We start from the raw sequence: 57,671 nt of genomic DNA, 5'->3' as shown, positions 1-57,671 counted from the left end.
CAGCAAGTTGCGCCGATCCTCGTCTGCTGTCTTCCTCAGCTCGTGATGCTGGCTACGTACAAGCGCAAGATAGCCCGCAACTGCAGTGATCAATGCACCCAGCCCGATCTTGACCGCCGAATCAACGACTTCTAGCACTGTGGTCATAGGCAAGCACCCTACACAACGCGCGATGGTCAGCCTCTTCAATATCAGTGAAACACCGGAAACAACATATTATGGCAACCCAAGCAGGAACGGCATGATATGGAGAATGGTCCATTCAGAATAGCCAAGCCTTGGCAATGAATCCATGCTCACATGCACTACCAATTGCGGATACAGACAGACATGATCACCCTTGCTGATAACTCGTGATCACCTCGCTGCTTGATTAGGTGCAGCCTACTGGTCATCTGATCGGCAATCATTTGACAGCTGTTCGGCCTGAGCGGTCAGTCTTGCCTATGTACAAGCATGACTGTTATCGACCCAATGCAAACCTTTGGTCCTTCGAGGCTCCGATGGCAGGTGTCTGCTTGAAGCGGTCGTGCGAGGCGAGGACTAACCGAGCGCTCGTCGGCCGAAGCAGTTACTCGTAGCCGGATCAAAAATGGCTGTTGTAGATAAGAAAACAGCCATCGACGTATTTAGCAAATTGAGGCCCATTCAGAGAGCCAGCTTACATGCAGTCAAACGTCTTTGCCACGATCGTAGTCGGGCTACCCCTGGCACGGTAAAATTAGCTAATTTTGGCAAACGGATAGAAAATGCGGATCCATGGCTGAGACAGAAGCGAAATCCTTACGTTGGATGAAGTAGCCGCATACTTCAAGGTGGGAAGACGAAATCAATGTCGAGCGAAACACGCTAATTTCACAGCTTGAGTTGCAACTGCAACAGCAGGTTCAGGAGCAAATGCTATTTGCCATCGAATGGGAGTTGGTGGTAGTGCTCCACAGATTCTGTACAAAATAAGTAACTTCCGCGAGCCCGTCGCATTGGCATCCGAGAGGAATAATCATGGCAAACGCTAAATTGCTTCGGCAGTTGATCAGATCAGGGGTGCAAGGCGACTCTGCGAGTTTTCGCGCCGCTTCCGAAGCAGTCATCAAAGAAGAGCGGGAAAAAAACCACCACTTACTAGCTAACGACCTTGAGCGCCTGCTTTATGGCGATCAAGCAAGGGCTCCGAATTCCGTTCGGAAGCTACGCGTAGTCAGCGCTCTCCCGACCAACAAAGACAATGGCTTGGCGCTGCTCGAAGAGCGTCCAGTGGTTCGAGAGGAGAAGGATATTGTCCTCTCGGACTCAGCCCAATCTGCGCTCGATGAAATTCTGATGGAGCACAATCGGGCCGATGTATTGCGTTCATACGGCATGCAGCCCGCACAAAAACTCCTGTTCTGCGGGCCTCCCGGCTGCGGCAAGACGTTGGTAGCGGAGGTGATCGCGAACAGTTTGTCTTTGCCGCTTATCTTGGTTCGACTTGACTCTGTCATTTCCTCGTTCTTGGGCGAAACGGCAGCCAATTTGCGCAAAGTATTCGACTACATCGCATCGCAACCAGTAGTGGCGCTGTTCGACGAATTTGATGCATTGACGAAAGATCGTGGGGACAGCGCCGATCATGGCGAGCTAAAGCGGTCAGTTAACGCCGTATTGCAGATGATGGATGGTTACCGTGGGGAGAGCATTCTCATCGCGACAACCAACTACGAAACATTGCTGGACAAGGCTGTGTGGCGGCGTTTCGATGAGGTCGTCCGCCTGGAAATGCCGAATCTGGAACAGATCAAGCGTCTTTTGGCATTGAAGCTATCTGGTATTCGCCGGAACTTCGAGCCCGATGACGGCCAGATCGCATCTCTATTCAAGGGAATGTCTCACGCTGACATTGAGCGTGTACTGCGCCGGGCTGTTAAGGAAATGATTCTGTCCGGTCGGGAGTTTCTGGAAAAGAGCCACATTGACACTGCGCTGGCTCGCGAATATCGCCATAAAAACTAAGAACGGAGACGGGAGGTATGGCATATGAACACCTGCGTCTGGGGCGCGAGGCACCACTGACTGAACGACATCCGAGGCGTCATCCGGGTATTCGTCCGCCTAACGACCCGAGGGCTCATGGGGCCACATTGGCACAACGCCTCGGCGTAGCGCGGCAACGAGCCGTGGCAGAAGATGTGGGCGGATTCGATGATCGGAAACTTCTCAAGATTCGGCTGCACGCGGGGGACAAGACCGTACCAGCCTTTGACGCGATTCCTGGCGTAGAGATCGTCAGCCAGGAAGATGAGGCCATCGTCCTTGCTTTTGCTACCGATCAGGGATTGAGTGAGTTTGAGAGCCGCCTCGCCACGCTGGCGCGCGACGGCGTAGTGACACGTAAGGAACTGCTGTTCGTCATTGAGGACTTCGATCACTGGACGCCTCAAGATCGCACAGGACCAGCTTTACGCGACGGTGGATTCCCTGCTGTTGAACCCTTTGTGCTTGACGCTGAACTCTGGCCTCAAGAGCGACAGGACAAGCGTCAGACTCTCTTGCGTTCGTTCCTGGACTGGTCGCGAGACCAGGGTATCGAGCAACTTGATGACATCAGCCAGCCTTCATTGGTCATGGTGCGCGTGCGCTGCAATCGAGCGCAGGCCGAGCTACTCCTCCGTCACAGGGATGTGCGCACTATCGATTTGCCACCGCGATTAGGTGTGTCTGTTGAGCTGCTTCATACCGATATCAACCAGTTCCCGCAAATCGATCCACCCAGCGATGACGCTCCGGCTGTAGCGGTTCTCGACTCGGGTTTGACCCCTGGGCACGCTTTGCTGGGAGCGTCGGTTGGCGATGCGCAAGGCTACCCCGCGCCGCGTCGCAGCCCAGACGACGAGGCCCCTCACTGGCATGGAACTTTCGTGAGTGGATTGGCCTTGTATGGCGACATACACGTTTGCATTCAGCAAGGCCAATTTGTCCCGCAACTCCGTCTGTTTTCCGGAAAGGTGTTCGAGGACGATGGACAGGATCAAACAGAGTTTGTCGAGAAGGCTGTTGAAGAGGCCGTTCGCGAGTTGCATGCGGGGTACGGGTGTCGGGTATTCAATTTCAGCTATGGCGACCTCAACAAGGTATACGACGGTCGTCATGTGCGGGGTCTCGCTTATACGCTGGACCGTCTGACACGCGAGCTTGGTGTCTTATTCGTGGTGCCGACAGGCAATCTATTGTTTGCCGACCTTCCCGCCAACGTCCGCGAGGATTACCCCAACTACTTGCTCGGTGACAGCGCACGACTGGTGGACCCAGCCACCGCTCTCAATGCCTTGACTGTCGGCGGCCTGAGCATGAACGAAGCCACACGTGACGCGCAGCGTTACCCGAATAAGATTGAAGATCAGCCGCTGGCGCGAACCGGGCAACCCTTCCCACTGACGCGTAGCGGATTGTCGATCAATGGTGCAATCAAACCAGATGTGGTCGAGCATGCTGGCAATGTCGCATTGGCACGCGCCGGTGGCCGACCGCGTCACTCGGGTTTAGGAGTCATCTCGCTAAACGGGGGCTTTGGTGCAGGCCCGGCCTTCAAAGAAGATATTGGCACCAGCTATGCTGCTCCCCAGATCGCTCACAAGGCGGCGAAGCTGCTGGCAGAGATACCTGACGCCACGCCCAATCTGCTGCGTTCGCTAATCGGCGCACACTCGCAATGGCCGCAACCTTGTGTCGAATTGCTCAACGCCACCGGCAATACGGAAGGGCGCGACAAGCTCTTGCGCCTGGTTGGCTATGGCCGTGTGGATGACGCCGCACTATTTCGCTCGCTGGATCAGACCGTCACCTTGCTGGCAGAAGAGAAAATCGGCAACGACCAACACCACTTCTTCGAATTGCCTCTACCAGACGTCTTTTGGAGTGGCCACCGTCGCACTCGCGAGATCAGCATCGCGCTTGCGTACAGTCCTGCTGTCAGAACAACCCGCCTTGACTATCGCCGAGCCAAGTTGTGGTTCACCCTGGTAACTGCGCCCAGCTTGGATGAGGTTACGCAAGCCTTCCGGCGTAACCGCGTAGAAGGCATGGGCGAGCGCAGCAACGGGCGCTGGCTCCCCAACGATACCCGCAAAGCCGGAACACTCCAGGTCTCGCGCTGGACCTTCAAACAGGCGCTAGCGAATGGGGACAAGGTGTTTGTCGTGGTGACTCGCCAAGACTCACCTTGGTCAGACGACCGAGATGGCAATGAGCCTTACGCCCTGACTGCCGTACTCGCCGATCGTGAAAACGCCGATGCCCAACTCTATGCCCAAGTGCGTGCGGCGCTGGAGGCTCGTGTCCAAGAACGGGCTCGGGCTCGGGTTGGAGGGCGTGGCTGATGGCAGCGTTCGGACGGGCTTGTCGGAGTTTCTGTGTAAACCGGCCGTTACTTTCCAATATGCCAATAGACCGCTTTGGCCGAGTACCACGAATTGGCCATACGGCTGCTTTCAGAGTGGAACAGCCACCTGAACGTCTGTTGCTCAAATTAAGCGACGGTCCGCTCCTGGCCGAAAGCTGACGTCCAAGTCAGGGACGGTGATTGGTCGTTTTGGCCGAAAAACTGCCTCAACTAACACTATTCAAGTGTAAGCACATGATCACTTCCAATCAGCGAACTGATCACAAGCACCGGAATCGGTGCTCGCTTGTGACCAGATTCCGCAACCCGTTACCAGATTCGTATGCCATCAGCAGCCGTCACCACGTTTCGATCCAACTTTGACGGCATGCTTTTTCCACGCCTATACATCTGCTACACAGTAAATATGGCGGGGAATTTCGATTTCCCGCCTGTTAATGCAGTTGTACGTCATCACCAGCACCTGGATGCATGTTGGAAACACCGGGGACCATTCCACCTTCGCCTTCCCAATCCAGTACATCATTCAATGGTGATGGTGGTTTTTCATCTCTGCGCTTTTCTGCTCGCCCTATGCCAATTAGCACAAGCCCCAGTCCCAATCCGAGAATCGCCAGTACACTGTTCTTTCCCATGATCGTTCCTTCCATTAACAACAGCGGTGAACCTCATTCACCTGTATGGTGCGACCATAGGCCTAACAGGAAGCCAATCGCGATTCCCGATACCGCTACGATCCCCAGGCTGCGAGCCGGGTGACTGACCACATATTGGTAAGTGGAATCTTCAATCTGCTGGCGGCGTGCTTTCAAATTCTCTCGGGTGTTCACCAGTTCATTTTTGATCGTTTGCAAGGTATTCGACAACAGCTGATTTGAGTCGACTGTCATCTGCCCAATACTGTTCTTCAGCTTTCCTGGATCGGCATGCATGATAATCTCCTGTCAATATTAAAAGACAAAGCCATGCACTTCATTCAAGGTTGGTGCTTTGCCCTATAACATAACCCGAGCAAGTACCATGCCGATCAAAACGGCCTGTTGATTACCCTTCTCGTCAACAAACCAACCGCTCACTATTACCGCAGGGCACACCGCACCTTAATCCAGACGAGCGCTCATATCATGCTCGTCACTGTTTGTAATATTTACAACCATATTGAACAAATTACCAAACTGCTCCTGCCATGGTGTTGGCTTATCTTCATTTATCGCCGCTTCAATAATCTGAATGCTGCTGGCAGTGACCATGATGGCACTGCATACCTGGGCATCATTCAATCGCATTGACTGCCATGACAACGCTACTTATGTGGAACTGATGATTACGCAGTGTCGCGCCAGACATCACCATACATACAGTATGCGGTCTTTACTTCCTCTGATCATGCCATGTGCACCTTAAACCAACCCGACAATGGCTTTACACGCGGTGTTGATGTCAGGCACGCTGAATCATCCATAGGCAGTAAAAACTCACCGACAACTTGATACCGCCTGTCAGCAGTTGAATCAAACCTAAAGCGCCGTCTGCAATTCCAGTGGTAGGCAAAGGTCACAATCCTGTGCTTGTGCCCCAGGGGTGGGTAAACTGGCATCGTACCGTTCGAATCCAGGACGTGGCGCAACTTTGTATCGACCGCTAGGCATGGCATTGTTCAATAGCCACAGCCAGGCACGGTTGCTGTTGCAAGGCGGCCCCTGATAACGAAGTACCGCATACAGGCCAGCAGCAATGGTTTTGACCGGGGTGCGAGGCGGGGGCTTGAAACCGGAGGGCAGTTCCGCACAGACGTCGTAACGACATTTGGCCACCGGCGTGAAAGATGGGTCGTCCAGCCCCATGCCGTAGCGGGTCACGCCTTGCAGCCCATGAGTCTGCATCCACTGATCCAGTTGCTGCCATTGCTGGATGGCCGCTTCTCCATAGGCACCGATATGGCGGGTATACGCCACCCGTTTTTCAGCAAATGCCACTACTTTGATCGGCCAGCGTGCTGTGGCTGGCGCATCATCCGGTGATAGCTTCACGGTTTGCTGCTTGCGCCATTGCACAGGTGCCATCCCGAAATACTGACGAAATGCCCGGGAAAAGCCATCCGCCGAATCAAAACCGCACTCATTGGCAATCTGCCCAATGCTATCCAGTGAATAGCGTAGTTGCGATGCACCGGTCTCCAGTCGCCGGCGTCTGACATAGGCGTGCGGTGCCTCGCCAAACCAGTCATGAAACAACCGTAGAAAGTGAAAGCGCGAGAAATGAGCCTGCACAGCCAATTTATCCAGGCTCAGGTCATCGGCCAGGTGGGTATCAATGAAATCCAGCACCTGATTCAGGCGAAATTCGTATTGCCCATGTGGGCCGGGCGGGCGGCTCATGATGGACATTGTTCCCTATACGCACGCATATCGGGCCTCATCGGATCATGACATTAGAATAATTAACCGCAATTTCAGCCGGGTTCGCTCGCAATGTCAATCGTATCGTGCCTGCAATAAGTCTAGCGACGGCACCCAAACCATTCACCGGATGCTTAGAGCCGCTAACAAAACCCTTCTGGTGTTGTTGTGCAAACTTGTCGTACTCACGTACTGCCTTCGTTTGTACGCCTAACCAGAACCACTTCGCTGGGTTTTGTTAGCGGTTCTTACCATCTTCGATACCCAACCAAGGAGGAGAACGACCCATGAAACGAGCAAAGTACTTGGAACTCAGTATTGCCGTCATGTTGGCTTATGGTGGCAGTGCATTCGCAGACTACTCATGCGAGCGCTACCCTGAATTTGAAGTCAAGGGCGGTGAATACAAAGTCATTGGAAATTACTGGAATGATGCCGCACAGGGCACCGCACAGTGTATCGAAGTCAACAAAGCAACAGGTGAGTGGAAATTGACCCAGTCAGGTTGGGTACGCACCGATGGCCCGCCATCAGGTTATCCCGCCATCTTTAAAGGTTGCCACTGGGGAAGCTGCACCAAGAACAGTGGCCTGCCATTGAAACTGAGTGACGTGAAAAATGCACCTTCCAGATGGCGCGTCACATCGGCCCCAGGTGGTCACTGGAACAACGCCTATGACATCTGGTTTGCACAATCACCAGACATCAAAGGCCAGCCTGACGGCACCGAAATCATGATCTGGATCAACAAGGGTGGCAATGTGGGCCCGGCTGGGCAAAAAACCGGCAACGTCAATATCAACGGTATGAACTGGGATGTGTATACCGCCCCCAAAGGCAGCGCAGGCTTTAACGATAAGTGGCACATCGTGTCTTATGTAGCAACCAATCCAAGCACCAACGTCAATTTCGACTTGAAACCTTTTTTTGATGATTCCGTTCAACGCGGGCTCTTGCAATACCATTGGTACTTGATCGACGTTGAGGCAGGGACTGAGCCCTGGCAAAACGGTGCTGGCTTCCAAAGCCACGAATTCGAGGTGAAATTCAATAGCGGCCCCGGCCCCATCCCCGGTCCAATCGACCCGAATCGTTGGTACAACGTGATCAACCAGAACAGCGGCGCTTGTGTGGATGACGCAGAATATGGCACCTGGAATGGGGCCAAAGTACAGCAGTGGTCCTGCAACACCAATGGTGCAGCCAATCAACGCTGGAAATTTACCCCAACAGATAACGGCTTCTACAAGATCACCACGCAGCAAGCAGCCCACCTGGCCATGGATGTCGCCAATTGGGGTACCAGCAACGGCTCGCCGGTTCAGCTCTGGAACTATGGTGGTGGCAATAACCAACAATGGAAGCCCGTCGAATTGGGCAATGGCCATTACAAGTTGATTGGTCGTGACAGCGGTAAGTGTCTGGATGTACCGGCAGCGTCAAAGGCAAATGGTGTACAGCTGCAGCTCTATGATTGCAATGGCACTGCCGCACAAGCATTCAAACTGCTGGAACGTTAATCAACCATTTTCGGCTCATGAATGAAAAAGCCCGCTACGGTAGTTCGTACGCGGGCTTTTAATGGCCTAAAGCCAACTGATGTTGGCGAGGCGCTATCCACTTGATGATACGCTTCGCCAAACACATTGGTCACGCCAGCTTGAAACGCGATACGGCACCTTCCAGTTCAGCAGCCAATTCCTCCAATTGCCGGGCAGCGTTGGCCGTTTGTTGAACCGATTCACTGTTGGATTCCGTCATGCGGGCGATCCGCTCAACCGAACGGGCAACATCAGTGCTAGCTGCGCTCTGTTCTTTCAGCGCATTCGAAATATCCTGTACTACCGACAAGACCCGGTTGGAACCCGATTGAATCTGCTGCATCGAATCGCCAGCCTGATTTGCCAGTTCTACGCCCTCGCCAACGCGATTCATACTGGCATCCATCGTGGCCACCGCAGTACGCATGCCCGCCTGAATCTTTTCGATCATGCTGGTGATTTCCTGAGTGGATTGCGAGGTGCGTTCCGCCAATTTGCGCACTTCGTCCGCCACCACCGCAAAACCCCGGCCCTGCTCGCCGGCACGGGCCGCTTCGATTGATGCATTGAGTGCCAGCAGATTGGTCTGATCGGCAATCTCTTTGATCACGCCGATGATGGAGGAAATCTGCTGGGCGTGCCCGCCAAGGTCATTCACCGCCTGTGCGGTCTCCCGCACGGTACTGGCGAGCTGTTCGATCCCCACGACGGTACGTTTGATGACTGTTTCGCCATCCATACACAATTGACCAGATTGCGTGGAGATATCCCGCGCCTGTACCGAATTATCCGACACATAATTGATACTGACGGTCAGTTGCTCCATCGCGGCGGCCATGGCCGATGCCGCACCGGATTGTTCTTGCGTGGCACCCGCCAGGTTACGGGATGCGCCAGCGATATCACGTGAAGCATCAGATAAGGCACCGCCAGTATGCTGGATTTGTGAAATGATGGTCCGCAGCCCTTGCTGCATGTCATGCATGGCATCAAAGACCCGGCCAATTTCATCATTGCGGTCAGCTCGGATTTCGGTCATCAGATTGCCATCGGCAGTCTGCCGGGCAATACGAGCGGCATTTTCCAAGCGGCGGGCAATTCCGCGCGACAAGGTGATGGCAATGGCCAGGCCCAGCACCAGTGCCACCAGGCTCCCGCCCATCAGCATGGAACTGGTACGCTGGCTTGCATCGTCCGCAGCAGTCTTGCTTTCAGTCAGAATCTTTCGCTCAGCATCGGCGATTTCCATCAGCTTGGCACGAATGGCATCCATCTGCGGTTTGCTGTTACCGGTGCTGATATTGGACACCAGCTCATCCATGGCCGCCGCCCCGGTCGTCACCTTCTCGCGCAGATCAATGAATGGCTTGACGGACTCAGCCTGCCACTGCTTGACCAAACCACTCAATGCCTCCAACCGTTGCAGCTGTTCCGGTTGCTCCGCCAGTAATTGCTTTAGCTTGTCAGTATGCTGTTGATAAGCGGCAATCCCCTTGTCGACCGGTTCCTTCACTGTATTCAAACCGGTCAACGCAAATCCGCGCACGGCCGATTCAGCATCCAGCAATCCCAATTGCATCTGCTCCACCGATGCAATCACTTCCAGCGTGTGTTCGTTGCGGTCGATGGCCTTGTTCATCAAGCGCAGGTTGGTCAGGGTCACTACCACCAACACAGCCACAATCGCCAGCACACAGGCGAATCCGAAAAACAGCTTTTGGGCGATACTGAAATGACGCATCGATACAGCTCCGCAAAATGGCTGCGCCCCCGGCCGGGGGCGCGATTGCATTCATTCTAGGAGATAAATGCACCATCAGGAAACCATGCCGATCAGCAATTGATAAATAAGGTTTTTTTAGCACCGGACAATCGATTGAAAAACGGCCTTACACGCGATTTGGCAGATACACGATCAGACAGCAGCAGCCTCCCGCTCGCCAGTCTGCAAACGCCACAAGGCTGCATACTGCCCATTTTGCAGCAACAATTCTTCATGCGTCCCCGCCTCAACCACCCGGCCTGATTCCATCACATAAATGCGGTGTGCCTGTCTGACCGTCGACAACCGGTGTGCAATGATCAGCGAAGTACGACCTACCACCAGCTTGTCCAGCGAGCGTTGAATGGCTGCTTCCGTTTCATTGTCGACAGCACTGGTTGCCTCATCCAGCACCAGAATCGGTGGCTTCTTGAGTATGGCGCGTGCCAGTGCCAGGCGTTGTCGTTGTCCACCAGACAGCTTTTGGCCACGCTCCCCCACCGGAGTGTCATAGCCTTGTGGCAAGGCCATGATGAATTCGTGCGCTTCGGCCGCCACCGCAGCCGCAATGACATCCTCACGCTTGGCCGAAGGTAGACCATATGCAATGTTCTGTGCCACCGTAGCATCAGCCAGAAAGGTATCTTGTGACACATACCCAATGGCCCGGCGTAGATCCTGCAAATTCAGTTCATTGATTGGCATGGCATCCAACCTGACTTCGCCCTGCTGCGGTTCATAAAATCGCAACAGCAACTTCACCAGCGTACTCTTGCCTGAACCGGTCGCACCGACAAACGCAATGCTCTGGCCAGCCGGGATCGTAAGCGAGATGTTGTCCAGCGTGGTCTGATTACCATAGGCAAAGGTCACATTGTCAAAATGCAGATCACCTTTCACACCGGCCACAGGAAAATGCTTGCCTTCATAGGTGATCTTGATCGGTGTATCCAACAGATTCAACGACCGCTCAATTGATGCCATCGAGCGCTGATAAAGGTCGGTCATCTCTGCCAACCGGGTCAATGGCCACAACAGGCGCTGGGTCAGAAACACCAATACCGAGTAGCTGCCAACCGCCAGTGCGCCATCCAATGTCAAGAAGCCGCCATATAACAAGGTAGCCGTAAAACCAGCCAGAATCGCCATGCGAATCACCGGTGTGATCGCTGCTGACAACTGGATTGCCTGGCTGTTACGGTTGCGATAGGCATCGGAAGCCTCGCGAATATGCTCGGCCTCGAAGTCTTCTGCCGTATAGGCCTTGATGGTGGCCACCCCCAACAGATTGTTGTTAAGGCGGCTGTTCATCGCACCTGCCGCCTCACGTACAGCGGTATAACGTGGTGCCAACTTGGCTTGGAACCAGAATGCGCCATACAGAATGAATGGCACTGGAATCAACGAGACTAGTGCAATCTGCGGGGTCAGCACGAAGAACACGGCACTGACCATGATGGACGAGCAGAACACCTGGATGATGTCGTTTGCCCCGCCATTCAAAAAACGCTCCATCTGGTTGATATCGTCGTTGAGAATGGCCATCAGATTCCCGGTACGCTGGTTTTCGAAGTATCCCAACTCCAGCTTCTGTACGTGCTGATAAGCATCCTGTCGCAGATCATGTTGCAGACTTTGTGCCAGATTTCGCCACTTCACCGAGTACAGATATTCAAAGGTGGATTCACATACCCAGATCACCACGGTCAGCAAAGCCAGGGTAATCAACTGATGTTTGGCATCCACAATACCCAGTTTGGCCAGAAAAGACGTTTCACGATTGACGACTACATCCACAGCCACACCAATCAGCACCTCGGGCAGGATGTCGAAGAATTTGTTGAGGACGGAATAAATCGTCGCCAAGGTGATATCGCGTCGATAAGGTTTGGCATAGCGGAATAAACGCAAGAGTGGATGCATGTAGGTACAAGGCTCGCACGGGGAAAGGATCACACAGTTTAATCAGCGCTGGCCATCGCCACCAGATGCAATCTACTCCGGTGTTGACCGGTACAGCCACTGGCGCCATTTCCAGCGTGTGCTATGGTCAAACAATGAATTTGTTTCAATCAGGAGAATTTCATGCGCTCGCTCCGCGCTCGACTGACCTTGTTTATTTCAGCATTGATCGTGATGACCACCTTGCTGATGACCATTTCGGCATATACCCGAATGAAAAAAGAGGTGATGTCAGGCATCCAGCAGGAGATTGACACCGCACTACAAGGCTACGGTACGCTGATTCAAGATTGGGTACGCAGCAAATCGGCACTGACGGAAAGTGCGGCGGCAGCAGTGGCGCTGACAGATCCTATACCCTCGTTGGCCATGCTGGAAAAAGGTGGCCAGGTTGACTTGGTATACCTTGGCTTCAACGACAAGCGGGTAGTGTTCTCGCAACCACAGAACCTGCCGGAGGGCTATGACCCCACCTCGCGCCCTTGGTACAAACTGGCGGTTGAAAAAGACAAAGTGGTGGTGACCGAACCTTATCTGGACGCCAGCACCAAGCAACCAGTGCTGTCCTTCGCGGTACCTGCCAAGCAAGGTGGAACGGTGGCAGCGGTTGCGGCAGTGGATGTGAAACTGGACGCCATTGTCAAAGGCGTGCTGGGCGTAAAACTGCGTGCCGGGGGTTATGCCTTTCTGGTTGGCAAAGACGGCAAACTCATCGTGCATGCCGACCAGAACCGGATTCTGAAACCATTGGCCGATATTGCCCCTGGGCTGACTGGCGATCGTCTGACCAGTATTGCCGACGGCAAAGAACTGGCCGAAGCGGAGATCAGCGGCCGCAATGACTTCCTGCGTCTATCCCCAGTCGCCGGGACAGATTGGTATCTGGGTCTGGCGATGGATCGCAGTGAGGCGCTAGCACCATTGCGTCACCTGCTGGGCTTGGCCGTCATCGGCAGTGTGGTACTGATTGTCATCGTCGTGCCATTGGCAGGCATTCTGTTGGGGCGGATGCTGGCAGATCTGAACCGGGTACGCGATGCCATGCGCGAGATTGCCTCTGGCGGTGGCGATCTGACCCGCTCTATCCAGATTCGTGGTCAGGATGAAATCGCTCAGACTGCCGATGCCTTCAACCGCTTTCTGGAGCAGTTGCGCACCATGTTCCGACAGGTGCGCGATGAAGCCGACAATCTCACCAACGGCGTGAATGAGCTGAACAGTACGGTGCGGCAGGTCGCAACCGATTCACAGCATTTGTCCGATATTTCTAGTGCCAATGCCGCCACGGTCGAAGAGATCACCGTCAGTATCTCGCACATTGCCGACAATGCCTCCGATGTTGAGGATCTGGTCCGTGCCACTGGGGGGTTGTCGAAACAGAGTGGCGATACCATGCAGCAAGTCGCCACCGAAGTCGGCCGATCTGCACAGGAGGTACAGCAGCTGGCCCAGGTACTAGGAGCGCTGGAACAGCGCTCACAGCAGATCGCTGGGATTGTGAATGTGATCAAGGAGATTGCTGACCAGACCAATCTGCTGGCCCTGAATGCCGCCATTGAAGCGGCCCGTGCCGGTGAGCAGGGACGTGGCTTTGCCGTGGTCGCCGATGAAGTCCGCAAACTGGCCGAACGGACCTCGACCGCGACGGTCGAGATCGGCAATATGATCAATGCCATGCGCGATGAAAGCAATCAGGCGACCAAGAGCATGTCAGGCACGGTGGAATCAGTCACCCAAGGGGTTGGCATGTGTGAGAAAGCCACCACGATCATTCTCGATATTCAAAGCAATATGGCCAATGTCGTCACAAAGATGAGCGAAATTGCACTATCCACCAACGAACAGAAGCAGGCAACAACGGCAATGGCGCAAAGTGCCGAGCGCATGACAACCCGCATTCACGACTCTGATGCAGCGTTGCAAAATGCCCGCGGTACCTTGAATGACCTGAATAGTCTGGCATCACAGTTGAAGAGCATGATGGGTGGGTTCAAGATGTAAGCGTCCACCCACCCGCTCAGTGGAGTGAAGCCCAGTGTAAAAACGTCGTTTACGTAGGACAAAAGTGGGTGTTTGGCAGCACATGCACTCTGATCACGCACTCTCAGCAAGATTGTGCACAGACCCTAAGCGGTTCGATCATCCTGCACTCATGGGAGCAATGCATTGGCATCCATGGCCCTAGGGCTAGGCCGGTAAGCCGTGACAACGTTGGATTGTCATTCGAAACAGGAATGATTCACCCTCAGCCACACAATGAGGGTGGCCTGAAACCATCCCATGCGCTAAGACAGTGCATGGGATGTGCTGTTTTCAAATTGTGTGTTTGATGGAGATCCACATGCGTTCGCTTCGCGCCCGGCTCACCTTGGTTGTTGCCATTTTAATCATGCTGACCACAGTCTTGTTGACCGTATCAGCCTATACCCGTATGAAAAACGAAGTGCTGGCAGGTATTACGCAGGAAATCGATACGGCAATCGGTGGCTACGGCACTGTACTGAGTGGCTGGGTAGCGGAAAAAGCACGGGCCACCGGCGCTTTGACTGCCATTGCTGGTGAAGGCGACCCGTTACCCTATCTGAAATTGCTGGATGCCGCCGGTGACTTCGACCTTGTCTACATTGGCTACGCTGACAAACGTGCCGTCTTTTCCGAAGAGCGCCCTCGAAAACCAGATTACGACCCAACCGCACGCCCGTGGTACAAAAAGGCGGTGGAGGTGGGAGATGGCGTGATTACCGACCCCTATACCTCGGCCAGTACCGGCAAGCTGCTGATATCTTTTGCCAAACCAGTCAAATCCAGCAGCGATGTCAGCGCTGTGGTTGCGTCCGATGTCACGTTGGATCAAATTATCGAGGGTGTGTTGTCAATCAAATTGCGCGCCAGTGGTTATGCCTTTCTGGTCAGCAAGAATGGCAAACTGATCATCCATCGCGACAAGGACCGGGTACTGAAACCCGTTACCGACATTGCAGAAGGCATCACCCCGGAATCGCTCAGCAAGATTGCAGACGACAAGCAGCTAGCTGAAGTGAAGATCAGTGGCCGGGATGATTTTCTTCGGCTGTCCCCGATCAAGGGTACTGATTGGTACCTGGGCCTGGCTATTGACCGTAGCGAAGCGCTGGCACCGTTACGCCAACTGCTGTTGCTCAGCGTCGGGGGGCCATCCTGCTGATTGTCATCGTCGTACCATTGGCAGGCATTCTGTTGGGGCGGATGCTGGCAGATCTGAACCGGGTACGCGATGCCATGCGCGAGATTGCCTCTGGTGGTGGCGATCTGACCCGCTCTATCCAGATTCGTGGCCAGGATGAAATCGCTCAGACTGCCGATGCCTTCAACCGCTTTCTGGAACAGTTGCGCACCATGTTCCGACAGGTGCGTGATGAAGCCGATAACCTGACCAACGGCGTGAATGAGCTGAACAGTACGGTACGGCAGGTCGCAACCGATTCACAGCATTTGTCCGATATTTCTAGTGCCAATGCCGCCACGGTCGAAGAGATCACCGTCAGTATCTCGCACATTGCCGACAATGCCTCCGATGTTGAGGATCTGGTCCGTGCCACTGGGGGGTTGTCGAAACAGAGTGGCGATACCATGCAGCAAGTCGCCACCGAAGTCGGCCGATCTGCACAGGAGGTACAGCAGCTGGCCCAGGTACTAGGAGCGCTGGAACAGCGCTCACAGCAGATCGCTGGGATTGTGAATGTGATCAAGGAGATTGCTGACCAGACCAATCTGCTGGCCCTGAATGCCGCCATTGAAGCGGCCCGTGCCGGTGAGCAGGGACGTGGCTTTGCCGTGGTCGCCGATGAAGTCCGCAAACTGGCCGAACGGACCTCGACCGCGACGGTCGAGATCGGCAATATGATCAATGCCATGCGCGATGAAAGCAATCAGGCGACCAAGAGCATGTCAGGCACGGTGGAATCAGTCACCCAAGGGGTTGGCATGTGTGAGAAAGCCACCACGATCATTCTCGATATTCAAAGCAATATGGCCAATGTGGTGGAAAAAATGAGTGAAATCGCGCTATCCACCAATGAACAGAAGCAGGCAACAACGGCAATGGCGCAAAGTGCCGAGCGCATGACGACTCGTATTCACGATTCCGACTCGGCTCTGCAGAATGCCCGCGGTACCCTGAATGACCTGAATAGTCTGGCATCACAGTTGAAGAGCATGATGGGTGGTTTCAAGTTGTAACCGACCGCTCCAACCCCAGCAAATGCTGTTTGCGTGGCAGCCCGCCGGCATACCCGGTCAAGCTGCCATTGCTCCCCACAACCCGATGGCACGGAATCATTACGGAAATCGGATTCCGCCCCACGGCAGCGCCCACTGCCCTGGCCCCATTGGGCAGGTTCAGCTGGATAGCTAGTTGCGCATAGCTGCGTGTTTGCCCTGCCGGGATTGCCAGCAACGCTTGCCAGACCCGTTGTTGAAATAGTGTGCCGTGCGGTTTGAATGGCACATCAAACACGGTGCGGTTACCCTCAAAATATTCATCCAGTTGCGCTTTGACTTGTTGTAGCAACGGGAAGTCTGGTTGGTGCTGCCAAGTTTCGTCCACATCCGGAAAATAACGTTGGCCAACGAAATACAGCCCGCACAGCGCGGCATCATCTACTACGGCCAGCATTGGCCCCAAGGGGCTATCGAAAGTTGAATAGTTCTTCATCATGACTCCGCCAGAGTTCGCCATAAATGCATCACCGCATAGGCCCGCCACGGCCGCCATACCTCGGCGTGCGCCAATACCTTGCGATCGTTGGTTTCATTGAGTGCCTTGCGGATGCCGTAATCGGTATGCGGAAAAGCATCTGGCCAAGACAGCGCCCGCATCGCCAGATACTGCGCGGTCCATTCACCAATGCCTGGCAAGGCACGCAGTGCATTCAGCTGCAACTCGATCTCGTTGCCTGGTGCCAATACCAGGTCCTGCCGTACCAGCGCACCCGCCAACGCCTGAATGGCCCGCACCCGGGCACTGATTACCCCCAGGCTGGCAATATCATCCACCGTCCGGTTGGCCAGCTCGGCAGCTGATGGAAAGCAACGATCCACACCCGCAAACGGGGTCACAATTGACACGCCCAGTGACTGTGCAATCCGCCCGGCCAGAGTCCGAGCCGCTTTCACCGTAATTTGCTGACCTAAAATGGCCCGCACGGCCATTTCAAAACCATCAAACGCGCCCGGTACCCGTAAGCCGGGTTCGTTGGCGGCCAGCCCGCCCAGATGATGGGCAATCTCATCCGGTTGCGCACCCAGATCAAACAAGCGCTTTACCCGTCCCAGTACCAATGGCACCACCCCAGCCAATGATGGCGCCAAGCGGACACGTAATGCAGCTCGATGTGGCAGGTGACTAACCGTCAACCACCCAAAATGTTCGTGCCCATGATGTGTCACCCGGACAGCTCGACGGTATTCGCCATGCATGATCTGTTCTACCCCATCAATGGCCCGACCTGCCAAAAAGATCAACATTGCCTCCCAGGCATAAGGTGGGCGATAGGCCAGTTCAAAGCATAAAGCGTCGTCGGTTTGCGCGTCGGCTTGGCTACGTCGTAGCGCGCCGGGTTGCAGACGATAGCGTTCAGCAAACAAGGCGTTGAAGCGGCGTACACTACGAAAGCCCGCAGCAAAAGCCACATCGGCAAACGGTAAACGTGTGTCGGTCAGCAGCCGTTTCGCCAGCAACAGCCGTTGTGTCTGAGCATAGGCCACGGGACTGACGCCAAACTCCGCCGCAAAGACCCTTCGCAGGTGCCGATCCGTCACGCCCAATTGCTTGGCCAGAGTTTCCAAAGAGGTTTCCTGCAACAAACCATCCTCAATCAGGCCCGCAGCAGCTTGCGCCAAGCGGCTTTGTGCATCGACAGAGGCATTGCCAGGCGCCAATTCTGGTCGGCAGCGCAGGCATGGGCGAAAACCTTGTGCTTCGGCCGCTGCCGCACTCAAATAGAAACTGCAGTTTTCCTGTTTAGGTGCACGCACCCGGCACACTGGCCGGCAGTAAATCCCGGTGGAAGCCACACCCACAAAGAATCGGCCATCAAAGCGGGCATCGCGGGACAACAAGGCGGTATAGCAAGTATCGTTACTCAGTTTCATGGTGTGCGCCTCTTCAGTGACCATACATCCATGGTCAGCGCCGTCCCTAGCAGAATCACCACACCACCAGCCAGCATGCGCAATGTGACCGTTTCCCCTAACCAGACCGCTCCCCAGACCACGCCAAATACCGGGATCAGGAAAGTCACCGCTGTAGCACGTGTGGCCCCCAACTCCGCCAGTAACCGGAAATACAGGATGTAAGCCAGACCGGTACACGCGATGCCTAGTACCAGGACATTCAGCCAGATCGACACCGGAATATCACCTACAGGCCATTGCCAAACCGCAAATGGCAGTAATACGATACCTGCCCATAGCTGGCTACCCGCCGCAATCGCCAATGGCACAACCTCATGCAGGTAGCGTTTGGTGTAGCTGGCAGCCACACCATAAGCAAAGGTTGCAAGCAATGCAGCCATCACGGCCAAGCCTGTTGTACCAGTCTTGAAGGAAACCTTGTCCCACACCAGTATGGCCACGCCCGCGAATCCAATCACTAATCCCAGCACCTTGAGCCAATTCAGTCGTTCACTCAGCCAAAACCATGCGACCAAGGCACCGAACATCGGGGTCGTTGCATTGATGACAGAAGCAAAGCCTGCAGTCAGTGATAGTGTGGCGTAAGCAATCAACACAAATGGCAAGGCAGAATTGAGCATACCGACCACCGCCAATGGCCGCCAATGGCTTATCAAGACAAGTAATTGTCCGCGCCATGCCAAAATTGGCAGCAAAAAAGCTGCGGCCACCACTACCCGCAATTCAATCAGCGCCAATGGTCCCAATATGGGTACGGCAACTCGCATGAACAGGAAAGAGGCGCCCCAGAGGGCAGCCAGCAATAACAGATCGATTTGATTGCGGGCAGTCATGATAGCAGTCGACCTGCAAAGAGAAGATGTTGCCCATGTTAGCGCGATGATCCAGTGTCGTCTCGCCGTTTTCGGACATCATATTTCAACACACCCGGGCCCCCGCAATACCTCGACATGAAGCTGAAACAACGCAATCAATTCATCCGCAATTGCCCTGACACGCGGGGCACGGCGCAGATCAGGATGCAGGACCAGGCAAGCCTCACGATAAGGCCACTGCGGGGCGTCCGGCACCAGTTGCAGGGCTGGGGCCGTTTGCGCCAGAAAATGGGGTAACAGTGCAATCCCCCACCCTGCGCAGGCAGCTTGGAACAACACCATCAAATCATTGGATTGCAGCACGACTACCCGTTCATGCAACCAGGCAGACAACCATTTTTTCTGTGGCAAGGCCGGGAATGCTTCATCGAACCCCAACACAGCCTGTTCTCCAACTGGCAATGCAAGATGCGCTGCCGTCGCATACAGGCCATACCCGATGTCTGCCAGTTTGCGCGCCACCAAGCCTGATGCTTCAGGCCGCCCAAGACGGATCGCCAGATCAGCCTCATGTTGGGCCAAATTCACCTTGTGCGCCTCGGCAGCCATTACCAAGTGGATTTGCGGATAACGTTGCATGAAATGATGCATGTGCGGTACCAGGAAATGACTGGCCAATGCGGGAGGAACCGATACGCGGACATGGCCGGACAGTTCAGCCACACCCAATGCAGCCCGCTCAAATGACAGCGCCTCTTCCTCCAGTCGTTCCGCCATATTCATCAGTGATTCGCCCGCTGCCGTCATCTGCCAACCTCTCGGCAATCGATCGAACAAACGTAACTTCAGTGCCTGCTCCAATGCATCAACCCTTCGCGCGACAGTTGAATGTTCAACCTGCAATTGTCTTGCCGCCGCCGACAAACTTCCAACCCGAGCCAACATCAGAAAGTACCGGACATCGTCCCACACCATTGCCTGTCACTCCGTGCAAATTCGCACATAATATCTGCGGCGATTGCTATTTTTGTTTCTTTTTTCGCACAGTAAGCTGTCAATTCGATTACTCAAAAGAGACAAACCATGACAACCCCGATAGCCATCGTCGATCAGTTCCTGCAACACGTCTTCACTGGCCAAATACATGCTGCACTGGCGCTGATTCATCCAGAGGCGCTGATCATTCCATCCCGTGCGACCCCCAGCCCAGACAACCCATTGTATGGCCGCTTCATAGGCCCCAGCGGCATGCAAACCATGCTGCAACATTTCGCTTCCGTACTGAAGCCTGGCCAGTTCGATATCCAGGGCCGACTATGCGATGGCAACCAAGTGGCGCTGTACGGGCAGTTACGGCATCAAAGTACCGCAACCGACAAGTGGTTCAGTAGCGACTGGGCCCTGATTGCCAAAGTAGAAGCTGGGCAATTGGTGCATTACCACTTTTATGAAGACACTGCCGCGCTGGAATCAGCGATCCACTAAGAGTCGCTATCAAAACCCAGCGAAGTGATTCTGGTTAGGCGTGCAAACGAAGGCCGTACGTGAGTACGACAAGTTTGCACAACAACACCAGAAGGGTTTTGTTAACGGCTCTAAATCAACGTCAGCACCACCGGTGTGGCAAGAAGACGCACGCACTCAATCCGTGCCGGGTTGTCGCAAATCAACATGCATGATGTCAGGAGTCAATTTTGCGACATCGTCAAATTACGTTCCCGCATCCATATGAAACAGCATGAATAGGCCTTTCATTAAAATGCATTTTTCCGGATTTTAGAATCTATTTGGCATTTGATTTTTGACGTTCTAGCATCCGAATACGACACCCGCTCGACCGCCCAAGCCGTTGATCCAACATGGCTTTGTCTTTCTCTCCTGTGCGGTAGCGAGCCGCTCCCTGGCAAGTCGTGCCAGTTGACGTTCAAGTAGTGCATGCCAAGTTCAGCTCATGCGGACATGGCTGCTTGCATCTCTTCATATCCAATCTCTTTCTATCGAGGGCCTTTCAGATGAAATGTCGACATAGTGTATTGGCATTGGGTTTACTGATCTCAGGCGCCGCCCAGGCCGGCTCCTTGTTCGTACCGATGCCAGAACGGGACATGGCTGCCATCAGCCTTGATCAGCAACGCATGGTGGACCAGATCAAGCAGGAAAAGATGACCAAGCAGATCAGTATGGTCAAACTGAATCTGGCAGCGCTTGCAGACGACACATTGGAATTGACATTGCGCTTTAACCTGCAGGTGCAAGCCAACCGTACCCGTATCGACAAGCGTTCTGAAGAGGACTTTACCTGGTACGGTACACTATCGAATTTACCGGGCGAAGCTACGTTGGTTGTTCGTGGCGACAATGTCACTGGCTCGATCCGCAGTGGTAAGGAGCTCTATCAGATTCGCCCACTGGGTAATGGTATGCACTCGCTGATTCAGGTGGATTTGTCAAACATGCCGGATGACGAACCCCCCAGTATGAATCGTGCACCTTACTTTCCGGATAACCCATTGACAGGCCAACCCGAAGCCGTTGATTCATCATTATTGTTGGCTCCGTATCCAGTCTCGGTTGCCGTTGCTTACACCAAGGCGGCAGAGACAGCCACCGCCGATATCCGCGGCACGATTCAATTGGCAATTGATGAAACAAACCAGAGTTACATCAATAGCGGCATCAACGCCAGACTGCAATTAGGCAAGGTGTTCCGTGTCAACTATAACGAAGCCGCCTACACCTACGACACCATCGTGTCACACCTGAAAAACACCCGTGACGGATTCATGGATGAAGTGCATACCCAACGTGATGTCTACAGTGCAGACGTGACGATGTTGGTTCTGAACAAAACTGATTTTTGCGGTATGGCTGCCGCTATAAAATCTGACGCAAAAAGCGCCTTTGCAACCGTGCACTACAGCTGTGCTACAGGCTACTACTCATTTGCCCACGAAATCGGCCACCTGCAAGGCGCACGCCATAATCCTGAAGCAGATGGATCCACAACGCCTTATGCATTTGGGCACGGCTATCGCTATGGCAACAACTGGCGCACCATCATGGCCTACAACTGCAGCAGTTCTTGCCCACGCCTGCAATATTGGTCCAATCCCAATGTCAGCTACGGCGGCGTCCCGATGGGAACCACCGCAACCCATGACAACGCAAGGGTGTTGAATTTGACGGCATCAACGGTATCGGGCTTCCGTGCGCCAGCGGGGGCAATCTGGCGTTATACCGGTGTACCGTGTAGTGGCGGCAGCTGCCCTGGCTGGCAGATGCTCGACAACAATCCAAAGACCGTGCAACTGGCCGCAGCGCCCGGGCATCTGTACCAGTTGCATAATGATGGCTGGATCTGGCGCTATACCGGCGTTCCCTGCAGTGGCAACAGTTGCCCTGGCTGGCTGCGACTCGACAACAATGCAAAAACCGTCGCAATCGCTGCAGATGGTGCAAACCTGTATCAATTGCACAAGGATGGCTGGATCTGGCGCTACACCGGTGTTCCCTGCAGTGGCAACAGTTGCCCTGGCTGGCAACGGCTGGACAATAATCCGAAGACCATCGCCGTATCCGCCGCGGGTGGTAACCTGTACCAGTTGCACAAAGATGGTTGGATCTGGCGTTACACCGGCGTTCCCTGCAGTGGTAACAGTTGCCCGGGCTGGCAACGGCTGGACAATAATCCGAAGACCATTGCCATCGCCTCTGCCGGTAGCAGCCTGTATCAGTTGCACAAAGATGGCTGGATCTGGCGTTACACTGGCGTCCCCTGCAGTGGCGACAGTTGTCCGGGTTGGCAACGCTTGGATAACAATGCCAAGACAATCGCCATTGAAGCTGCCGGCAGTGCGTTATATCAATTGCATAATGACGGCGGTGTATGGCGTTACACGGGTACACCTTGCAGCGGGAACAGTTGCCCGGGCTGGCAAAAACTGGACAACAATTTGCAGACCGTTAGCCTGGCTGCAGCCAATTCGCTATATCAGTTGCACTTTGGTGGTGCGATCTGGCGTTATACCGGGGTGCCATGCAGCGGAAACAGCTGCCCAGGCTGGCAGCAGCTGGACAACAATCCAGTTTCGACCAGCATTATTTCGGCAGGTAGTGAGCTCTATCAACTCCATAAGGACCCTGGACCACTTTAGATCCCTATATTTGAAAGCCAGCCAATACTTTATTGGCCTGCCTTTTTAAATATCAATCAAGCAATGAAAAAGGGCGGAATAATTCCGCCATTTTTAATATTCATTTAAAATCCTGATTAAGATTTCTTTTCTTCAGCTTTCTTTTCTGCTGGCTTGGTATCATTTACCTTTTCTGCAGCGGGTGCTTTTTCCTCTGCTTTTTTAGCTGCTTTGGCAGGTTTCTTGGCCTTCTTTTCCACTGCAGGCTTAACAGCGGTGTCTGCCTTCACTTCTGCGGCAGGCTTTGCTTCTGCTTTTGCTTCCACCTTCGTTTCAACAGCGGGTTTGGTTTCGGCAGGCTTGGCATCTGCTACAGGTGTGGCAGCAACAGCACTGAAGGAAACAGCAGCAAAAGCGGAAGCAATCAGCGTAGCAATCAGTTTGTTCATTTACATCTCCATTCAGTTTAGGTTAAGCATTCATTACCGGTTTCGTTTCGCTGGATCGCGTCCGGCATGGCTCACACATTAACGCCAGTTAGATGAACGAAAACTGAACTTAAAAACCAACCAATCCCACACATTTATTTAACTAGAAATTCAAATAAAGCCATCACCAATTTACCAAGCAAATCGTGATGCTTAGAGCCGCTAACAAAACCCAGCGAAGTGATTCTGGTTAGGCGTGCAAACAAAGACAGTACGAGCGTACGACGAGTTTGCACAACAACACCAGAAGGGTTTTGTTAGCAGTTCTTAATCCAATCCAGCAAGCTGCAATGCAGCTGTGACATCATGTGACAATGCAGCATTGATTGGATTCAGCTTTGTACACCGATTTACTTGTGCCATGTAGTAGGTACGTGCACTCATCGTACTGCGAAACCGCATGGTGTAAGAATCATCCACCCGGCATTGCAATGGTCGAGTCGCATAAACTGTACACAAATCTGTCCGCTCATCCAGAAAACGGCAAACGCCGTCACCACGATTCAGTCCAGCCACCCTTTCCATTTTGCGGCAGCAACTGCCACAGCGAGTGCAAGGGTATTTCATTGCCATCCCTCCCCCAAGACGTAACGGACCAATACGACTACCAAGCCACGTCTGTCATTCACGAGCTTTTTCCTTGAGAATCGACGACATTTCCTGGCGCATAGCCGAAGTCTGCTGATCGCCACTTCCGCCTAGATCGTGCAACACTTCAGAAACCTTGGCCCCCGTAGACATCGCGCCGCTGATCCCGATCATTCCGCCAACAATCGGGGCCCCTGGGAATGGAAGCATTGCCACACCCATTGCAAGTGCTTGCGTTTCTGCCATGCCTAACATGGCAGATGTCATTTCATGCTTTGCGCGATCATGCGCAGCACCAATCACTTCCTGAATTCCATCTTGTGATGTTGTTGCAGCCACATAAGTGGCATCCGTCGCATGTTGGGTCGCATCGACTGCTGCATGAAACGCATCGGCAGGGTTCATGTTCCGTAGATGTTCCGCTACATTGTTAGCTGCGGTTTGTACGCCGGCCTTTGCAACTCGGGTGACATCGTCCGGATTAATGGTGGCTTGCCCCCCTACAACTTTAACTGCGCCACGCGCTACCTCGAGATCCGACTTCAGGTGTTCAACACCCTGCTCAAGCTGCTGCATTGCCTCGACTGGATTTTGTGCAACCGTTGCCATTTTCTGTAACAGATCCACTCGATTCTCAACCTGTTTGGAAAACCCGTCGGAAATCGGGTTGGCATTTTCTGACGGGGCAATGTCAACCGCCACTTGGTGTAAACGCTCATTCCCTGTACCAGTCATCGGTGGATGTCGTGGCATAGGATCAGGCGCATTTGTTTGTGTCGCACCCTCGATCCCCCTGGCTGTGCGATCAACAGCCACGCCGACCAAAACACCGCCCGTCGTTTTCAATACATTTGCTGCAAGTCTTGAAAGCATTCGCTTTTTCCCTAGTTCGGCGAATCAGGCATAAGTCTGGTTTGAAAAACTGCCCGGCAATGCGGATGTGGGCATCGACACGTCGCACAAACGCTGTTTCACGGCATCCAGCTTATTGATGAAAAGTTCGACTTCCTGCTCCAAGCGCGTTACCGATACCAAATCCACGGCGATAGAGGCCTGCAGTAATAACGCCTGCTGAAACATGGACCAGGAAATCACCCCACCTTCCGTTCCCGACTCCAGGCAGTTCATTGACATGGCTTGCTGGATTACCTCCATACCATCCCGTGGCTGCCATAAGGTCAACGTGCTATAGAAAAACAATTTGTTCTGCCCTGCCAAATACCTAAAGTACAGATGCTTCCCATTTTTGAGTGCCAACCCAGTACTGCCATCAGCCTCCAACCTCAACCCGGCGATGCCATTACGATTGCCCATGTCTTCCAGACAATCTCTGACTTTCTTCTCGTTATGCATGTTCTCCCTTTCGTACCCAGTTAGCCCCCATGGCGCTGTAGTACCGACCCACGTCAGCCAATTAGGCGGGTATCCAATGGATTTGGCAGCTACGGCCATACCTGATAAGTGACAGAAACCGGCAGGCAGTTCCAAACAGCGACTGAATCTGTACCGGAACCAATCAACTGCGGCATACGGCGCCATTGTGAGGCCAGTGCCAAGCCAACTACCTTAAATCAATAGGCTGCACTCAATTGATCTGTAATTGCCTTGACACAACACTTACTTTCCGGAACCATTCAAGCAAACGATTGTTTGAATTTAGGTATCCGTATGTCACCTGGCAAATTGAAATGGTTCATCAACTTGTGGCCACCGTTCATGGGCGCTGGAATCAAGGTCGAGCACATTGCACCGGATTTTAGGCAGGCCACCGTGGCACTGCGCATGCGCTGGTATAACCGCAATTATGTCGGCACGCATTTTGGCGGATCATTGTTCGCGATGACCGATCCGTTTTACATGCTGATGTTGATGCAGATTCTGGGGCGGGAATACTACGTCTGGGATAAATCGGCGCACATCGACTTCATTGCCCCCGGCAAAGGCAAGGTGACGGCAAGGTTTGATATCAAGGATTCAATCATCGACGAAATCCGCCAAAAAACAGCGGATGGAGAAAAGTACCTGCCAGAGCTACCCGTGTTGATTCATGACATGCAAGGCAACCTGGTTGCCAAGGTGACAAAGCAGCTCTATATCAAACGCAAGCCTACAAAGAGCTGAAATCTATCAACCGCATTCAAGCCGAATAGGCTACTCGGCACACCGCATGTTGGGCATTGGAAAATCAGGGTCGCAAGGCAGCGATTCAATCGCAGACAGCATGTGTGTCGGTGGCAAAGGTGGCAGGCACGTTAGATTCCGATCAACACCCGGGCCTTTGACCGAAATGGTACGAGTCGCTGACTTGTCATCTGCCGAGTATTCCAGCACGTAATCGAAAGCCCCATTTTTGAACCGGATCAACCCGAAATCAATCGCCGTATCCGGCCCCTGATAAGGGCGCAGATAGTGTCCGGCCATGAATTTCTTCAAGCTGCCGGCGTGTTCGGCTGGATAGGCGAATTCAATGGCACCAGGCTTACCAAAGCGGTACTGTAGCCATGTCGGGCGGCGTTGCTGGTCTGCCTCCCCACACAAGGCGGCCCATTTGCGCCCCTTTGGCGTCTTGGTGACACAGGTGTAATACACCGTTTCACCGGGCCCGCACAACGAGGTTTCCGCCGCCAGAGCGACGGGTAAGACCAGCAAACCCAGCAGCGCCACGAAGCGCATCAGATATCGCCCTCTGCAGCATTACCGTGCTTTTCCAGCCACGAACGACGGCTGGAGGCTTCGCCTTTGCCCATCAGCATGTTCATGATCCGGCGGGTATCGGCTTCGAGCGCTTCAATGCTGACCTTGAGTGTTCGGCGAGTGTCCGGGCTCATGGTCGTTTCGAACAATTGTTCCGCATTCATCTCACCCAAGCCTTTGAAACGGGAGATTTGCCAACTGCCTTCGCGCACCTTTTCCAGGCGCAACTTATCCAGAATGGCTTCTTGCTCACCCGCATCCAGCGCGTAATACTTGCGGGGTGGCTTGTTCTTGCCTTGACCCGGTACATCGATGCGATACAGCGGCGGTTGGGCGATGTAGACGTGGCCGTTTTTGATCAGTTGCGGAAAATGGCGATAAAACAAGGTCAACAACAGCACCTGAATATGTGAGCCATCCACATCGGCATCCGACATGATCAGGATCTTGCCATAGCGCAGGCCAGACAAATCGGCAGCATCCTCCAATGTGTGGGGATCGACACCAATCGCCACCGCAATGTCGTGCACTTCGTTGTTGGCGAACAGCTCGTTGCGGTCGACTTCCCAAGTATTCAGCACCTTGCCGCGCAAGGGCAGAATGGCCTGAAAGTCTTTGTCACGGCCCTGCTTGGCAGAGCCGCCTGCGGAATCACCTTCCACCAGAAACAATTCGGTTCGGGAAGCGTCATCTGACGTGCAATCCGTCAATTTGCCGGGCAACACCGCTACACCGGATGACTTCTTCTTGACCACTTTCTGGGCAGCCTTCATCCGGCTTTGTGCTTGGCGAATCGCCAGCTCGGCAAGCTTCTTGCCGTACTCGATATGTTCGTTCAACCACAGTTCGAATGGGTCTTTCAACATGGCAGACACCAGTCGTACCGCGTCGCGGCTACTCAGGCGTTCCTTGGTCTGCCCCTGGAACTGCGGGTCCAGCACTTTGGCAGACAGTACGAAGGATGAACGGGCAAATACGTCCTCCGGCAACAGCTTGACTCCTTTGGGTAGCAAGCTGTGCATATCGACAAAATTCTTGATCGCGTTGAACACGCCATCACGCAATCCGGTTTCATGCGTTCCGCCTGACGGTGTCGGAATCAGGTTCACATAGGATTCACGCGCCGTTCCCCCCTCCTCCGTCCAGGTGATCACCCAGGCGGCACCTTCGCCACGGGCGAAGGATTCGGACTCTTCTGCGACATATTTCTCGCCCTTGAACAAGGGCACAGCCAATTCCTGCTCGGCCAGCATTTCCGACAGATAGCCGGCCAGGCCGTCCGGATAGCACCATTGCTTGGCATCTTCGGTGCCATCGCGTTTTTCGATGGTCAGGCTGACCGTAATGCCGGGCAGTAACACTGCCTTGGAGCGCAGAATGTGTTCCAGCTCACCCATCGGGATATTGGGTGAATCAAAATATTTGGCGTCAGGCCAAGCACGAACAAAGGTACCGGTATTCTTCTTGCCGACTTCGCGTACCTGCACCAAGGGTTCTTGCACAAAGCCATCACCAAACACTAACCGATGCTCGGCTCCATCACGGCGCACGCTTACTTCCAGCTTGGTTGACAATGCATTGGTGACACTGACGCCGACACCGTGCAAACCGCCAGAGAAGCTGTAAGCACCGCCGTCTTTCTTATTGAATTTGCCACCGGCGTGCAACTGGGTGAACACGACTTCAACGGTCGGCACACCCATTTCTGGATGCAGCCCGACCGGAATACCACGCCCGTCGTCCTGTACCGAGATCGAACCATCACTATGCACGCGTACAGTGATGGTTTTACAGAAGCCACCCAACGCCTCGTCAGCAGCGTTATCGATCACTTCCTGAATGATGTGCAGCGGATTTTCCGTGCGGGTATACATGCCGGGCCGGTGCTTGACCGGTTCCAGGCCCTTGAGAACTTTGACGGAGGATTCGTCGTATTGCTGAACTGCCATGGCGGATAATCTGGAAAGGATGTTTTCGCGGCGCAGCATAGCATGGTAGACGGCTGATCAAAAGCGGCAAAGTACTGTATATCGCAATAAAAAAGGGGCGCATGGTGCGCCCCAGTCCAAGCATGTTTTTTTGTATTTGCTTGCTTAAATGTTGTAGGCCTTCTCGCCATGCGAGGTTACATCCAGCCCTTCTCTCTCTTCTTCTTCCGGTACACGCAGGCCGATCAGGATATCCACCAGCTTGTAGGCGATGACGGATACCACTGCTGACCAGATCAGCGTTGTCCCCACTCCAATTGCTTGAATCTTCACTTGGGTGGCGATGGAATACCCACCGGCCACGCCATTTGCCACGTAATCCCATACACCGCTACCGCCCAGTGCCGGATCGGCGAACACACCTGTCAGCAATGCCCCCAGGATACCACCTACACCATGCACCCCGAACACATCCAGCGCATCATCCGCACCCAGCATGCGTTTCAAGCCATGTACGCCCCACAGGCAAATCACACCGGACAACAGGCCGATGGCCATCGCCCCACCCACACCGACGAATCCGCAGGCGGGCGTAATCGCCACCAAGCCAGCCACCGCACCCGATGCCGCACCCAACATGGAAGGCTTACCCTTCAACAACCATTCGGCAAAGGTCCAGGCAATGGCAGCACCCGCAGTGGCCACCCAGGTGTTCACAAAGGCCAGTGCTGCGACGCCATTGGCTTCCAGCGCAGAACCTGCGTTGAAACCGAACCAGCCGAACCACAACAGGCTGGCACCGATCATGGTCATGGTCAGGCTGTGTGGTGTCATCGCTTCGCGACCATAACCGATACGCTTGCCAACCATATAGGCACCCACCAAACCAGCAACAGCAGCGTTGATGTGTACAACGGTACCGCCTGCGAAATCGAGTGCACCTTTTTGGAACAGGAAGCCTGCTGTTGCGGTAGCGGCATCAGCTGCAGCTTGCGTTGTATAGGCATCCGGTCCCGCCCAGTACCAGACCATGTGTGCCATTGGCAGGTAAGCAAAGGTGAACCAGATCACGCAGAACGCCAACACTGCAGAGAATTTCACACGCTCAGCAAAGGCACCGACGATCAGGCCGCATGTGATAGCGGCAAACGCCCCCTGGAACACCACGTAGATCAGTTCCGAGATCACAACCCCCTTGGAGAACGTCGCAGCCACTGAATCTGGCGTGATGCCTTTCAGGAACAGTTTGCTCAGCCCACCAAAGAAAGCATTGCCTTCGGTAAACGCCACGCTGTAGCCATACACCACCCACAGTAGCGATATTAGCGAAAACACTGAAAATACCTGCATCAACACGGACAACATGTTCTTGGCACGCACCAAACCGCCATAAAAGAGTGCCAATCCGGGGATCGACATCAAAATAACGAATGCGCTGGCAACAAATATCCAGGCGTTATCCCCACGGTTTGGAACGGGTGCGGGCGTTGTTGCGGCAGCCGGGGCGGCGACAGCCTCAGCCGCTTTGGCATCCACAACAGATACTGTTCCCGTTGCAGCTTGGGCAACACCGGTCACCTCAGTGGCTACAGGGGCCGCTTCTGCCGGCTTGGGGTCTTCCGCCCAGCTTGGGGTAGCCAGCATGGCACCAAACAGCGCCAGTGTCGCAAGCAGTTTTTTCATCGCTCTCTCTCCAATGGTGATTACAGCGCGTCCGCACCTGTTTCGCCGGTACGGATACGAATTACCTGTTCCAGTTCAAACACAAAAATCTTGCCGTCGCCGATCTTGCCGGTATTAGCAGATTTTTCGATCGCTTCAATCACCTGCTCCAGGATGTCATCGCGTACCGCTGCCTCAATCTTCACTTTAGGCAGAAAATCCACCACGTACTCCGCACCACGGTAGAGCTCGGTATGGCCCTTTTGCCGGCCAAAACCCTTCACCTCGGTAACGGTAATCCCTTGCACACCAATCGCAGAGAGTGCTTCGCGCACCTCATCCAGCTTGAATGGCTTGATGATGGCAGTGACCAGTTTCATGTCAGCTCCTAAGATTGCTGATCGGGCAGGGAAACCGCCCGCGGGTTGTCATAGTTATCCGTGGCAATTTGCCACTCATCACAATTCTTAGCACATACCATGCCAACCATTAAATCCATTAATAATCAATAAATAACCATTAACACGGATATCCAACCTCAACCAGCTGCACCAGTGATGCGCGCCCTCCCCCACGAATGCACTCAGTTGGTGCGTCATGTAATTCGAGCACGCGCCAATGACGATCATATGCCCGCGCATGCCTGCTTTTTGCTAGACTTGCCAACAATGCGAACCAACCGGAGCCCTACCATGCTTCGTCAGAAGATTCTTGAAGATATCAGTGCAAAAATCGGTGAAACCCTAGCCAGCAGCCCGGCCAAGGATGTGGAAAAAAACATGAAAGCCATGCTGGGTGCGGCTTTTTCCCGCCTGGATCTGGTTACACGTGAAGAATTTGACGTGCAGCAAGAAGTGCTGAAACGCACTCGCGAAAAGCTGACACAACTGGAGGTGCGGCTGGCTGAACTGGAAAAAGCAGCCAAGGCAACGGCCCCCACCGTTGAAAACACACCAACTGCAGAATAAGCCGGATTGATGGCTCAAACAGAAACGGCGACTTGAAGTCGCCGTTTCTGTTTTTACCGTATCACCTGTGACCAGTCTTTTTCGAAGTAATGTACCAATGACTGATTATTGAGCCGATTCGGTTCCACCTGAACCCGCTGCATATCAGCCGGAAAGCTGAACATCAGCCTCGTGCTGTCACCATCCAGGAAACGCATAGGTAAGGTGTAACGATCAGGCGGCATGAAACCAGGTTGTTTACCCGCCGCAATAAATCCCCACTCACCAAAGCTGGGGACATAAGCATGATACGGCCAGGTTTGAAAGCCTGCCTCACGCAATGTCGCATCAATGCACCAGAAAGAGCGTGCCGCATAATAAGGTGAAGTAGACTGGATCACTATCAGGCCGTTCTCCGACAAATGCCGGGCCATCAAACGATAGACAGGTACAGAATAAAGTTTGCCCAAACCAAAATTGGAGGGATCAGGAAAATCGGCAATGATGGCATCGAATTGCTCGGTATTGGTTTCCAGCCAACTGCCCGCATCCGCATTCACCACACTCACACGTTTGTCGGTCAACGATCCCCGGTTCAACGCCACCAACGGTCCGGACCGGGCAAACAACCCAGTCATGGCCGGGTCCAGATCCACCAGGGTGACCTGCTCGATTTGTGGATAGCGTAATACTTCCCTTGCGGCCAGGCCATCCCCACCACCCAGTACCAGAACCCGGCGAGCCCATGGCAGGGTTTGCATAATCGGATGCACCAACGCCTCGTGATAACGATGTTCATCACGTGAGGAAAACTGCAGATTACCATTGATATACAGCCGCAGATCATCTTTCCACTTGGTTACCACCAGACGTTGATACGGCGTGGTTTCGGCATGAATCACATCATCCCCGAACAGACCCTTCTCAGACCAGCGTGTCAGCTGATCGGATGCAGCAAACCCCAGCAGCAGTAACCCCAATATCATCGCAGCTCGTATAGTCTGCATGCGAAACGCACTCAGCTCTCGACGAAAGATATAAGCGGTATACAGTGCCACGCCAGCATTCAACATGCCAAACAGAAATCCAGTACGAGTCAGACCCAGTTTGGGTGCCAATACCAATGGAAACAGCAGTGACACAGCCAACGCGCCTAGGTAATCAAAGGTCAATACGCGGCTGACCAATTCCTTGAAGCCGGCCTTACGGGCGTTCAATACTCGCATCACCAATGGAATCTCCATCCCCACCAGCATGCCAATGACAAACACCAAGGCATACAACACCGTTCGGAACGGTGTGGCCATCCAGGTAAATACCATGAACAGGATCGCCGCCGACAAACCACCAATCAGGCCAACCAGCAATTCGATATCGATAAAGCGGGCCAGCGTGTCTTCATCTTTCACATATTGCGATAGATGCGAGCCCACACCCATTGCAAAGAGATAACAACCAATGATCGATGAAAACTGCAATACTGAATCACCCAACAGATAACTGCTCAGCGCGCCGGCGATCAATTCATATGCGAGCCCGCACGATGCAACGATAAATACTGAGAGAACCAGGACTCGATCTAGCATAATAAGTATGCGATACGGATTATGTCGTTCGCGAATGTGTAGAAGCACTCTAGAATACAACTTAAACACGTGACGATACCAACCCCGACAAGGCCTGACGATGGAACTTGCCTACAACTACCTGATTCATATCCTGTCTGCATTTGCCATGCTGGCATTCTTTGTGGCCATCTATTTCAAGGTCACCCCGTTTGATGAGATGGCATTGATCCGGGATGGCAACCTGGCCCCAGCACTCAGCTTCGGCGGCGCCATGACAGGTTTTTCACTGACACTGGCTTCCAGCATCATGCATAACCCGACCTGGCTGACCTTCCTGATTTGGGCTGCCAGTGGCATGGCCGTTCAGTTGGTCGCCTACATACTGACCAGCCGGATGCTGCCGCACATGAATGAGGCATTGCAGGAAGACAATATCGCCATGGGCACCTTGATGGGTGCGATTTCCGTTTCCGTTGGCGTAATCAATGCAGGTTGTATGTCTTGAGGTCACCGTGAATCCAAGCGACCAGAAGATACTCGTAAAACGCTATATCGATGCTTACAACCAGTTCGATCTAGAGGGTATGGCTGCCGGCCTGCATCAAGACATCGCATTCGAGAATGTGACCGGAGAGACTGTAACCGCGCAAGCCAAAGGTCTTGCCCAGTTCGAATCACTTGCCAAGCACGGCAAGACACGCTTCAGTCAACGGCAGCAAACACCCACACATCGGCAACATAACCATGACCTGCTGGCTGTCGGGATCGACTATCGTGGCGTACTGGCAATTGATTTGCCCAATGGCATGTAAACAGGCGACACACCGACATTACAAGGCCAATCCGTTTTTCGCTTTGCTGACGGATTGATTTGCCAACTAACGGACAAAAGCTAAGCAACCAATTGCTGACCGGGCCGCCTCGACCCGTAACCAGTCAATTATTTTCATCAAGGAACGATCATGGGTCTCGGCTCTTTTATCAAGAAACAGTTTATAGACATCCTGCATTGGACAGAGGAAGAGGACGGTGTACTGGCCTATCGTTTCCCGATGCAGGATATGGAAATTCAGAATGGCGCCAGCCTGACGGTCCGTGACTCGCAAATGGCGGTGTTCGTGAACGAAGGCAAAGTTGCTGATGTGTTTGGCTCCGGCCAGTACAAGCTGACTACTCAGACCTTGCCGGTACTGACCTATCTGAAAAACTGGGACAAGTTGTTCGAATCCCCGTTCAAGAGCGACCTGTACTTCTTCAGTACCCGCATTCAGCTGGGCCGTAAGTGGGGAACACCACAGCCCATCACCATCCGTGATCAGGATTTCGGCATGGTTCGGCTGCGCGCTTTCGGCATGTATTCATACAAGCTGGTCGACCCGAAACTGTTTTACACCGAAGTCAGCGGTACCCGCGAAATCTACACGCGTGACGATCTGGAAACCCAGTTACGTAATCTGGTCGTCGCCACCATGACGTCCACCCTGGGTGGCGGTGGTGTGCCTTTCCTCGACATGGCTGGCAATCAACTGTTGATGGCTGAAAAGATGAAGGAAGCCCTCGTTCCCGCTTTCAGCAAATATGGCCTGGAACTGGATAACTTCGCCGTCGAAAACATCTCGTTGCCGGAAGAACTGCAAAAAGCCATCGATACCCGCATCTCGATGGGCATGATCGGCAATATGCAGACCTACACCCAATACCAGACGGCCAATGCCATCCCGTTGGCGGCCCAAAACGAAGGCGGCTTGGCCGGAATCGGGGCGGGCTTGGGCGCAGGTGTACAAATCGGCCAGGTCATGGCGCAATCAATGGGGCAAATGCAGGCCGCACCACAAGCCGCACCCGTTGCACAGCCTACGGCAGCAGCGGCCCCTGCAACCCCGGCGGAAGATGCACCGGAAGCACGCCTGGAAAAACTGAAAGGGCTGCTTGATAAAGGGCTTATTTCTCAAGCCGACTTTGATAGCGCCAAAGCCGAAATCCTGAAGAAGCTGATCGGTTGATTAAGATCGCCGGGGTCGACTGCTCCGGCTTTCTGATCCGGAACCCACACCACACAACCAAGGAAAGATCATGGCCGCAGCACATCGTTCAGACGATTGGCGTGGTGTCAGCAAGCTGACGGTCGATGCTGTCATCGCCATCAGTGACATCGCGGAAATGCTGCACATGACCATTCTTCGAAGCAGCGGGCGTTGGGTATTCGGAATCGACAAACCCATCGGTGGCATCACTTCGTTGGCCTACCGCTCAGTACGAAGCGTGGCGCGCCTGACTGGTGGCAGCCTCGACACCGCTTTGTTCAAGCTGGCCCCGCTGCTGGTCGATACGAGCCGCTGGCCAGGACGGCCAGCACTGCTGGCGGCCATCAATGGAGTATTAGGCGACTATTTGGCGGAAAGTGGTAATCCGCTGGCCATCCCGATGACAGTGCGACATCAAGGTACAGAACTGACTTTGGCCCCACAGGCATTGGCTGACACGGTACCAGATGCTGGATCACGGCTGTTGGTCATGGTTCATGGCCTATGTATGAACGATCGCCAATGGTTGCGCCGGGGCCACGACCATGGTGCAGAACTGGCGAAAGTGTTGGGTTACACACCGCTCTACCTGCATTACAACAGCGGGTTACATATCTCCCATAACGGCCAGTCGCTTGATCAAATGCTGGAAGACCTGGTGGCCATCTGGCCTGTCAAGGTCACATCACTGACACTGATCGGCCACAGCATGGGAGGCTTGGTAGCACGTAGTGCATGTCATTACGCCAGTCTGTCAGGACACCATTGGCGCAGCCTGCTCGACAAATTGATCTGCCTGGGTACGCCGCACCATGGCGCCCCTCTGGAACGTAGCGGCAACTGGTTTCATCTGTTGATGGACAGCAACCGTTACACAGCCCCCTTCGCCAGACTGGGCAAGTTACGTAGCGCCGGCATCACTGATCTGCGGCACGGTAGTCTGCTGGATGAGGACTGGCAATCTCATGATCGCTTTGCTCATGCCGGTGATCAGCGTCAACCCGTTCCGCTACCGGCCGGTGTAGCCTGCTACGCGGCGGCGGCAGCGGTGGGCGATACCACGGCAAAGTTGGGCAGCCAACTTGCGGGGGATGGGTTAGTGCCACTGGATAGTGCATTAGGCCAACACTCCGATCCTGAGCGATCTCTGAACTTTCCGGCGGAACATTGTTGGATTGGTTATCGCATGAATCACCTTGATCTGCTCAACCGGCCCGAGGTGTATGCACAATTGAAGACATGGCTGCAAGCAGGCACCTGATGTCGCAACGAAAATCAACTTTGGCTGGCATGTTGTCGCCCACCCTGCAGAACACAACAAAGTATGTATAAAGTCGCTTGCCCCGCGTGTGGTGCTGAAGTCCTGTTTCGCTCTGCGGCCTCGGTCATGGCCGTTTGCGAGTATTGCCAATCAACCTTGATGCGCGATGCTGATTCGGTCAAGGACATTGGCAAGATGTCCTCCGTAATCGAAGACTTCTCGCCTATCCAGATCACCACCTCCGGTGTTTACCAAGGCAAGGCCTTCGGCGTGGTCGGGCGCATTCAATTGCGTTATGACGCTGGCTTCTGGAACGAATGGTATGTCTTGTTCGATGACGGCACACCGGGTTGGCTGTCAGATTCGTCCGGCCAATACGTAATGACGGTACCGCTGCCGACACCAGCCAAAATGCCGGCTTTCGAGCAGATCAAGCCTGGTATGTCGCTCAATTTCGACAAAACCGCCTTTATCGCTGCTGATGTCCGAACTGCGCAATGTGTCGGTGGACAGGGCGAGCTTCCATTTCAGGTTGGCGAGGGTTGGCAGGCACATGTAGCAGATTTCCGAAGCAAAGAACGTTTTGTGACGCTGGACTTCTCGGATGGCCACGACCCAGCAGCTTATATGGGTGATGCAGTCACCTTGCAAAGCCTGCAGTGCCAATTGTTACGTACTGATGAGCAAATCACCCAAAGCGCTGGCAAGATGCGCGGCAAGGTGCAGACCCTGGAATGCCCAGGCTGTGGCAGCCCCATCAAATATCGTTCCGGTGCCGCCATGCAGGTGGCCTGCCCAGCCTGTCATGCAGAGGTGGATTGCACAGGGGATAAGGCAACTGTGCTGCAAAAGCACGATGAGCTGGAAAAAATCACGCCGACCATCGCACTGGGCACTGTACTGACAATCGATAAAGTTCGTTGGAACAGTATCGGTTTCATGCGCTGCCGAGAGATCGGCGATCCAGGCGAATGGACGGAATACCTGCTGTATCACCCCATGAAGGGATTCATGTGGTTGGTGGAAACCGATGAAGGTTGGGATAAGGTGGAGGTTCTCAACACTTGGCCGGATCAATTCTCCAACAGTTCGGCCCGGTTTGATGGCACCAGTTACACCAAGTATGTCGAGTATGGCAGCGAGGTCATCTATGCTGCTGGTTCTTTCAACTGGCGAGTATCAGTTGGCGACAAAACGTGGATCACCGACTACCGGCAAGGCAACATCAAACTCACACAAGAACGCAATAGCAACGAACTGAGTTGGTCCAGATCGGAATCCGTCAGCACTGATCAGATTGCCACCTGGCTCGGTAAGCCTGGCAAAGTACCGCGTACCACCAGTAAACGCGACACGGTGGACGAAGAAATTTCACCACTGCACAGCACAGCCAAAGCATTTACCTGGATGTTGCTGATTTTCAATGTGCCGATCCTGTTTGGTAGTGGCTTTGCCGGGATCATTCTGCTAGGTGTCGCGTTGCTCGCGCTATGGTGGCCAACCTTCAACAAAGGTGATGACAGCTGAGTGCCCACCACACTAGTATGCATTCGTCTTGAAATACCCCATTGCAAACCATCTACTTTTCCCACGTATTGCCTGAAGACTTCATGGCAACATGGTTTTCGACGTCAACAATAATGACGATGTCAATTTAATTTACCAAACATAAACCCATTTACCATTTTTTCCGTTAGCCCATGGTAAACTCATCGACATGCATTCATTCTACAGAATGCATGTTGGGTCAGATCAAAACAAGGGTGGGTAGCATCGCCACTCAGCACACCCAACCTACTGGAGAAATAGGGACATCATGCCGAGGAAGTCGTAAGCCGGCATGATGTGGCAGGCGAGATCGATCAACGCAGACATATCCGCCTACACGACATGCACTAGACCAGATGGTAAAGCGATGTCCCAACGTGTTGTACCCGCCTATGGCGGGCAACGAATGACTTAGTTTTATCGGACACCGTAGCATGATTCGCTTTATCAAATCCTTGACTGGTCGCCTGCAATCGCCGTCACGCCCCAAGCCCGCCGTACAGGACAACCGACCGGCACCTGTACACATCAATGTACCTGGCGTTGGCCAGTTTACCCTGGCACAGCACCTGTCGATCAGACAAGGCTTTCCCATCGCCGACTGGCGCGCCATCTCGACTTGGGTCGACAGCCTGCCAGGTGAACGGACACGAGATGCCGCCTGGGCAGCCTGTGAACAAGGGTGGCTGCTGCACATGAAGCAGGCATTGGGGGCGGGGTTTCATCTGGTGGAAAGCAATCGTGCCATGTTGCTGTCGTCACTAACGCCCAATGTGGCCCACGCCACCCTGGCCTACATGGAACAAACCCAGCGGCGCTTAGGCACGCTTCTGGAGGGCATTGCCAAACCGGATTCACTCGGCAAGGAGTTGATGGTTGTATTCGATAGCCAAGATCAATACTATCAGTACGTCTGCGGCTATTACCCTGAGAAAGGCGAGTTTTCGCTCAGTAGTGGCATGTACATTCACCGCGGCTGTGGTCATTTCGTCACCACCCAGGCAGACCTGAGTGTGATCGAACCCATCATCGTGCACGAGATGACACATAGCATGCTGTCTTATCTGCCCATGCCAACCTGGCTGAACGAAGGAATTGCAGTCAGCAGCGAACGTCGGCTGGCTGGCCCACCGGCACCCAATCACCACATTCGCGACAAGCACCGCCAAGTATGGAATGAGCATAGTATCCAACAATTCTGGTCAGGTGATGCCTTCATGCAAAGTGGAGACATCAGCCAACTGGCGTATGACCTGGCACAGACGGTTGTGGAACAATTGGCCCGGGACTGGCATGGTTTCAAACGTTTCGTGACTGCGGCACATCGAAATGATGCAGGCAAAGCTGCTGCAGAAGACATTCTAGGTATCGATCTGGGTCGCTTCGTCGCCTTGATCATGGCCCGAGAAGACGGTAGCGACTGGTCTCCCCAACCTCAGCAATGGGCCAAAGCGCCCGTTGGACAAGAGTTGGAATTCACAGCCTGACCGACTCGAACGGGCAGCAATAGATCAGACGGAAGATAACCATGTGCCGCCAGCAAAGCGCCGTGTGGCCATGCTTGGCAAGCAGGCTGCCTTGCGGTGATATACAATAGACGCATGTACCACCTGCGAAACTGGGACCACCATGAATCGTTTTGTCTACATCATTTATGGCCTGTTTGTGATGCTGATCACTACCATGGTGAATATTTCGATGTCCGACAGCAAAAGCACAAGCAGTTCACGTAGCTGGGGTTCCAGTGGTTCGGGGTGGTCAGGTAGCAGCGGTAGCCATAAATGAACCTGTCAGAAGTGACCTGCCCGCACGGCCAGCACCTGCTGGCCGATTTTCATGGTGTGCCTGCCAGCAAGCTGGCTGACCCTGTGTTGATCGAAACCGCGCTGCGACAAGCTGCAGTTGCGGCCGGGGCAACACCCATCCACGGCCATTTCCATCACTTTGGCGAAGGCCAAGGAGTGACGGGTGTACTGTTGCTACAAGAATCCCACATCAGCATTCATACCTGGCCCGAAGATAACTTTGCCGCCATTGACGTTTTCATGTGCGGGGCCGCCCAACCACGCCAGGCATTGATCACATTGCAGCAATTACTGGCACCGTCAAACTGCTGGATTACCGATCATCGGCGTGGCAGGTTACCCGTTGAGCCCCATTTGACCTGACGTCACATCCATATCCAGATAATCAATCCTGTGAAACCAGGGAGAATTTATCCCTGGTAGACGGTCATTGGAATTGATTTGGCTGCCGAGAACTGCATTCGCAGCGCATACAACGTCACCATCCCAACGACAAATAGCACCACCCACGGCAATGCTGGCATTCGCAGGTTCGTAGCAGTGTCATACAGCCAGCCACCACTCAGGTGGCCCAAGGCTCCGCCCAGCGCCAAGCCAATACGACTGAACCCAAGATAGGTGCCACGCATGGCTGGATCTGCCAATTCGGCCACCAACGTCTCACGTGCCGGCTCGGCAGCGATCACCCCAATGTAAAATCCCCCCATCAGCACAAACATGGCGACCACATTGCTGGCAAACGCCAGTGCCCCCAAACTGACCGTCATCAGGGCCAGCCCTGCCATCACGCGGGTCTGTAGTGTGAATCGATGTTCTGCATAGCGCGCCAGCGGGTACAGCAGGACCAACGACAAAATGGTATCCAACGTATACATCCATCCTACCGCTTGTGGTGTACCTGCCATGTGCTTGATGGCAATCGGCAACAGCAGCATGATCTGCGCACCCAATAAGTAATAGCCGCTTAGCGTCAGCACAAAGTTACGGTAAGGCCGATCCCGCAATACAGTCGTGATCCCCTGCAGCAACGAGCCACGACGTGTCGCCACACGATAGTTGGGCACCAACAAGCCATTGCACAACGCAGCCACCAGAAAAATCGCCGCACCTATCCAGCCCACCCAGCGGAAATCAAAATGCAACAGCCAGCTGCCTAGTAGCGCACCTGCCACCGCACCTGCGCTATCCACCATCATGATGATAGAGAAGAAACGACCACGCTCATAAGGCCGGGTGAATTTGACGATCAACGCATTACGCGGCGGATCAAATAACGCACCACCAATGCCGGACAACACACACGACAGCAGCAACCACCAGAAGGAGGTCGCCAATGCCATACAGACGAATCCAGCCGCCCGCAGCAACATACCGCTGACGATCAGCGGCTTGGCGCCATAGCGATCAGCCAATGAACCGGCAAAAATCCCCAGGCCTTGTTGCACAAACTGCCGAAGTGCCAGTGACAAGCCGACCAACCCGGCCGCCCAACCCAGATGGTCGACAAAATGAATACTGATCAGCGGAAATACGACATAGAAGCCAAATACGACCAGCACATTGTCCAGCAACACAAACCACTTACCCAAACGACGCACGCGTGACGCCGGTACCATAGCCCTCTCCTGGGTTCTGTTGACATGATTTCACGGCACGCGTTGGACTGATTTTGGGCTTGGACCTAGGAGCAAAGCGCGCCGCATAGTGATCTATACAAGCGGTTTGCGACAACGGGGGAAGCCCAAAAGCAGACCAACCCCATGGGCCGAACCGAATTTTGGGGCAAGCCTAGGCGTCACGAACGCCGTATAGCAGGCTATATCAGCTTGTGGCAACAACGGATTGTCCCAAAACTCGGTTCGGCGCGAGCCATGAAACCATGTCAACAGAACCTAGAATGGGAATACATTCTGGGTACTAAGCTGCTATTGTGGAAGCCTATTTCTAGCTATATTTCGTATCAGCAAATGTTATGACTATTTCACTTGCCGATTTACAACTGTTATTGGATGTTGTCGACACCGGCAGTTTCAGCCAAGCAGCTGCCCGACATGGCTGGTCACAGCCTCAGGTTAGCCAACGGATTGCATTGCTGGAGTCAGATCTGGGCGCAGCCTTGTTTACACGCCATCGACGTGGTGCCGTGCCGACCGAAGCGTGCACCCGCTATGTCGACTCGGTGCGGCGAGCCCTGGCAGAGTTGGACAACGGCCGACAATCATTACAAGGTACACCCACGCTACCAAGGGTAGCAGTGGCCTGCATGCCCTCAATGGCATCAGTGATTTTTGGTCCGCTGATCGAAATGCTGGCAGATGCCCCATTGGAGATCCGCTGCCATACGGATCACTCGCCAGACATCATGGAAAATCTACTGGTGGGCCGCATTCAAGTTGGGTTTGTACTGAAATGTCCGACCATGGCTGGCATACAGATGGAACCGCTCGGGAAATCACCGATCGTGGCCGTGGTATCAGCGGATCATCCACTGGCACAGCAAAGTGAACCTTTGACATTGACCGACGTTGCCTGCCATCGCATCTCACCACAATATTGGGGCGAAGGCTGTCAGGAACTGATTCAGCTGATTCGCGCCCGGCGTGGGCACCCGGAGCCGATTCACGCCAATCAGCCTGCGGCCACTGCACGTGAACTGGCCATTGCCTATGGGTTTGTCACCTTCATGCCTGCCGCTGCCGTGGTACGCGACCTGCTGGCTGGCCGCCTGAAGCGATTGACGGTTACTGACCTGCCGTCCTGGCATTGGGAGGTCATGGTTGCCTACCGCACCGGTAAACGCCCCAATGCTCCCAAGGACGCCGTACTGGATGCGGCCCGTGCGCTGGCCACCGGCTGGCGTGCGACTGGCGTGGCAACCTGAACAATAAGCGAGTTGCGCCACCACTTTAACAGGCAAACACACTCGACTGTCGGCTTAGGCCTCACCCATCAGGCCCGACCTATTTGAGGATCACACTGGAAAAATCATGCCTGCCAAACGGGTTGACTCGATAGCCGCTGACATTGGAACGCACCAGTACACTGGCCACTGGGTGCGCCAATGGAACCCAAAGTGCTTGATCATGTACCATGTGCTGAGCAGCCTGATATAACTTGATACGTTGCTTGGTATCGGTAATACGCTTGGCATCCGTCACCAACTTATCCAATTTTTCATCGCAAAAGCGTGCGAAATTGGTGCCAGACTGCACCGCAGCACAGCTGAATTGCGGGGTGTAGAAGTTGTCTGGGTCGCCATTATCACCCGCCCAGCCCATGAACAGCAGGTCATGCTCACCAGCCTTGCCACGCTTGATCAACTCTCCCCACTCCACTACCTTCACCTCAGCCTTGATACCCACTTTAGCCAAATCCGCCTGCAGCAACTCGGCACCGGCTTTCGGGTTGGGGTTCAACACGCTGCCGGAAGGCCGTACCCAGACTGTAGTACTGAATCCATTGGCCAAACCGGCATCTGCCAACAACTTCCTTGCCCTGATGACGTCGTGTGGATAGGGGACCAAGGTTTTATCCATGCCCCATGTAGTTGGCGGCAATGGCCCGCTAGCTGCTTGGCCGCTATGGCCAAACACGGTCGTCAGATAACTGTTACGATCAAACGCCAGATTGATGGCTTGCCTGACCAATAGGTTATCCAGTGGTGGATGTTGTGTGTTCAACGCCACAAAGGCCGTCATGAACGCGGGTGATTCCAACGCCTGCAAACCACCCACCAGCCGCGCGGCCTCGACATCCTGCGGCTTGGGCGAAATCACTACCTGACACTCGTTCGCCTTCAGCTTCTGTAGCCGAACGGCAGAATCCGGAGTGATAGCATAAATCAGCTTGTCAACCTTGGGTTTGGCTCCAAAATACTGTGGATTGGAGTCATAGCGCACCACACTGTCTTTCAGATAGCTTTTAAAGACAAACGGTCCGGTGCCGATCGGCTTCTGATTCAACTGGTCTGGCACACCCGCCTTCAACAAATGCTCAGCATATTCGGCGGAATAGATCGAAGCGAACCCCATGGTTAGGGATGCCAGAAAAGTTGCTTCGGGATAATTCAGTTCAAACCGTACAGTGCGATCGTCCAGCTTTTTGACCACTTTGATCAACTTGTCAAACTGCATTGACCGGGCGTGTGGATATCCATTAGGCGCCGTCTTGAACCATGGGTGGTTCGGGTTCAACATCCGCTCAAAACTGAATACCACATCATCCGTAGTCAGGAAACGGCTGGGTTTGAAGTATTCCGTCGAATGAAATGGCACTCTCGGGCGTATGGTAAAGGTATAAGCCAGACCATCGTCACTGACTGCCCATTTTTCTGCCAGACCCGCCACAACACGACCTGTTACGGCATCAAACTCCACCAGCCGATTCATTAACGGATCGGCTGATGCTGCTGTCGTCACCAACGAGTTGTATTGCACAACATCAAACCCTTCTGGACTGGCTTCAGTACAAACCGTCAACGGCTTGGCCAATGCCAGTGCAGGGAGGACAACGAGTGATAGGGGGATCAGTCGCAACATGGAATGCTCCTCAGTCATGATTTCGGCCGAGTTTGCCACAAAGCGAACCCTATCGACGAGTATTGACGCGCCTTGCCCTCTATGCAGACAACAGTTGCGTATTCTGGACAGCCGCATTGATGATCAGCTCGGTACGGCTGCTCAGTTGCAACTTGCCAAGAATATTTTGTACGTGCGTCTTGACGGTCAATGCACTAATGCCAAGGATGATTGCAATTTCCCAATTGGTCTTACCCAATGACACCCAATGCGCAATATCCTGTTCGCGACGTGTCAATCTGGCCAATTGAATTGAATTACGCTGTGCATTTTGTTGCTGCCGAACGTAAATCTTCTGCATACAGGAATGTATGCTTGGCATCAGCAAATTGGAGAGCAGGATATTCTTCTGCAAATCATCACTCATCACATTATAAAGGCAGATATAACTACATAAATTGCCGTTGTCATTCTTCTGACCAAATGCAAACAAACTGTCCAGGTGATAACTATCGAATAAGGCGCGCCACCCTTCATCGACGGGTGGGCCTTTAACATGGTCCTTTTCATAATATTGCGGTTGACAGGTATGCAGCCAGCGTCTGATGATCGGCGTCTCGACCTTGCCCTGCCGATTGATGATCCTGCCGAGATAGGCATCCGGTACTGCCAAGTTCACCAGATGCTGGACATACACCCCCCCCTGCCTGATCTCACCCACACCGCACACCATCAATTCAAACGGGATCAACTGCCTGATCTCGTTTGCCAGCAAGGTACGGTAGTCGCCTGTGTTCGTCACAGCCGCCAAACTTTGAACAGTATCGGTAAAGTGTACTTTGTCTTGCGTACTCAGTAATGCGGAACCCATGATGTGGCACTCTTCCTGATGATTGATCGGTCGGATTGCCGTACGCCCCATGGCAAACGGGAACAAGGCGCGAACAGTTCGCGCAGACGGCACGTTGCACCGCTTATACGTCACTTCTATTCAAAACAGGGAAGGACGGCCGAATCCAAGCAAATCTGCTTTTCACACTGAACCAGTGCTGGATGGCGTTAAATGCCTATTCAACAGGCGGGTGGTTTATTCTTCACAGCTTATCAAGCATCAATGATCTTGATGTGAATGGCGGTAATATTTTTATATTTACGAACTTCCGAACATATATATAAATCATATTGACAGACACGATTATGCACGTTGCTTTGGCATTCAAGCTCTATTAAATCACAAACTTGACCACTGTAAAATAAAACCGTACTCCAGTCGGAGTATGGTGCCATAAAGTCGCCACCGATAAAGTCTTTCCATCCCGATAAAACACGATTTCGGATTCACGGTGGTTAAGATGTCAACCCTTGCTACAAATCATGCCAATACCTCGCCAAAGGCAACATTGACCGACATTGGCAGTGTCCTTCGGTATCACGCACAACAGCATCCAGACCGGTTGGCTTTCACATTCCTGAAAAATGGGGAACAGGAAGAAGCACAATGGACATTCAATATACTGGATCGCTATGCCCGTGCCATTGCCGCACAGTTGCAGTTGCGTGGTCTGGCGGGGACGCGTGTGTTGCTATCCTACCCACCTGGCATTGAATTCATCACGGGTTTTCTGGGATGTTTGTACGCCGGAGCAATTGCCGTGCCGGTCACGCCCCCCAAACGAAATCAACATGGCAGTCGATTGGCGACCATTGCACTGGATGCGCGTGCCTCGGCATTGCTGACCTGCACCTCGCTGGCAAACGAGCTAACGGCACATTGCCGGTCGTATCCTGCCTTACAGGCATTACCGCTCCTGATCAGCGACGATCACCACGATCAAGCTGCCCATTGGGCTGACCAATGGAATGCCCCGCAACTTGATGGGGATGACATTGCTTTTCTGCAATACACCTCGGGCTCTACCGGTGCCCCCAAAGGGGTAGTCATCAGCCATCGAAACATTTTGCACAACGAAGCAATGGTGCAACGAGCATTTGGCCATGATGCCAACACGGTATTCGTTGGCTGGTTACCGCTTTATCACGACATGGGATTGATCGGAAACGTACTGCAGCCGATCTTTCTGGGCATTCACTGTGTACTGATGTCACCAGTTGCCTTTACCCAGAAGCCCATCCGTTGGCTACGCGCGATTTCACATTACCGTGCCACAACCAGTGGGGCACCCAACTTTGCTTACGACCTGTGTGCTCAACGCATCACGCCTGAACAGTGCGAAGGCCTGGATCTAAGTTCATGGCAAGTCGCCTACAACGGGGCAGAACCGGTTCGGGCCGCGACGCTGACCCGGTTCAGCGAGCGCTTCCGCCCTTTTGGCTTTCAAGCACACGCCTTTTACCCCTGTTATGGCATGGCAGAAGCCACACTGTTCATCGCTGGTCAACCGGCTGGGCAGCAGCCCACTGTCATGACAGTCGATGCCTTGGCTCTGGCCGCCAATCGTGTGCAACCCGTGGCGGCCACGCATGACAGCAGTACCCGTGACTTGGTTGGATGCGGCCATTCCTGGCAGGGCCAACAATTGCATATTGTTGATCCGAATACTACAAAAGCCTGCTCCGAAGGACAGATCGGTGAAATCTGGGTATCGGGTGACAGTGTCGCCCATGGTTACTGGAACAACGAATCCGCCACACTGGAGGCGTTTGCCGCAAGGATTGACGGATTAGACGAAGGCCCTTTTTTACGTACAGGGGATTTGGGTTTTATGTGGAATGGCGCATTGTTCGTTACTGGGCGATTGAAAGACATCATCATCGTGGCGGGTCGTAACCATTATCCACAAGATATCGAAGCCACCGTCGCTACCAGTCATGTGGCATTTCGTGACGGCGGCACAGCTGCCTTTACCGTTGACTCGGATAGCGATCCGCAATTGGTGATCGTGCAAGAAATCGAGCGTAGCGCATTACGCCAGTTGGACAGCGATGAATGCGCGCAGCTGATCAAACAGATCGTAGCGGCAGAGCACGGCCTGAAAGTCCACGATGTGGTGCTGATCGCCCCCTCCACCATTCCCAAGACCACCAGCAACAAGATCCGCCGTCAGACCTGTCGTACCCATTACTTGGCAGGTGAATTGCGGCTGGCCACCGATGCATTGCACCGTGAACCGGAACTGACCGTTTAACCCGCCTGGAGGCGATCTCAGAGATGTCATCCACACTGGACCCCGTTTTGCCCGAACCCACCGACTTGGCGCCTGATATGCGGCCAACCTTGTCGAGCCCGTTTCTATTGAACATGCAACGCCGCGCTGCATGGCTAACTATCGGCATCCCCACCGTGGTTACCGTCCTGGCGATTGTCGCTGCAGTGAAATGGGGAGTCAGCCCCCTTTCACTGTGGCTGTGGGTAGGGCTACATTTTGTCGGTATGCTGGGTATTACCGTCGGTTATCACCGCCAGTTTTCCCATCGTGCGTTCAGCACCACCCGACCGGTCCGCGCGTTATTGATTTTCATGGGCTCCATCACCGCCCAAGGGCCAGTGATCCACTGGGTGGCCAACCATCGGCGGCATCACGAATACAGCGACCGTCCCGGCGATACCCACTCCCCTCATGCGTTCGAAGGGCAACCCAACAGCTGGTTACGTGGCATGTGGCATGCCCACGTGGGTTGGATGTTCACAACCGATGTCACCAACCCCAATCGCTATGCACGCGACCTGCTACGTGACCCTCTGGTCACCCGGATGAACCGCCTCTATCCGCTTTGGGTGACATTGGGCGTATTGCTGCCGGCAACGGTAGGTGGCGTATTGAGCGGCACTTGGACTGGCGTATTGGAAGGTGGACTGTGGGGTGGCTTTGTGCGCATCTTCACAGTGCATCACGCCACCTGGGCGATCAATTCCATCACTCATCGTTATGGCAAACGACCATTTGCCACACGCGAGTACAGCACTAACAGCGTATGGCTGGCCCTCCCAACCGCAGGTGAAGCTTGGCACAACTGTCATCACGCGTTCCCATCTTCAGCACGGTTTGGTTTGGCATGGTGGCAACTCGACATCGGTTATCTGTTCATTTTGGCGTTGCGCAGCGTTGGGCTGGCTTGGGATCTCAATATTCCGTCACCGGCCGCCCTGGCATCAAAGCGAGCCACATAATCCTAAATACGTTGGTCCAGACCAACAGTATGTTCATAACAACTAAAGGAGTTCTCACCATGGTAATTCGTACTGAAGAAGAAATTCAGACATGGATCCTCACTTACCTGTCACGTTTGTTCGACATCCCGGCTGACGACATCGGCTTGAAAGTCCCGCTGGAACGCTACGGCATCGATTCGACCGCTGCAGTTGGATTCACCGGGGATTTGGGTGAATGGCTGGGCCGCGATATCGAACCAGGGCTGGTCTACGACTACCCAACGGTTGACGCCATGACCCGCCATCTGGCACAGGCCATGTCCGAGACGGCATAACCGAGGAACGAGGAGGCAACGATGACTGATGTGCTTCACGTTTCGCCGGCCGTATCGACCAAACCGTTCCGGTCGCCAGTCATCGTGGCTGACGCCCGAATCATGCGGTCGAAACGTCGCCTGGCGCTGCTCACGATCTGGATACCGACATTGGGGACTGCGCTGGCGGTTGCATTGGCTGTCCAATTTGGGCTTCGTGGGCTGGATATGGCGCTGCTGATCGGCATGTACACGTTGACCATGATGGGGTTGGAGGTGAGTTTCCACCGCCAGCTCTCCCACAATGCGTTTGACAGCCCACGCTGGGTACGAGCCGCGCTGGCGATCTGCGGCAGCATGGCCATGCAAGGTGGAGTGCTGTATTGGGTGGCGACCCATCGTCGGCATCACATCCACAGCGACACGCCGGAAGACCCGCACTCCCCCTACTATCGGCTCAGCAGCAGCGGGCCACAGAAGCTGGGCTGGCTGCAAGGCCTATGGCACGCCCAACTGGGCAATATGTACACCGACCATGCGACCAACGTCACCGTGTTTGCCAAGGACATGCTGAAAGACCCGGTGATCGGTGCCATCAACCGCCGTTACTGGCACTGTGTCGCATTGGGGCTGTTGATTCCCACTGTCATCGGTGGCCTGGCCGACATGAGTCTGTATGGCGCATTGACAGGTCTGTTATGGGGTGGATTGGTCCGCATTTTTCTGGTTCATCACGTTTATTTCGCCAATGGCTCGTTCAGCCACATGTATGGCGGCAAACCGTTTGACAACGGCGATTGCAGCGCCAACAACATGTGGTTCGGGCTGCCGACATTCGGCTCGGCCTATCAGAACAACCATCATGCCTTCCCTACCTCGGCACTGATCGGTTTCAAATGGTGGCAACCCGATATCGGCCATATGTTCATTCGCGCCTTTGAGTGTGTTGGTTTGGCCAGTAACGTCAAACGCGCCACACCGCAGCAGATTGCCGCCAAGCAGGCGCAATCGACCACGGCAAGCAACCATCCGAATACGGGAGACAGGTCATGACAGGCGACGTATCGACGCCCACCACGGCAATGTCGGCAACTGACAAACCGGCCGATGCTGCAACGACTACCGCACCACCGATCACCATCAGCAATATGTCGCTGGGGCTGATGCACAAGCTGATCGCTGCCGGCACCATCTGGATTCCGTTGCTGGGCACGGCAGCGGCCCTGATCCACGCTTGGCAGGTTGGCATGGACAGCATCGACATCACCCTGTTGGTGGTGATGTTCGTGCTGACCAACCTGGGCCTGGAGTTCGGCTTTCACCGTAATCTGGCACATCGGACGTTTGAAACCAGCAAGGCGATGCAGCTTTTCTTTGCCGTCACCGCCTCCATGGCAGGCACCGGGCGTGTGCTGTTTTGGGTGGCCAACCACCGGCGCCATCACATCCATAGCGATACGCCCGGCGACCCCCACTCACCCCATGTGCGCATGGGCCGTCACGGGCCGGAGCAGTTGGGCTTCTGGCGCGGGATGTGGCATGCCCACTATGGCCATATTCTGAGCGCACATACCGTCAACTGCACGCTGTTTGCCCGCGATATCAATCAGAACCCGTTGTTGCGCAAAGTCAACGACCTGTATCTGCCACTGGTGGTTGCTGGCCTGTTGATCCCTGCAGCAATTGGCGGGTTACTCAAAGGTACCTGGATGGGTGCATGGGAAGGATTGCTGTGGGGTGGATTTGTGCGGATGTTCCTGGTTCATCAAGCCACTTGGGGCTTGGCATCATTCAGCCATCGTTTTGGCCCCAGTCCGTTCGATACCAAGGATCAGAGCGCCAACAATATTTGGGTTGCCCTGGCCACGTTTGGCTCTGGCTGGCAGAACAACCATCACGCATTTCCACAATCAGCCTATCTGGGCCTGAAATGGTGGGAGATCGACATGACTGCCTGGGTGATTGCCGCTTTTGCCAAAGTAGGGCTGGTATGGAATGTCCGCCGCCCCACTGCCGCGCAGATTGAGGCCAAACGCATCAAACCACGGATACCGGACGAGCTGACAGCACATCCGCCATCACGTTAAAGACAAGGTCGTACCCATGTTGAACACCGCAACACTTGAGCCCATCGCCATTATCGGCATGGGCTGTCGGCTCCCTGGCGTCCATCACTTGGCCGAATTCTGGCCATTGCTCAGCCAAGGACGCGATGCAACCATGACCGTGCCAACCGACCGCTGGCATGCAGCAGCGTTATACGATGCCGACCGGGTTGCTGCGGGCCGCATCAATACCCAGCGCGGCGGCTTTATCGCCGACCTGCATGAGTTTGATGCCGAGTTTTTCGGCATGTACCCGCGAGAAGCCCGTCGGATGGACCCACAGCAGCGGATGACGCTGGAAGTGGCCTGGGAGGCGCTGGAACATGCGGGCATCGTTCCATCGACACTGGCCGGGCAGATGGTGGGGGTCTACATGGGGGTCAGCCACAGTGACCATGGCCGCAAGTTGCATGCCGACGTGGCCAGTATGGATGGCTTTGAAGGCTCCAACTACTATCACGGCTTTGTCGCCCACCGCCTATCGTATTTGCTGGATTTGCATGGCCCAAGCCTGGCCGTCGATACCGCCTGTTCATCCTCATTGGCAGCCATCCATCTGGCTTGTCAGGCACTGCGCACGGGTGAGTGTGAATTGGCCTTGACCGGCGGTGTCAACGCCAACCTGCTACCCGGTGAAACCATCTCCGCCTCGATTGCCAACATGTTGTCGGATGACGGCCGCTGTAAAGCATTCGATACCAGTGGGGACGGCTTCGGGAGAGGTGAAGGCTGTGGCATCGTTGTTCTGAAGCGACTGAATGATGCGATTGCGGCCGGTGACAGCATTGCAGCGGTCATTCGGGGTTCGGCCATCAATCACAACGGCTTGAGTAATGGCATCACCTCCCCCAGCGGCCGGGCGCAGCAGGCTGTGGTTCGCCGTGCACTGGCCGTTGCAGGCATTGCCGCCAATGAGATCAGTTATCTCGAAGCCCATGGCACCGGAAGTGTGCAAGGCGACCAGATTGAGCTACGCGCCTTGCAACAGGTATTGAGCGAAGGCCGAGCCCCTGACACACCATGCTGGATCGGAACGGTCAAGACCAATATCGGGCACCTTGAAGCAGCATCAGGTGTTGCCGGATTGATCAAAACCGTGTTGGCCATGCAACACCAGCAACTACCGCCAACTTTGCACTTACAACAACCCCAAGTTGGTTTGACCAACAATCCCAACTTGTTCTCAGCTGTTACTACATTGCAACCCTGGCATACCAACGGCCCAAGACGAGCTGGCATCAGCGCATTTGGCTTTGGCGGAGCAAATGGTCATCTGATACTGGAAGAAGCACCAACCGTGGCAACAGCCACCGCCATTGCAGTAGATCGAACCAGTCACCTGTTGGTACTGCACGCCAAAAGCGAACCTGCTTTGCGTAAACTGGCACAACGTTATGCAGCTTGGCTGGCCAGTGACCATACCCCACCTACACTAGGTGACCTATGCTTTAGTGCAGCAGTCAGCAGAGAGCCATTTGATTATCGACTGGCCATTCCCTGTGATGATCATTCAACTTTGGCAGGGCAACTCGCCAGCTTTGCGGTTCATGGCCAAGCTGAGGGGCTCCATACTGGACGGATAAGCCGTCAACGGCCCAAGATCGTCTGGCAGTTTGATTCCACAGGTTTAGGGGTGGAGCACCTACAAGCCTTGTATCGCACCTCCCCCCCCTTCAAACAGGCATTCGTAGAATGCCTGTCAGCGTGGCAAATACCGAACACCATACCGAGCGCGCAAACCACTGCCTCGCCCTTCCAGATTGTAGCTGGCCAAATCGCGCTGGCCCGGCTCTATCAAACCTGGGGATGGACGCCATATGCACTCACTGGTACCGGCCTGGGCTTGTGGGCCGCAGCGGCCGTCTCGGGCCACGTGACGTTGCCGCAACTGACTGATTTGATGCTATCCGATGCCGAAACATGGCAAGGTACCACGGCAGCAGCCGGCCGCTGGCCGATCCATCTGCCCAACGGGCAGCCATGGCCTGCGACTACCACCTCCCCCCCATCCGACAATCCATTGGCGAGCTGCTGGCGCCTTGGCTATCACCAAGGACTACCGTGCCTGATATCCACCAATGCTGAGCAACACCCCCAGACAGATGACTGCTGGCTGGCGTTACATCACATCGTGGCGTGCTTGTACGTCAATGGAACGCGTATCAACTGGCACAGCCTGGAAACGGATTACGATCGTCACCGTTGCTCATTGCCGACCTACACCTTTGACCGCCAATTTCTCCCCTTTGATGGTCAAGTCCTGCCACAAGACGCAGAACTCAGTCGGCAGTTAGCCTCAGAATTACGCAGTAAGCCCGATCTGTTCGATGCCATCGTAGTCCCCCTGAATCAAGGCGTGGCAACTAGCCCACCTTTGTTTCTGGTTCACCCGATCGGTGGGTCGGTACTGTGCTATCGCGAACTGGTCATGAACTTGGGGCAGGATATCCCTGTTTATGGTTTGCAATCCCCATTCCTGAATGACGAAAGCACCACCTTTCCGTCACTGGAAGCCATGGCAGACCGCTATCTTGCCTGCGCCCGCCATATTCAGCCGACCGGGCCACTGCATCTAGCTGGCTGGTCCATGGGGGGCGCTATCGCATTTGAAATGGCACAGCAACTGGCCAAGCAAGGCGATACGGCACAATTGACCCTGATCGACACACACCTGCCCAGCACTGGCTGGGTGGATCGCAATACGCGGTCCCTGCTATTGACCATGGCGCTCGATATGGGTATCCCTTATGACACACTGGATCGCAACTGGTTGTTGCAAGCGGAACTGGAACCTGGGCTGCGCTATGTCATGGATAAGGCACGGCAGGCTGGCGATACCAGCTTGCTGCCCAGCGAAACCGATCTGCTGTCACGGTTGACCTTGCTGCGACAGCACGTGGCCATTTTCCGGCGCTACCAACCACAACCATTTGGCGGTGCGCTGACGATCCTGCGCGCGGCGACTGTCATCGGCGAGTCGGAAGCATTCGATGACGATCTGGGCTGGCGCACACTGGTGGCATCGGTACAGACTGGCGACGTGCAGGGCCATCACTTCAGCATGCTGCGGGCGCCCAACGTGCAGGCCGTGGCCCAACGAATCAGCCTGAGCCATGGCGTGAATACCCTCCTGGCCCAGTTCAGCCGACCCCACCACCCCGATCTGCCCGCCACATCGCCTGGCCTGAAATCAGCGGCAGATATCGAGCATTGGGCGCTGCAGTGGCTGAGCCAGCAATTGGGGGTGGCCCCGGACACGTTGGACATTGATCAACCGTTCACTCAGTTTGGCATCAATTCAATCAGTGTTGTCCGGTTCATCCGTGACATGAGCCAATGGCTGGGAACATCGTTGGTGGTATCGACACTCTGGAATTTCCGCACCATCCGGACATTGGCTACCTACCTGGCCAACCCAACCATCGCCACGGCGGACGACGATTCGCCGGCAACATGCGATACCGTGATCGAGGGGGTGTTATGAACATCGCAACCTTTGTCGAAAACCTGCGCCGGCAAGGCATCGAGCTTTGGACGAACGGCGAACAGCTGAGCTACCGAGGCAATGCGCAAGCATTGACGCCCGCCATGTTAGGGACACTCAAGGCGCATAAAGTCGACCTGATACAGTGGCTGACCACGCAATCGGCAACCGCGCCGGCTCAGCAGTCCGTCGATTTCAGCCTGCTGTTCTTTGCCAGCAACCAGGCCGAGTTCACGCACAACAAATATCAGTTGATGCTCAATGCCACCCGCTTTGCCGACCAGCGAGGTTTCAAGGCTGTCTGGCTGCCGGAACGACACTTTCACGCATTTGGCGGGCTGTATCCCAACCCATCGGTTTTGGCCGCTGCCCTGGCGATGACCACCCGGCAAATCCGCCTGCGGGCGGGCAGCGTGGTCATCCCGTTGCAAAACCCGATCCGGGTGGCGGAAGAATGGGCAGTCGTTGACAATCTGTCCGGCGGCCGGGTGGATCTCGCGTTTGCACAAGGCTGGAACGCACGTGACTTTGTATTGGCGCCCAGTGCCTATCCACAGCGGTTGAACCTGTTGTGGGACGGTATGGAGCAAGTACGGCGCCTGTGGCGGGGCGAGTCCATCGAATTGCCAGATGGCAACGGCAAACCTGCCGCGATCCAGACCTTTCCCTTGCCGCAACAACCTGAACTGGCGGTATGGGCCACTTGCAGTGGTGGGACCGAACGCTTCATCGAAGCCGGTGCCAAGGGTGTCAACGTCTTGACCGCTCTGCTCTTTCAAACCCCGGAAGAGCTGGCCGACAAAATCGCCGCCTACCGCAAAGCCCGAGCCGATCACGGCTTCGAAGGGCCTGGCCATGTCACGTTGATGCTGCACACGTTGATCGGTCATGATCTTGCCGCAGTCAAAGCCACCGTCAAGGCACCCTTCATTGCCTATCTCAACAGTTCGGTCGATTTGTGGCGGCAACAAATGCAGGGTTTGGACGAACTGGCAGAGGAAGATCGCGAAGCGGTGCTGGAATACGCTTTTGAACGCTATTTCGAAACCGCTGCACTGTTTGGCACACCGGATAGTTGTGCCGCCAAAGTGACACAACTCCGACAACTGGGCGTCGACGAGATTGCCTGCCTGCTTGATTTCGGCGTCGGTGCCGACCAAGTTCTGGAACACCTTGGCCCGCTCGACCAGTTGCGAACGCGCTTTGCCACATCCGATACCGCCCCAGTCACCCTGTCACCCACTCATTGAAGACACCATGACCACACTGGAAAACGTCGCCCTGAACGTCACCGCCTCCGGCGCCAATCGACTTGCCCGCCCGCACTTCGACACTTTCGAACACGCACGCCGTCATGCACTGATCCGCCTCACCGCGGCATTTCGGCTATTCGCCCATTTTGGCTTTGACGAAGGGGTGGCCGGCCACATCACCGTGCGCGATCCGGAACATCCCGACCAATTCTGGGTCAATCCTTTGGGCCTGCATTTCTCAGAAATCAAAGTATCCAACCTGGTGCGGGTAGATCATCAGGGCAAGGTCTTGCATGGCCACTATCCCGTCAACCTGGCTGCGTTTGCCATCCATGCCGCAGTCCATCAGGCACGCCCGGATGTGATGGCCGTGGCCCACGCCCATTCCATGCATGGCAAAACCTGGTCGTCGTTGGGTCGTGAACTGGCACCCATTACTCAGGATGCCTGTGCTTTTTATGAAGACCATCGGGTGTATGATCGATTTGGTGGCGTGGTCCATCAAACATCGGAAGGTCAGGACATCGCGCATTGCCTGGGCCAAGGCAAAGCGCTGATCCTGCAGAACCATGGCCTGCTGACGGTCGGCAACTGCGTCGACATTGCAAGCTGGTTTTTCATTTCGATGGAACGCTGCTGCCAGTCACAATTGCTGGCCGAAGCAGCAGGTACACCCAAGCTGATCGACCATGCCACCGCCTGCAAAACCCGCGACCTGATTGCGAGTGACTTTGTGGCATATGGCAGCTTTCAGCCGCTGTATCACTTTATCGTCAAGCAACAACCGGATCTGCTGGAATAACCAGACCACGACAAGCAGCAGCGGATACCAACACTCTGGAGAGCAAGCAAATGACCATGACCGACGCCCATACCGACCTGACTGCACGCACCCAAACCTTTTCCTGGGAAGACCCAATGATCGGCGCTGCCGCCGCCCGCTCGCTCAGTGGCCTGGAATACCTGCAGCGTATCTTGAACAAAGAAATCCCGGTCCCACCCATCATGGAGCTGATCGGCTTCCGCTTCGTCACCGTCGAACAAGGGTTGGTCGCGTTTGAATTCGAACCTGCCGAACCCCATTACAACCCCATCGGCACCGTCCACGGGGGCATCATCAGCACGCTGCTGGATTCCGCCATGGGGTGCTGCATCCACACCATGCTGCCTGCTGGTGTCGGCTATTCCACACTGGAAATCAAAGTCAACTTCGTCCGCCCCGTTTCAGTCAAAACTGGTACCCTGCGTTGCGAAGCCAAAGTGATCCACACTGGCTCCAAAGCCGCCACTTCGGAAGGTCGACTAGTGGATCGGGATGGCAAGTTGTATGCGCACGGAACGACTACCTGCATCATTCTGAATTAAACGGATCACAACCAGTCGCTTCAAACCGAACAATTTCTAACACCCGCTTGGCCTTGGAATTGTTCGGTTCTCCAATCTTTTCATGGTTTGCCCAAATCGCCTAGCTCGGCCGGGCATCCCAAGGCTCAATACAGCCAACGATATGAACTGCTTTGTTCGCGTTCAATGCCTGAATCATTCCTTGTGAGATCTCCCAGTTAGTCAACCAGCGGGATCGGCTACTTTCGTGTTTGAATCCCAGCACAACCTGGTGATAGTCAATGTTGGATAATGCCTCATAGGGCTGTCGCAGCTTGACCAATGAGCTAACAGGATTGGCGCTCGCACTTCCCAACACATGGAAAAAAGAAAAAAGAGAACCCACGGCAGCCAACTGTTCTGCAAGTTGATATGCAGGCTTATCTTCGTGGAACCAAGCCAGGACCAGTGATGGTGGCCCATATTGCACAATGCTGTTACTTACCGCCTCCGCAAAATAGGCTCCATCATGATAGTCAGCTTGAATTGGCACCACATTCGCCAACACTCCTTCAACTGATCGGCCTAAACGTGAAAATAGGGTCAATACCTCCGACCGTTTGCACAGGTATCTGGTGGCCTCCGCCAACATCCCGGTCCCGCCAATCACCATGATGTGGTTGAATTGCTTCATACGGCCTCTGCTAATCCCAGCGGTGAACATTCTACGAAATATTGCAACGGTAATGAGTAATCAAATTCAAATAATATCTATATACGAATTAAATTAATTGTAAATTGATTTTATTTTCATAACAAAAGCATTACACCTGAAGGATATCGACTTAGAATGACTATCTAACAATAATTTACCAAGGAGCCACACCATG

Annotated in this window: 52 protein-coding genes (2 of these 52 cut by a window edge); 28 read left to right on the top strand and 24 right to left on the bottom strand. The window is 54.3% G+C overall.

The features are described 5' to 3' along the window. Window positions 1–147 carry the beginning of a hypothetical protein gene (locus FFS57_RS10295; protein ID WP_137937703.1) on the bottom strand. It extends 342 nt beyond the left edge of the window, so the window shows 147 of its 489 coding nt (coding positions 1–147); the start codon lies at window positions 145–147; its stop codon lies beyond the left edge, outside the window. An 855-nt stretch (window positions 148–1,002) separates the two neighbouring features. Between FFS57_RS10295 and FFS57_RS10290 the strand changes: the two genes are divergently transcribed. Further along, entirely contained in the window at window positions 1,003–1,989 is a 987-nt protein-coding gene (locus FFS57_RS10290) for an AAA family ATPase (RefSeq protein WP_137937702.1), read from the top strand. A gap of 17 nt (window positions 1,990–2,006) precedes the next feature. After that, complete coding sequence (locus tag FFS57_RS10285) at window positions 2,007–4,352, top strand: S8 family peptidase (RefSeq protein ID WP_502705908.1); 2,346 nt, start codon at window positions 2,007–2,009, stop codon at window positions 4,350–4,352. A 457-nt stretch (window positions 4,353–4,809) separates the two neighbouring features. On the opposite strand, the gene FFS57_RS10280 is transcribed toward FFS57_RS10285, so the two are convergent. From FFS57_RS10280 to FFS57_RS10270, 4 genes are all read right to left on the bottom strand, one after another. Next, window positions 4,810–5,010: a hypothetical protein gene (locus tag FFS57_RS10280; RefSeq protein ID WP_137937701.1), complete on the bottom strand. Its 201-nt coding sequence runs from the start codon at window positions 5,008–5,010 to the stop codon at window positions 4,810–4,812. Window positions 5,011–5,043: 33 nt separating this feature from the next. Next, complete coding sequence (locus FFS57_RS10275; protein WP_137937700.1) at window positions 5,044–5,307, bottom strand: hypothetical protein; 264 nt, start codon at window positions 5,305–5,307, stop codon at window positions 5,044–5,046. 168 nt (window positions 5,308–5,475) lie between these two features. Further along, window positions 5,476–5,625 carry a hypothetical protein gene (locus tag FFS57_RS25180; RefSeq protein WP_171013819.1) on the bottom strand — a complete coding sequence of 50 codons (150 nt, stop codon included), beginning with the start codon at window positions 5,623–5,625 and terminating at the stop codon, window positions 5,476–5,478. Between the two features lie 267 nt (window positions 5,626–5,892). Beyond that, window positions 5,893–6,753 carry an AraC family transcriptional regulator gene (locus tag FFS57_RS10270; RefSeq protein ID WP_137937699.1) on the bottom strand — a complete coding sequence of 287 codons (861 nt, stop codon included), beginning with the start codon at window positions 6,751–6,753 and terminating at the stop codon, window positions 5,893–5,895. A gap of 308 nt (window positions 6,754–7,061) precedes the next feature. Here FFS57_RS10270 and FFS57_RS10265 point away from each other — a divergent pair, with 308 nt between their 5' ends. Then, window positions 7,062–8,294 (top strand): GH12 family glycosyl hydrolase domain-containing protein, encoded by a 1,233-nt coding sequence (locus FFS57_RS10265; RefSeq protein WP_137937698.1) that lies wholly within the window; start codon window positions 7,062–7,064, stop codon window positions 8,292–8,294. A 130-nt stretch (window positions 8,295–8,424) separates the two neighbouring features. Here FFS57_RS10265 and FFS57_RS10260 read toward each other — a convergent pair whose 3' ends face one another. Both FFS57_RS10260 and FFS57_RS10255 read right to left on the bottom strand, forming a co-directional pair. Continuing rightward, window positions 8,425–10,056, bottom strand: a complete 1,632-nt coding sequence (locus tag FFS57_RS10260; RefSeq protein WP_171013816.1) for a methyl-accepting chemotaxis protein — start codon at window positions 10,054–10,056, stop codon at window positions 8,425–8,427. 174 nt (window positions 10,057–10,230) lie between these two features. Continuing rightward, window positions 10,231–12,000, bottom strand: coding sequence for an ABC transporter ATP-binding protein (locus tag FFS57_RS10255; RefSeq protein ID WP_137937696.1), 1,770 nt, complete (start codon window positions 11,998–12,000; stop codon window positions 10,231–10,233). A 162-nt stretch (window positions 12,001–12,162) separates the two neighbouring features. Between FFS57_RS10255 and FFS57_RS10250 the strand changes: the two genes are divergently transcribed. The 3 genes from FFS57_RS10250 (at window position 12,163) to FFS57_RS10240 (ending at window position 16,257) form a co-directional block, all read left to right on the top strand. Continuing rightward, window positions 12,163–14,040: a methyl-accepting chemotaxis protein gene (locus FFS57_RS10250; protein WP_137937695.1), complete on the top strand. Its 1,878-nt coding sequence runs from the start codon at window positions 12,163–12,165 to the stop codon at window positions 14,038–14,040. Between the two features lie 340 nt (window positions 14,041–14,380). Further along, entirely contained in the window at window positions 14,381–15,223 is an 843-nt protein-coding gene (locus tag FFS57_RS10245; RefSeq protein ID WP_171013814.1) for a cache domain-containing protein, read from the top strand. Window positions 15,224–15,240: 17 nt separating this feature from the next. Then, window positions 15,241–16,257 (top strand): methyl-accepting chemotaxis protein, encoded by a 1,017-nt coding sequence (locus FFS57_RS10240; RefSeq protein ID WP_137937693.1) that lies wholly within the window; start codon window positions 15,241–15,243, stop codon window positions 16,255–16,257. On the opposite strand, the gene FFS57_RS10235 is transcribed toward FFS57_RS10240, so the two are convergent. From FFS57_RS10235 to FFS57_RS10220, 4 genes are all read right to left on the bottom strand, one after another. Continuing rightward, window positions 16,247–16,735, bottom strand: a complete 489-nt coding sequence (locus FFS57_RS10235) for a methylated-DNA--[protein]-cysteine S-methyltransferase (protein ID WP_349306730.1) — start codon at window positions 16,733–16,735, stop codon at window positions 16,247–16,249. The genes FFS57_RS10240 and FFS57_RS10235 overlap by 11 nt on opposite strands. After that, window positions 16,732–18,171, bottom strand: a complete 1,440-nt coding sequence (locus tag FFS57_RS10230; protein ID WP_137937692.1) for a DNA-3-methyladenine glycosylase 2 family protein — start codon at window positions 18,169–18,171, stop codon at window positions 16,732–16,734. The genes FFS57_RS10235 and FFS57_RS10230 overlap by 4 nt, the downstream gene beginning before the upstream one ends. Further along, window positions 18,168–19,046 carry a DMT family transporter gene (locus FFS57_RS10225; protein WP_137937691.1) on the bottom strand — a complete coding sequence of 293 codons (879 nt, stop codon included), beginning with the start codon at window positions 19,044–19,046 and terminating at the stop codon, window positions 18,168–18,170. Before FFS57_RS10225 ends, FFS57_RS10230 begins: the two co-directional genes overlap by 4 nt. A 78-nt stretch (window positions 19,047–19,124) precedes the next feature. Continuing rightward, the gene (locus FFS57_RS10220; protein WP_137937690.1) at window positions 19,125–20,003 is read right to left on the bottom strand and encodes a LysR family transcriptional regulator; all 879 of its coding nucleotides are present in this window, start codon (window positions 20,001–20,003) and stop codon (window positions 19,125–19,127) included. A gap of 108 nt (window positions 20,004–20,111) precedes the next feature. Here FFS57_RS10220 and FFS57_RS10215 point away from each other — a divergent pair, with 108 nt between their 5' ends. Together FFS57_RS10215 and FFS57_RS10210 are read left to right on the top strand one after the other, a co-directional pair. Next, window positions 20,112–20,513, top strand: coding sequence for a nuclear transport factor 2 family protein (locus tag FFS57_RS10215; protein ID WP_137937689.1), 402 nt, complete (start codon window positions 20,112–20,114; stop codon window positions 20,511–20,513). A 527-nt stretch (window positions 20,514–21,040) separates the two neighbouring features. Further along, window positions 21,041–23,182 (top strand): M12 family metallo-peptidase, encoded by a 2,142-nt coding sequence (locus FFS57_RS10210; protein WP_137937688.1) that lies wholly within the window; start codon window positions 21,041–21,043, stop codon window positions 23,180–23,182. Window positions 23,183–23,298: 116 nt separating this feature from the next. Here the strand turns inward: FFS57_RS10210 and FFS57_RS10205 are convergent, their stop codons facing one another. The 4 genes from FFS57_RS10205 to FFS57_RS10190 form a co-directional block, all read right to left on the bottom strand. Next, the gene (locus FFS57_RS10205; RefSeq protein WP_137937687.1) at window positions 23,299–23,610 is read right to left on the bottom strand and encodes a hypothetical protein; all 312 of its coding nucleotides are present in this window, start codon (window positions 23,608–23,610) and stop codon (window positions 23,299–23,301) included. Window positions 23,611–23,916: 306 nt separating this feature from the next. Beyond that, window positions 23,917–24,216, bottom strand: coding sequence for a YkgJ family cysteine cluster protein (locus FFS57_RS10200; RefSeq protein ID WP_137937686.1), 300 nt, complete (start codon window positions 24,214–24,216; stop codon window positions 23,917–23,919). Between the two features lie 54 nt (window positions 24,217–24,270). Beyond that, window positions 24,271–25,110: a hypothetical protein gene (locus FFS57_RS10195; protein ID WP_137937685.1), complete on the bottom strand. Its 840-nt coding sequence runs from the start codon at window positions 25,108–25,110 to the stop codon at window positions 24,271–24,273. Between the two features lie 24 nt (window positions 25,111–25,134). Continuing rightward, window positions 25,135–25,590 carry a CesT family type III secretion system chaperone gene (locus tag FFS57_RS10190; protein WP_171013812.1) on the bottom strand — a complete coding sequence of 152 codons (456 nt, stop codon included), beginning with the start codon at window positions 25,588–25,590 and terminating at the stop codon, window positions 25,135–25,137. Between the two features lie 315 nt (window positions 25,591–25,905). On the opposite strand from FFS57_RS10190, the gene FFS57_RS10185 reads away from it, so the two are divergent. Next, window positions 25,906–26,358: a DUF4442 domain-containing protein gene (locus FFS57_RS10185; protein WP_137937683.1), complete on the top strand. Its 453-nt coding sequence runs from the start codon at window positions 25,906–25,908 to the stop codon at window positions 26,356–26,358. 30 nt (window positions 26,359–26,388) lie between these two features. On the opposite strand, the gene FFS57_RS10180 is transcribed toward FFS57_RS10185, so the two are convergent. From FFS57_RS10180 to glnK, 4 genes are all read right to left on the bottom strand, one after another. After that, the gene (locus FFS57_RS10180) at window positions 26,389–26,910 is read right to left on the bottom strand and encodes a hypothetical protein (protein WP_137937682.1); all 522 of its coding nucleotides are present in this window, start codon (window positions 26,908–26,910) and stop codon (window positions 26,389–26,391) included. Beyond that, window positions 26,910–28,880 (bottom strand): DNA topoisomerase IV subunit B, encoded by a 1,971-nt coding sequence (gene parE / locus FFS57_RS10175; protein WP_137937681.1) that lies wholly within the window; start codon window positions 28,878–28,880, stop codon window positions 26,910–26,912. Before parE ends, FFS57_RS10180 begins: the two co-directional genes overlap by 1 nt. Before the next feature lie 144 nt (window positions 28,881–29,024). Then, complete coding sequence (amt, locus tag FFS57_RS10170) at window positions 29,025–30,542, bottom strand: ammonium transporter (RefSeq protein WP_249383964.1); 1,518 nt, start codon at window positions 30,540–30,542, stop codon at window positions 29,025–29,027. 20 nt (window positions 30,543–30,562) lie between these two features. Then, entirely contained in the window at window positions 30,563–30,901 is a 339-nt protein-coding gene (gene glnK, locus FFS57_RS10165; protein WP_137937680.1) for a P-II family nitrogen regulator, read from the bottom strand. A 312-nt stretch (window positions 30,902–31,213) separates the two neighbouring features. On the opposite strand from glnK, the gene FFS57_RS10160 reads away from it, so the two are divergent. Next, window positions 31,214–31,489: an accessory factor UbiK family protein gene (locus FFS57_RS10160; RefSeq protein WP_137937679.1), complete on the top strand. Its 276-nt coding sequence runs from the start codon at window positions 31,214–31,216 to the stop codon at window positions 31,487–31,489. Between the two features lie 53 nt (window positions 31,490–31,542). On the opposite strand, the gene FFS57_RS10155 is transcribed toward FFS57_RS10160, so the two are convergent. Further along, window positions 31,543–33,054 carry a polyamine aminopropyltransferase gene (locus FFS57_RS10155; RefSeq protein WP_137937678.1) on the bottom strand — a complete coding sequence of 504 codons (1,512 nt, stop codon included), beginning with the start codon at window positions 33,052–33,054 and terminating at the stop codon, window positions 31,543–31,545. A 100-nt stretch (window positions 33,055–33,154) separates the two neighbouring features. On the opposite strand from FFS57_RS10155, the gene FFS57_RS10150 reads away from it, so the two are divergent. The 7 genes from FFS57_RS10150 to speD all read left to right on the top strand — a co-directional run bounded on the left by FFS57_RS10150 (window position 33,155) and on the right by speD (window position 40,037). Next, complete coding sequence (locus tag FFS57_RS10150) at window positions 33,155–33,541, top strand: DUF350 domain-containing protein (RefSeq protein WP_137937677.1); 387 nt, start codon at window positions 33,155–33,157, stop codon at window positions 33,539–33,541. Between the two features lie 7 nt (window positions 33,542–33,548). Then, a complete protein-coding gene (locus tag FFS57_RS10145) occupies window positions 33,549–33,848 on the top strand; it encodes a nuclear transport factor 2 family protein (RefSeq protein ID WP_171013810.1) in 300 nt (99 codons plus the stop codon). 150 nt (window positions 33,849–33,998) lie between these two features. Next, window positions 33,999–35,039 carry an SPFH domain-containing protein gene (locus FFS57_RS10140; protein WP_137937675.1) on the top strand — a complete coding sequence of 347 codons (1,041 nt, stop codon included), beginning with the start codon at window positions 33,999–34,001 and terminating at the stop codon, window positions 35,037–35,039. A gap of 70 nt (window positions 35,040–35,109) precedes the next feature. Beyond that, window positions 35,110–36,321: an esterase/lipase family protein gene (locus FFS57_RS10135; RefSeq protein WP_137937674.1), complete on the top strand. Its 1,212-nt coding sequence runs from the start codon at window positions 35,110–35,112 to the stop codon at window positions 36,319–36,321. A gap of 195 nt (window positions 36,322–36,516) precedes the next feature. Further along, window positions 36,517–37,848: a DUF4178 domain-containing protein gene (locus FFS57_RS10130; protein WP_249383963.1), complete on the top strand. Its 1,332-nt coding sequence runs from the start codon at window positions 36,517–36,519 to the stop codon at window positions 37,846–37,848. Window positions 37,849–38,303: 455 nt separating this feature from the next. Next, on the top strand, window positions 38,304–39,356 hold the full coding sequence (locus FFS57_RS10125; protein WP_137937672.1) for a hypothetical protein: 1,053 nt from the start codon (window positions 38,304–38,306) through the stop codon (window positions 39,354–39,356). 294 nt (window positions 39,357–39,650) lie between these two features. Beyond that, entirely contained in the window at window positions 39,651–40,037 is a 387-nt protein-coding gene (speD, locus tag FFS57_RS10120) for an adenosylmethionine decarboxylase (protein WP_137937671.1), read from the top strand. A 47-nt stretch (window positions 40,038–40,084) separates the two neighbouring features. On the opposite strand, the gene mdtH is transcribed toward speD, so the two are convergent. Then, complete coding sequence (mdtH, locus tag FFS57_RS10115; protein WP_137937670.1) at window positions 40,085–41,290, bottom strand: multidrug efflux MFS transporter MdtH; 1,206 nt, start codon at window positions 41,288–41,290, stop codon at window positions 40,085–40,087. Window positions 41,291–41,646: 356 nt separating this feature from the next. Between mdtH and FFS57_RS10110 the strand changes: the two genes are divergently transcribed. Then, window positions 41,647–42,555, top strand: a complete 909-nt coding sequence (locus FFS57_RS10110) for a LysR family transcriptional regulator (RefSeq protein ID WP_137937669.1) — start codon at window positions 41,647–41,649, stop codon at window positions 42,553–42,555. 79 nt (window positions 42,556–42,634) lie between these two features. Here the strand turns inward: FFS57_RS10110 and FFS57_RS10105 are convergent, their stop codons facing one another. Continuing rightward, window positions 42,635–44,212, bottom strand: a complete 1,578-nt coding sequence (locus tag FFS57_RS10105) for an ABC transporter substrate-binding protein (protein WP_137937668.1) — start codon at window positions 44,210–44,212, stop codon at window positions 42,635–42,637. Window positions 44,213–44,291: 79 nt separating this feature from the next. After that, window positions 44,292–45,155 (bottom strand): LuxR C-terminal-related transcriptional regulator, encoded by an 864-nt coding sequence (locus tag FFS57_RS10100; RefSeq protein ID WP_137937667.1) that lies wholly within the window; start codon window positions 45,153–45,155, stop codon window positions 44,292–44,294. 388 nt (window positions 45,156–45,543) lie between these two features. Here FFS57_RS10100 and FFS57_RS10095 point away from each other — a divergent pair, with 388 nt between their 5' ends. From FFS57_RS10095 to FFS57_RS10055, 9 genes are read left to right on the top strand one after another with little or no spacing between them, the layout of a single operon-like run. After that, window positions 45,544–47,337, top strand: coding sequence for a fatty acyl-AMP ligase (locus FFS57_RS10095; protein WP_137937666.1), 1,794 nt, complete (start codon window positions 45,544–45,546; stop codon window positions 47,335–47,337). Between the two features lie 23 nt (window positions 47,338–47,360). Beyond that, window positions 47,361–48,320 carry an acyl-CoA desaturase gene (locus tag FFS57_RS10090; protein ID WP_137937665.1) on the top strand — a complete coding sequence of 320 codons (960 nt, stop codon included), beginning with the start codon at window positions 47,361–47,363 and terminating at the stop codon, window positions 48,318–48,320. Window positions 48,321–48,379: 59 nt separating this feature from the next. Beyond that, the gene (locus FFS57_RS10085; protein WP_137937664.1) at window positions 48,380–48,637 is read left to right on the top strand and encodes an acyl carrier protein; all 258 of its coding nucleotides are present in this window, start codon (window positions 48,380–48,382) and stop codon (window positions 48,635–48,637) included. Between the two features lie 21 nt (window positions 48,638–48,658). Beyond that, complete coding sequence (locus tag FFS57_RS10080; protein WP_137937663.1) at window positions 48,659–49,669, top strand: acyl-CoA desaturase; 1,011 nt, start codon at window positions 48,659–48,661, stop codon at window positions 49,667–49,669. Then, window positions 49,666–50,703, top strand: a complete 1,038-nt coding sequence (locus FFS57_RS10075; RefSeq protein ID WP_137937662.1) for an acyl-CoA desaturase — start codon at window positions 49,666–49,668, stop codon at window positions 50,701–50,703. Before FFS57_RS10080 ends, FFS57_RS10075 begins: the two co-directional genes overlap by 4 nt. Before the next feature lie 16 nt (window positions 50,704–50,719). Then, window positions 50,720–54,205 carry a type I polyketide synthase gene (locus FFS57_RS10070; RefSeq protein ID WP_137937661.1) on the top strand — a complete coding sequence of 1,162 codons (3,486 nt, stop codon included), beginning with the start codon at window positions 50,720–50,722 and terminating at the stop codon, window positions 54,203–54,205. Then, window positions 54,202–55,455: a MupA/Atu3671 family FMN-dependent luciferase-like monooxygenase gene (locus tag FFS57_RS10065; protein WP_249383962.1), complete on the top strand. Its 1,254-nt coding sequence runs from the start codon at window positions 54,202–54,204 to the stop codon at window positions 55,453–55,455. The genes FFS57_RS10070 and FFS57_RS10065 overlap by 4 nt, the downstream gene beginning before the upstream one ends. 7 nt (window positions 55,456–55,462) lie before the next feature. Continuing rightward, window positions 55,463–56,260, top strand: a complete 798-nt coding sequence (locus tag FFS57_RS10060) for a class II aldolase/adducin family protein (protein ID WP_137937660.1) — start codon at window positions 55,463–55,465, stop codon at window positions 56,258–56,260. 56 nt (window positions 56,261–56,316) lie between these two features. Then, on the top strand, window positions 56,317–56,823 hold the full coding sequence (locus FFS57_RS10055) for a PaaI family thioesterase (RefSeq protein ID WP_137937719.1): 507 nt from the start codon (window positions 56,317–56,319) through the stop codon (window positions 56,821–56,823). 100 nt (window positions 56,824–56,923) lie between these two features. On the opposite strand, the gene FFS57_RS10050 is transcribed toward FFS57_RS10055, so the two are convergent. Continuing rightward, on the bottom strand, window positions 56,924–57,475 hold the full coding sequence (locus FFS57_RS10050; RefSeq protein ID WP_137937659.1) for a Rossmann-fold NAD(P)-binding domain-containing protein: 552 nt from the start codon (window positions 57,473–57,475) through the stop codon (window positions 56,924–56,926). 193 nt (window positions 57,476–57,668) lie between these two features. On the opposite strand from FFS57_RS10050, the gene FFS57_RS10045 reads away from it, so the two are divergent. Beyond that, window positions 57,669–57,671, top strand: partial view of a hypothetical protein gene (locus FFS57_RS10045; RefSeq protein ID WP_137937658.1) — the 5' end (the start) only. It continues 744 nt past the right edge of the window; only the first 3 of its 747 coding nucleotides appear in the window; it begins with the start codon at window positions 57,669–57,671; the stop codon falls past the right edge of the window.

Source organism: Chitinivorax sp. B, assembly GCF_005503445.1.
In the GTDB taxonomy this organism is placed as follows: domain Bacteria; phylum Pseudomonadota; class Gammaproteobacteria; order Burkholderiales; family SCOH01; genus Chitinivorax.
This window is presented reverse-complemented; position numbering and strand designations above follow the sequence as displayed.

What these genes read in the sequence shown, in the direction of transcription:
- FFS57_RS10180 (WP_137937682.1), bottom strand. Translation starts at nt 26,910, where the DNA reads ATGCGCTTCGTGGCGCTGCTGGGTTTGCTGGTCTTACCCGTCGCTCTG.
- FFS57_RS10105 (WP_137937668.1), bottom strand. Translation starts at nt 44,212, where the DNA reads ATGTTGCGACTGATCCCCCTATCACTCGTTGTCCTCCCTGCACTGGCA.
- amt (WP_249383964.1), bottom strand. Translation starts at nt 30,542, where the DNA reads ATGAAAAAACTGCTTGCGACACTGGCGCTGTTTGGTGCCATGCTGGCT.
- FFS57_RS10275 (WP_137937700.1), bottom strand. Translation starts at nt 5,307, where the DNA reads ATGCATGCCGATCCAGGAAAGCTGAAGAACAGTATTGGGCAGATGACA.
- FFS57_RS10160 (WP_137937679.1), top strand. Translation starts at nt 31,214, where the DNA reads ATGCTTCGTCAGAAGATTCTTGAAGATATCAGTGCAAAAATCGGTGAA.
- FFS57_RS10110 (WP_137937669.1), top strand. Translation starts at nt 41,647, where the DNA reads ATGACTATTTCACTTGCCGATTTACAACTGTTATTGGATGTTGTCGAC.
- parE (WP_137937681.1), bottom strand. Translation starts at nt 28,880, where the DNA reads ATGGCAGTTCAGCAATACGACGAATCCTCCGTCAAAGTTCTCAAGGGC.
- FFS57_RS10230 (WP_137937692.1), bottom strand. Translation starts at nt 18,171, where the DNA reads ATGAAACTGAGTAACGATACTTGCTATACCGCCTTGTTGTCCCGCGAT.
- speD (WP_137937671.1), top strand. Translation starts at nt 39,651, where the DNA reads ATGAACCTGTCAGAAGTGACCTGCCCGCACGGCCAGCACCTGCTGGCC.
- FFS57_RS10200 (WP_137937686.1), bottom strand. Translation starts at nt 24,216, where the DNA reads ATGAAATACCCTTGCACTCGCTGTGGCAGTTGCTGCCGCAAAATGGAA.
- FFS57_RS10065 (WP_249383962.1), top strand. Translation starts at nt 54,202, where the DNA reads ATGAACATCGCAACCTTTGTCGAAAACCTGCGCCGGCAAGGCATCGAG.
- FFS57_RS10075 (WP_137937662.1), top strand. Translation starts at nt 49,666, where the DNA reads ATGACAGGCGACGTATCGACGCCCACCACGGCAATGTCGGCAACTGAC.
- FFS57_RS10140 (WP_137937675.1), top strand. Translation starts at nt 33,999, where the DNA reads ATGGGTCTCGGCTCTTTTATCAAGAAACAGTTTATAGACATCCTGCAT.
- FFS57_RS10255 (WP_137937696.1), bottom strand. Translation starts at nt 12,000, where the DNA reads ATGCATCCACTCTTGCGTTTATTCCGCTATGCCAAACCTTATCGACGC.
- FFS57_RS10225 (WP_137937691.1), bottom strand. Translation starts at nt 19,046, where the DNA reads ATGACTGCCCGCAATCAAATCGATCTGTTATTGCTGGCTGCCCTCTGG.
- FFS57_RS10095 (WP_137937666.1), top strand. Translation starts at nt 45,544, where the DNA reads ATGTCAACCCTTGCTACAAATCATGCCAATACCTCGCCAAAGGCAACA.
- FFS57_RS10290 (WP_137937702.1), top strand. Translation starts at nt 1,003, where the DNA reads ATGGCAAACGCTAAATTGCTTCGGCAGTTGATCAGATCAGGGGTGCAA.
- FFS57_RS10080 (WP_137937663.1), top strand. Translation starts at nt 48,659, where the DNA reads ATGACTGATGTGCTTCACGTTTCGCCGGCCGTATCGACCAAACCGTTC.
- FFS57_RS10285 (WP_502705908.1), top strand. Translation starts at nt 2,007, where the DNA reads ATGGCATATGAACACCTGCGTCTGGGGCGCGAGGCACCACTGACTGAA.
- FFS57_RS10155 (WP_137937678.1), bottom strand. Translation starts at nt 33,054, where the DNA reads ATGCTAGATCGAGTCCTGGTTCTCTCAGTATTTATCGTTGCATCGTGC.
- FFS57_RS10050 (WP_137937659.1), bottom strand. Translation starts at nt 57,475, where the DNA reads ATGAAGCAATTCAACCACATCATGGTGATTGGCGGGACCGGGATGTTG.
- FFS57_RS10270 (WP_137937699.1), bottom strand. Translation starts at nt 6,753, where the DNA reads ATGAGCCGCCCGCCCGGCCCACATGGGCAATACGAATTTCGCCTGAAT.
- FFS57_RS10150 (WP_137937677.1), top strand. Translation starts at nt 33,155, where the DNA reads ATGGAACTTGCCTACAACTACCTGATTCATATCCTGTCTGCATTTGCC.
- FFS57_RS10055 (WP_137937719.1), top strand. Translation starts at nt 56,317, where the DNA reads ATGACCGACGCCCATACCGACCTGACTGCACGCACCCAAACCTTTTCC.
- FFS57_RS10280 (WP_137937701.1), bottom strand. Translation starts at nt 5,010, where the DNA reads ATGGGAAAGAACAGTGTACTGGCGATTCTCGGATTGGGACTGGGGCTT.
- glnK (WP_137937680.1), bottom strand. Translation starts at nt 30,901, where the DNA reads ATGAAACTGGTCACTGCCATCATCAAGCCATTCAAGCTGGATGAGGTG.
- FFS57_RS10085 (WP_137937664.1), top strand. Translation starts at nt 48,380, where the DNA reads ATGGTAATTCGTACTGAAGAAGAAATTCAGACATGGATCCTCACTTAC.
- FFS57_RS10250 (WP_137937695.1), top strand. Translation starts at nt 12,163, where the DNA reads ATGCGCTCGCTCCGCGCTCGACTGACCTTGTTTATTTCAGCATTGATC.
- FFS57_RS10260 (WP_171013816.1), bottom strand. Translation starts at nt 10,056, where the DNA reads ATGCGTCATTTCAGTATCGCCCAAAAGCTGTTTTTCGGATTCGCCTGT.
- FFS57_RS10125 (WP_137937672.1), top strand. Translation starts at nt 38,304, where the DNA reads ATGATTCGCTTTATCAAATCCTTGACTGGTCGCCTGCAATCGCCGTCA.
- FFS57_RS10235 (WP_349306730.1), bottom strand. Translation starts at nt 16,735, where the DNA reads ATGATGAAGAACTATTCAACTTTCGATAGCCCCTTGGGGCCAATGCTG.
- FFS57_RS10245 (WP_171013814.1), top strand. Translation starts at nt 14,381, where the DNA reads ATGCGTTCGCTTCGCGCCCGGCTCACCTTGGTTGTTGCCATTTTAATC.
- FFS57_RS25180 (WP_171013819.1), bottom strand. Translation starts at nt 5,625, where the DNA reads ATGGTCACTGCCAGCAGCATTCAGATTATTGAAGCGGCGATAAATGAA.
- FFS57_RS10265 (WP_137937698.1), top strand. Translation starts at nt 7,062, where the DNA reads ATGAAACGAGCAAAGTACTTGGAACTCAGTATTGCCGTCATGTTGGCT.
- FFS57_RS10135 (WP_137937674.1), top strand. Translation starts at nt 35,110, where the DNA reads ATGGCCGCAGCACATCGTTCAGACGATTGGCGTGGTGTCAGCAAGCTG.
- FFS57_RS10185 (WP_137937683.1), top strand. Translation starts at nt 25,906, where the DNA reads ATGTCACCTGGCAAATTGAAATGGTTCATCAACTTGTGGCCACCGTTC.
- FFS57_RS10205 (WP_137937687.1), bottom strand. Translation starts at nt 23,610, where the DNA reads ATGAACAAACTGATTGCTACGCTGATTGCTTCCGCTTTTGCTGCTGTT.
- FFS57_RS10190 (WP_171013812.1), bottom strand. Translation starts at nt 25,590, where the DNA reads ATGCATAACGAGAAGAAAGTCAGAGATTGTCTGGAAGACATGGGCAAT.
- FFS57_RS10070 (WP_137937661.1), top strand. Translation starts at nt 50,720, where the DNA reads ATGTTGAACACCGCAACACTTGAGCCCATCGCCATTATCGGCATGGGC.
- FFS57_RS10090 (WP_137937665.1), top strand. Translation starts at nt 47,361, where the DNA reads ATGTCATCCACACTGGACCCCGTTTTGCCCGAACCCACCGACTTGGCG.
- FFS57_RS10220 (WP_137937690.1), bottom strand. Translation starts at nt 20,003, where the DNA reads ATGGTGTGGGACGATGTCCGGTACTTTCTGATGTTGGCTCGGGTTGGA.
- FFS57_RS10195 (WP_137937685.1), bottom strand. Translation starts at nt 25,110, where the DNA reads ATGCTTTCAAGACTTGCAGCAAATGTATTGAAAACGACGGGCGGTGTT.
- FFS57_RS10130 (WP_249383963.1), top strand. Translation starts at nt 36,517, where the DNA reads ATGTCCTCCGTAATCGAAGACTTCTCGCCTATCCAGATCACCACCTCC.
- FFS57_RS10215 (WP_137937689.1), top strand. Translation starts at nt 20,112, where the DNA reads ATGACAACCCCGATAGCCATCGTCGATCAGTTCCTGCAACACGTCTTC.
- mdtH (WP_137937670.1), bottom strand. Translation starts at nt 41,290, where the DNA reads ATGGTACCGGCGTCACGCGTGCGTCGTTTGGGTAAGTGGTTTGTGTTG.
- FFS57_RS10210 (WP_137937688.1), top strand. Translation starts at nt 21,041, where the DNA reads ATGAAATGTCGACATAGTGTATTGGCATTGGGTTTACTGATCTCAGGC.
- FFS57_RS10060 (WP_137937660.1), top strand. Translation starts at nt 55,463, where the DNA reads ATGACCACACTGGAAAACGTCGCCCTGAACGTCACCGCCTCCGGCGCC.